The organism is Bacillus sp. OV166, assembly GCF_900177675.1.
Lineage (GTDB): Bacteria > Bacillota > Bacilli > Bacillales > Cytobacillaceae > Neobacillus.
The window spans coordinates 2,292,817-2,350,487 of the sequence record NZ_FXWM01000001.1 but is presented as its reverse complement, the minus strand read 5'-3'; the positions used below and the strand labels follow the sequence as shown (position 1 = coordinate 2,350,487).

At 37.3% G+C, this 57,671-nt stretch carries 53 protein-coding genes and 4 pseudogenes (1 of these 57 running past the window's edge); 10 read left to right on the top strand and 47 right to left on the bottom strand.

Annotated elements, in window-relative coordinates:
- From CCK98_RS11250 to CCK98_RS11225, 6 genes are all read right to left on the bottom strand, one after another.
- Nucleotides 1-170, bottom strand: the 5' end (the start) of a protein-coding gene (locus CCK98_RS11250; protein ID WP_088086661.1) for a sugar ABC transporter substrate-binding protein. Its footprint begins 1,174 nt before the window's first position; the window shows 170 of its 1,344 coding nt (coding positions 1-170); its start codon is at nt 168-170; its stop codon lies off the left edge, out of view.
- 66 nt (nt 171-236) lie between these two features.
- A complete protein-coding gene (locus CCK98_RS11245; protein ID WP_088086660.1) occupies nt 237-1,070 on the bottom strand; it encodes a carbohydrate ABC transporter permease in 834 nt (277 codons plus the stop codon).
- 1 nt (nt 1,071) lies between these two features.
- The gene (locus tag CCK98_RS11240; RefSeq protein ID WP_088086659.1) at nt 1,072-2,019 is read right to left on the bottom strand and encodes a carbohydrate ABC transporter permease; all 948 of its coding nucleotides are present in this window, start codon (nt 2,017-2,019) and stop codon (nt 1,072-1,074) included.
- 450 nt (nt 2,020-2,469) lie between these two features.
- Nucleotides 2,470-2,781, bottom strand: a complete 312-nt coding sequence (locus CCK98_RS11235) for a hypothetical protein (protein WP_088086658.1) — start codon at nt 2,779-2,781, stop codon at nt 2,470-2,472.
- 176 nt (nt 2,782-2,957) lie between these two features.
- Nucleotides 2,958-4,316: a glycoside hydrolase family 28 protein gene (locus tag CCK98_RS11230; RefSeq protein WP_088086657.1), complete on the bottom strand. Its 1,359-nt coding sequence runs from the start codon at nt 4,314-4,316 to the stop codon at nt 2,958-2,960.
- Nucleotides 4,317-4,709: 393 nt separating this feature from the next.
- Nucleotides 4,710-7,652 carry a fibronectin type III domain-containing protein gene (locus CCK98_RS11225; protein WP_088086656.1) on the bottom strand — a complete coding sequence of 981 codons (2,943 nt, stop codon included), beginning with the start codon at nt 7,650-7,652 and terminating at the stop codon, nt 4,710-4,712.
- Between the two features lie 491 nt (nt 7,653-8,143).
- Here CCK98_RS11225 and CCK98_RS11220 point away from each other — a divergent pair, with 491 nt between their 5' ends.
- Both CCK98_RS11220 and CCK98_RS11215 read left to right on the top strand, forming a co-directional pair.
- Nucleotides 8,144-9,064, top strand: a complete 921-nt coding sequence (locus tag CCK98_RS11220; RefSeq protein ID WP_088086655.1) for a hypothetical protein — start codon at nt 8,144-8,146, stop codon at nt 9,062-9,064.
- A 5-nt stretch (nt 9,065-9,069) separates the two neighbouring features.
- Nucleotides 9,070-9,798, top strand: a complete 729-nt coding sequence (locus CCK98_RS11215; protein ID WP_088086654.1) for an SH3 domain-containing protein — start codon at nt 9,070-9,072, stop codon at nt 9,796-9,798.
- 740 nt (nt 9,799-10,538) lie between these two features.
- Here CCK98_RS11215 and CCK98_RS11210 read toward each other — a convergent pair.
- From CCK98_RS11210 to CCK98_RS11200, 3 genes and pseudogenes are all read right to left on the bottom strand, one after another.
- Nucleotides 10,539-11,159, bottom strand: a complete 621-nt coding sequence (locus CCK98_RS11210; RefSeq protein ID WP_179195763.1) for an MmgE/PrpD family protein — start codon at nt 11,157-11,159, stop codon at nt 10,539-10,541.
- Nucleotides 11,159-11,416 (bottom strand): annotated as a pseudogene (locus CCK98_RS11205) (aconitase family protein); the annotation flags it as partial. The pseudogene CCK98_RS11205 and the gene CCK98_RS11210, both read right to left, overlap by 1 nt.
- Before the next feature lie 156 nt (nt 11,417-11,572).
- The gene (locus CCK98_RS11200; protein ID WP_088086651.1) at nt 11,573-12,460 is read right to left on the bottom strand and encodes a LysR family transcriptional regulator; all 888 of its coding nucleotides are present in this window, start codon (nt 12,458-12,460) and stop codon (nt 11,573-11,575) included.
- Nucleotides 12,461-12,554: 94 nt separating this feature from the next.
- On the opposite strand from CCK98_RS11200, the gene CCK98_RS11195 reads away from it, so the two are divergent.
- Together CCK98_RS11195 and CCK98_RS11190 are read left to right on the top strand one after the other, a co-directional pair.
- Nucleotides 12,555-13,619, top strand: coding sequence for a YeiH family protein (locus CCK98_RS11195; protein ID WP_088086650.1), 1,065 nt, complete (start codon nt 12,555-12,557; stop codon nt 13,617-13,619).
- Between the two features lie 596 nt (nt 13,620-14,215).
- Nucleotides 14,216-14,716 carry a hypothetical protein gene (locus CCK98_RS11190; protein WP_088086649.1) on the top strand — a complete coding sequence of 167 codons (501 nt, stop codon included), beginning with the start codon at nt 14,216-14,218 and terminating at the stop codon, nt 14,714-14,716.
- Between the two features lie 398 nt (nt 14,717-15,114).
- Here CCK98_RS11190 and CCK98_RS11185 read toward each other — a convergent pair whose 3' ends face one another.
- The gene (locus tag CCK98_RS11185) at nt 15,115-15,627 is read right to left on the bottom strand and encodes a hypothetical protein (protein WP_088086648.1); all 513 of its coding nucleotides are present in this window, start codon (nt 15,625-15,627) and stop codon (nt 15,115-15,117) included.
- A gap of 71 nt (nt 15,628-15,698) precedes the next feature.
- Between CCK98_RS11185 and CCK98_RS34820 the strand changes: the two are divergent.
- Nucleotides 15,699-15,959: pseudogene (locus CCK98_RS34820) on the top strand (class III poly(R)-hydroxyalkanoic acid synthase subunit PhaC); the annotation flags it as partial.
- A gap of 133 nt (nt 15,960-16,092) precedes the next feature.
- Here CCK98_RS34820 and CCK98_RS11180 read toward each other — a convergent pair.
- From CCK98_RS11180 to CCK98_RS11170, 3 genes are all read right to left on the bottom strand, one after another.
- Entirely contained in the window at nt 16,093-16,803 is a 711-nt protein-coding gene (locus CCK98_RS11180) for a hypothetical protein (RefSeq protein ID WP_088086647.1), read from the bottom strand.
- A 17-nt stretch (nt 16,804-16,820) separates the two neighbouring features.
- The gene (locus CCK98_RS11175; protein WP_088090368.1) at nt 16,821-17,975 is read right to left on the bottom strand and encodes a ParM/StbA family protein; all 1,155 of its coding nucleotides are present in this window, start codon (nt 17,973-17,975) and stop codon (nt 16,821-16,823) included.
- A gap of 363 nt (nt 17,976-18,338) precedes the next feature.
- Nucleotides 18,339-19,793: a DHA2 family efflux MFS transporter permease subunit gene (locus CCK98_RS11170; RefSeq protein ID WP_256942317.1), complete on the bottom strand. Its 1,455-nt coding sequence runs from the start codon at nt 19,791-19,793 to the stop codon at nt 18,339-18,341.
- Between the two features lie 277 nt (nt 19,794-20,070).
- On the opposite strand from CCK98_RS11170, the gene CCK98_RS11165 reads away from it, so the two are divergent.
- Nucleotides 20,071-20,670 (top strand): TetR/AcrR family transcriptional regulator, encoded by a 600-nt coding sequence (locus CCK98_RS11165; RefSeq protein WP_088086645.1) that lies wholly within the window; start codon nt 20,071-20,073, stop codon nt 20,668-20,670.
- Nucleotides 20,671-20,822: 152 nt separating this feature from the next.
- On the opposite strand, the gene CCK98_RS11160 is transcribed toward CCK98_RS11165, so the two are convergent.
- The 4 genes from CCK98_RS11160 to CCK98_RS11145 all read right to left on the bottom strand — a co-directional run bounded on the left by CCK98_RS11160 (nt 20,823) and on the right by CCK98_RS11145 (nt 28,288).
- On the bottom strand, nt 20,823-21,527 hold the full coding sequence (locus CCK98_RS11160) for a DUF421 domain-containing protein (protein ID WP_088086644.1): 705 nt from the start codon (nt 21,525-21,527) through the stop codon (nt 20,823-20,825).
- A gap of 418 nt (nt 21,528-21,945) precedes the next feature.
- A complete protein-coding gene (locus CCK98_RS11155) occupies nt 21,946-22,980 on the bottom strand; it encodes an electron transfer flavoprotein subunit alpha/FixB family protein (RefSeq protein ID WP_088086643.1) in 1,035 nt (344 codons plus the stop codon).
- A complete protein-coding gene (locus CCK98_RS11150; protein WP_088086642.1) occupies nt 22,981-23,808 on the bottom strand; it encodes an electron transfer flavoprotein subunit beta/FixA family protein in 828 nt (275 codons plus the stop codon). It lies immediately after the preceding gene.
- A gap of 334 nt (nt 23,809-24,142) precedes the next feature.
- Nucleotides 24,143-28,288: a S8 family serine peptidase gene (locus tag CCK98_RS11145; protein WP_088086641.1), complete on the bottom strand. Its 4,146-nt coding sequence runs from the start codon at nt 28,286-28,288 to the stop codon at nt 24,143-24,145.
- Between the two features lie 444 nt (nt 28,289-28,732).
- Here CCK98_RS11145 and CCK98_RS11140 point away from each other — a divergent pair, with 444 nt between their 5' ends.
- Complete coding sequence (locus CCK98_RS11140) at nt 28,733-29,950, top strand: helix-turn-helix transcriptional regulator (RefSeq protein ID WP_088086640.1); 1,218 nt, start codon at nt 28,733-28,735, stop codon at nt 29,948-29,950.
- A 133-nt stretch (nt 29,951-30,083) separates the two neighbouring features.
- Here CCK98_RS11140 and CCK98_RS11135 read toward each other — a convergent pair whose 3' ends face one another.
- The 9 genes from CCK98_RS11135 to CCK98_RS11095 all read right to left on the bottom strand — a co-directional run bounded on the left by CCK98_RS11135 (nt 30,084) and on the right by CCK98_RS11095 (nt 40,731).
- Nucleotides 30,084-31,157, bottom strand: coding sequence for an alpha/beta fold hydrolase (locus CCK98_RS11135; protein ID WP_256942316.1), 1,074 nt, complete (start codon nt 31,155-31,157; stop codon nt 30,084-30,086).
- Nucleotides 31,158-31,180: 23 nt separating this feature from the next.
- A complete protein-coding gene (locus CCK98_RS11130; RefSeq protein WP_088086639.1) occupies nt 31,181-31,735 on the bottom strand; it encodes a polyhydroxyalkanoate biosynthesis repressor PhaR in 555 nt (184 codons plus the stop codon).
- A gap of 18 nt (nt 31,736-31,753) precedes the next feature.
- Complete coding sequence (locus tag CCK98_RS11125) at nt 31,754-32,395, bottom strand: hypothetical protein (protein WP_088086638.1); 642 nt, start codon at nt 32,393-32,395, stop codon at nt 31,754-31,756.
- A gap of 100 nt (nt 32,396-32,495) precedes the next feature.
- Nucleotides 32,496-32,720 (bottom strand): hypothetical protein, encoded by a 225-nt coding sequence (locus CCK98_RS11120; RefSeq protein ID WP_142292148.1) that lies wholly within the window; start codon nt 32,718-32,720, stop codon nt 32,496-32,498.
- Nucleotides 32,721-32,797: 77 nt separating this feature from the next.
- Entirely contained in the window at nt 32,798-33,766 is a 969-nt protein-coding gene (locus CCK98_RS11115) for an MFS transporter (RefSeq protein ID WP_088086636.1), read from the bottom strand.
- Nucleotides 33,767-33,928: 162 nt separating this feature from the next.
- Nucleotides 33,929-35,833, bottom strand: a complete 1,905-nt coding sequence (locus tag CCK98_RS11110) for an alkyl/aryl-sulfatase (RefSeq protein ID WP_088086635.1) — start codon at nt 35,831-35,833, stop codon at nt 33,929-33,931.
- 176 nt (nt 35,834-36,009) lie between these two features.
- Nucleotides 36,010-37,218, bottom strand: a complete 1,209-nt coding sequence (locus CCK98_RS11105) for an iron-containing alcohol dehydrogenase (protein WP_088090366.1) — start codon at nt 37,216-37,218, stop codon at nt 36,010-36,012.
- A gap of 254 nt (nt 37,219-37,472) precedes the next feature.
- Nucleotides 37,473-38,993, bottom strand: coding sequence for an aldehyde dehydrogenase (locus CCK98_RS11100; protein ID WP_088086634.1), 1,521 nt, complete (start codon nt 38,991-38,993; stop codon nt 37,473-37,475).
- Nucleotides 38,994-39,213: 220 nt separating this feature from the next.
- On the bottom strand, nt 39,214-40,731 hold the full coding sequence (locus CCK98_RS11095; protein WP_088086633.1) for a long-chain-fatty-acid--CoA ligase: 1,518 nt from the start codon (nt 40,729-40,731) through the stop codon (nt 39,214-39,216).
- 134 nt (nt 40,732-40,865) lie between these two features.
- On the opposite strand from CCK98_RS11095, the gene CCK98_RS11090 reads away from it, so the two are divergent.
- Nucleotides 40,866-41,783 (top strand): LysR family transcriptional regulator, encoded by a 918-nt coding sequence (locus CCK98_RS11090; protein WP_088086632.1) that lies wholly within the window; start codon nt 40,866-40,868, stop codon nt 41,781-41,783.
- A gap of 136 nt (nt 41,784-41,919) precedes the next feature.
- Here CCK98_RS11090 and CCK98_RS11085 read toward each other — a convergent pair whose 3' ends face one another.
- The 18 genes and pseudogenes from CCK98_RS11085 to CCK98_RS11000 all read right to left on the bottom strand — a co-directional run bounded on the left by CCK98_RS11085 (nt 41,920) and on the right by CCK98_RS11000 (nt 52,684).
- Nucleotides 41,920-42,573 (bottom strand): carboxymuconolactone decarboxylase family protein, encoded by a 654-nt coding sequence (locus CCK98_RS11085; protein WP_088086631.1) that lies wholly within the window; start codon nt 42,571-42,573, stop codon nt 41,920-41,922.
- A gap of 89 nt (nt 42,574-42,662) precedes the next feature.
- Complete coding sequence (locus CCK98_RS11080; RefSeq protein ID WP_088086630.1) at nt 42,663-42,938, bottom strand: hypothetical protein; 276 nt, start codon at nt 42,936-42,938, stop codon at nt 42,663-42,665.
- Entirely contained in the window at nt 42,938-43,651 is a 714-nt protein-coding gene (locus CCK98_RS11075; protein WP_088086629.1) for a pirin family protein, read from the bottom strand. The genes CCK98_RS11080 and CCK98_RS11075 overlap by 1 nt, the downstream gene beginning before the upstream one ends.
- Nucleotides 43,652-43,784: 133 nt before the next feature.
- Entirely contained in the window at nt 43,785-44,339 is a 555-nt protein-coding gene (locus CCK98_RS11070) for an NADPH-dependent FMN reductase (protein ID WP_088086628.1), read from the bottom strand.
- Nucleotides 44,340-44,441: 102 nt separating this feature from the next.
- Nucleotides 44,442-45,143, bottom strand: a complete 702-nt coding sequence (locus CCK98_RS11065) for a sensor domain-containing diguanylate cyclase (protein ID WP_088086627.1) — start codon at nt 45,141-45,143, stop codon at nt 44,442-44,444.
- Entirely contained in the window at nt 45,136-45,387 is a 252-nt protein-coding gene (locus tag CCK98_RS11060; RefSeq protein WP_088086626.1) for a PAS domain-containing protein, read from the bottom strand. The genes CCK98_RS11065 and CCK98_RS11060 overlap by 8 nt, the downstream gene beginning before the upstream one ends.
- A 2-nt stretch (nt 45,388-45,389) precedes the next feature.
- Complete coding sequence (locus CCK98_RS37030; RefSeq protein WP_373408528.1) at nt 45,390-45,632, bottom strand: PAS domain S-box protein; 243 nt, start codon at nt 45,630-45,632, stop codon at nt 45,390-45,392.
- Between the two features lie 524 nt (nt 45,633-46,156).
- Entirely contained in the window at nt 46,157-46,606 is a 450-nt protein-coding gene (locus CCK98_RS11050) for a CBO0543 family protein (RefSeq protein WP_088086624.1), read from the bottom strand.
- A 215-nt stretch (nt 46,607-46,821) separates the two neighbouring features.
- Nucleotides 46,822-47,247 (bottom strand): DoxX family protein, encoded by a 426-nt coding sequence (locus CCK98_RS11045; protein WP_088086623.1) that lies wholly within the window; start codon nt 47,245-47,247, stop codon nt 46,822-46,824.
- A 22-nt stretch (nt 47,248-47,269) separates the two neighbouring features.
- Nucleotides 47,270-47,884 carry an alpha/beta hydrolase gene (locus tag CCK98_RS11040; RefSeq protein ID WP_306298986.1) on the bottom strand — a complete coding sequence of 205 codons (615 nt, stop codon included), beginning with the start codon at nt 47,882-47,884 and terminating at the stop codon, nt 47,270-47,272.
- Nucleotides 47,881-48,824 (bottom strand): annotated as a pseudogene (locus CCK98_RS11035) (ring-cleaving dioxygenase). Before CCK98_RS11035 ends, CCK98_RS11040 begins: the two are co-directional and overlap by 4 nt.
- A gap of 37 nt (nt 48,825-48,861) precedes the next feature.
- Complete coding sequence (locus CCK98_RS11030) at nt 48,862-49,470, bottom strand: flavin reductase family protein (protein ID WP_088086621.1); 609 nt, start codon at nt 49,468-49,470, stop codon at nt 48,862-48,864.
- 23 nt (nt 49,471-49,493) lie between these two features.
- Nucleotides 49,494-50,432, bottom strand: coding sequence for a ring-cleaving dioxygenase (locus CCK98_RS11025; RefSeq protein ID WP_088086620.1), 939 nt, complete (start codon nt 50,430-50,432; stop codon nt 49,494-49,496).
- A gap of 90 nt (nt 50,433-50,522) precedes the next feature.
- Nucleotides 50,523-50,921 carry a DoxX family protein gene (locus CCK98_RS11020; RefSeq protein WP_088086619.1) on the bottom strand — a complete coding sequence of 133 codons (399 nt, stop codon included), beginning with the start codon at nt 50,919-50,921 and terminating at the stop codon, nt 50,523-50,525.
- Between the two features lie 57 nt (nt 50,922-50,978).
- Nucleotides 50,979-51,404 carry a MarR family winged helix-turn-helix transcriptional regulator gene (locus CCK98_RS11015; RefSeq protein ID WP_088086618.1) on the bottom strand — a complete coding sequence of 142 codons (426 nt, stop codon included), beginning with the start codon at nt 51,402-51,404 and terminating at the stop codon, nt 50,979-50,981.
- A 79-nt stretch (nt 51,405-51,483) separates the two neighbouring features.
- Nucleotides 51,484-51,753: pseudogene (locus CCK98_RS11010) on the bottom strand (ArsC/Spx/MgsR family protein); the annotation flags it as partial.
- 80 nt (nt 51,754-51,833) lie between these two features.
- On the bottom strand, nt 51,834-52,508 hold the full coding sequence (gene rpiA, locus CCK98_RS11005) for a ribose-5-phosphate isomerase RpiA (RefSeq protein WP_179195761.1): 675 nt from the start codon (nt 52,506-52,508) through the stop codon (nt 51,834-51,836).
- 35 nt (nt 52,509-52,543) lie between these two features.
- On the bottom strand, nt 52,544-52,684 hold the full coding sequence (locus CCK98_RS11000) for a BA3454 family stress response protein (RefSeq protein ID WP_088086615.1): 141 nt from the start codon (nt 52,682-52,684) through the stop codon (nt 52,544-52,546).
- A gap of 547 nt (nt 52,685-53,231) precedes the next feature.
- Between CCK98_RS11000 and CCK98_RS10995 the strand changes: the two genes are divergently transcribed.
- A complete protein-coding gene (locus CCK98_RS10995) occupies nt 53,232-53,504 on the top strand; it encodes a YqhV family protein (RefSeq protein WP_088086614.1) in 273 nt (90 codons plus the stop codon).
- A gap of 221 nt (nt 53,505-53,725) precedes the next feature.
- On the opposite strand, the gene istB is transcribed toward CCK98_RS10995, so the two are convergent.
- The 3 genes from istB to CCK98_RS10980 form a co-directional block, all read right to left on the bottom strand.
- A complete protein-coding gene (gene istB / locus CCK98_RS10990) occupies nt 53,726-54,484 on the bottom strand; it encodes an IS21-like element helper ATPase IstB (RefSeq protein WP_088086613.1) in 759 nt (252 codons plus the stop codon).
- Nucleotides 54,481-56,001: an IS21 family transposase gene (istA, locus tag CCK98_RS10985; protein WP_256942314.1), complete on the bottom strand. Its 1,521-nt coding sequence runs from the start codon at nt 55,999-56,001 to the stop codon at nt 54,481-54,483. Before istA ends, istB begins: the two co-directional genes overlap by 4 nt.
- 381 nt (nt 56,002-56,382) lie before the next feature.
- Complete coding sequence (locus tag CCK98_RS10980) at nt 56,383-56,577, bottom strand: hypothetical protein (RefSeq protein ID WP_256942313.1); 195 nt, start codon at nt 56,575-56,577, stop codon at nt 56,383-56,385.
- A 482-nt stretch (nt 56,578-57,059) separates the two neighbouring features.
- Between CCK98_RS10980 and CCK98_RS10975 the strand changes: the two genes are divergently transcribed.
- Entirely contained in the window at nt 57,060-57,656 is a 597-nt protein-coding gene (locus CCK98_RS10975) for a hypothetical protein (RefSeq protein WP_088086610.1), read from the top strand.
- Nucleotides 57,657-57,671: the final 15 nt, after the last annotated feature.

The following is a 57,671-nucleotide window of genomic DNA, read 5'->3' as shown; positions in this document are numbered from 1 at the left end:
GGCCCGGCATTTTCATCCCAAAACGTTAACGTAATTTTTTCATTTGGATCTGTTTTCTTTTCCTTTGTGGTTGCTTCTTTACTGCTGCCGGAATCGGAACTGCAGCCTGCAAGTAGTAATGAAGCAGCCATTGAAGTAGCGGCAACTGTTTTCCAAAACTTTTTGTACACAAAAATCCCCCTCAATGATTTGTTATATATGTTTTGTTATAAAAACCAGCATTATTAAACCCTGCATTACCCTTTGACAGCTCCACCCATACCATTAACCAAATGCTTTTGCGCATAGGCAAACATAAGGACTGTTGGAATTAAAGCGATTACACTACCGGCCGCCAAAGCACCATAGTTGATATTAAATTCACCCATCATATAGCTGAGGCCAACTGGAAGTGTAAACTTGCCCTGCTGATTTGTCAGCATCAAGGCAATTAAGAATTCATTCCAAGTGTAAATGAAGGTGAATACACTCGTTGCTACGATTCCTGGAACCAGGAGCGGGAAGATAACATAGCGGATTGCCTGCAGCTTATTGCAGCCATCAACCATCGCTGCTTCTTCAAGTTCTCGAGGAACGTTTGAGATGAACCCATTCATTAGTATTGTCGTAAACGGGATCTCAACTGCCGCATAGGTTATGATTAAAGAAAGCGGATTGCTGATTAATCCTAGAAACTTAAAGATAATAAACAGCGGGATAATTAGCATGGACCTTGGAATAAACTGTGTGCATAAAAGCATAAGAAGGAATGGACGCTTCCCCTTAAACTTGTATCTGCTTAAGGCATAACCTGATAGTGTTGATAGTATTAATACTATAAATACCGTACATACACCAACTATTAAACTATTTTTAAAGTAGGTTGAAAATCCTACATTTGTCCATGCTGTAACGAAGTTATCGATTGTCGGCGATGCTGGTATGTATCCAAGTGGCCGCTTGACAATATCTCCTTCGTGCTTAAAAGCCGTATTAATGGTCCAGTATAACGGAAAGAGAGTAAAAGCGAGCATAACCAGGAGCGGCAGATTAAATGTCAGCAGCCGGTCAACTCTTTTTTGTTTATTCATGTTAATTCCCCTCCCTATCATATCTCGTAATGCGTAAATAGATGATGGCAAATAGTAGTAATATACCAAAGGCAACAACAGTTAGTGCTGACCCATATCCAAAATTGGAACCATGTACTGCCTGTTCAGCAATGTACATCGTCAAGGTTGTAGTACTGTGTGCCGGCCCTCCGCCGGTAAGGTTGAAAAGAAGATCGACGTTATTAAACTCCCAAATCACACGGAGTAAAGTTGTCAGGACAATTGTATTTTTCAATGACGGCAGTGTCACATATAAGAACGATTTCACTCTGCTTGCACCGTCCACCTTTGCCGCTTCATAGAGTTCTTCTGGAATACTTTGAAGTGAAGCGAGTAAGGTAATGGCAAAGAAAGGAATACCTCTCCATAACTCAGCAATTACGACCGATATAAAAGCAGTAGTGCTATCAGCCAGCCATGCCTTGCTTTCACTGATAATCCCTAACCTGATGAAAAGATCATTGATAACACCCATATGTTCATTAAACATTAGTGACCACATCACAGAGGCTAACACACCCGAGATCGCCCAAGGAATAAAGGCAGCCGCTCTTACCATCCCTCTAAACTTAAATTTTTGATTGAGAAGGAGTGCTGCAATTAAGCCAAAAATTAGCTGTAAGCCTACCTGAGAAACCACCCATTTAAAAGAGGTTAGCAAACTTGGAAGAAATAATTTATCCTCCGTAAAAATCTTCTTGAAATTGTCTATCCCGGCAAAACCGTTATAAAAGGGAGCGGATATATCATAATTTTGGAGACTGTAATAGAACACCGTCCCGATCGGATAGAACAAAAAGATTACAATCATTAGTGTTGATGGCAAAATAAACAAATAAGGTATCCATTTTTCTAGTTTATATTTTTTGATTGGTTTCTTTTTCTCAGTAGAAACTACTGATACTTCCAGCTCTTGTCTTAGATTCATTGAATGGATCCTCCTTTCTTGTTTTTTATTTTAACCGAAAACGCTTACACAAAGAATTCAATATCTTTAGCCGTTTGTTTGATTTTTTTAGATGTTCATAATTTTTTTAATATTGTTGAAATGCACACAACAAAAGAGGGTGTCCCAAAAGTAACTTTTAGGGGCACCCTCTTTTGCATCGTTCTTTTAAACTTGTCTGTTGATTTCCGCTCCAGGCGCTTCGCTTCAATCAACAGAGTGTAAAATTATTTATTGAACTTTGTACAAAAAAATAAGACAATCACTCCATTTGGTATAATGAAGTTACCACACTGACACAACACCAGAAAGGAATGATTTTCTTAAGTATATGAATTAAACCACGACAGGACAATTAGTTCTACCTATGGATACTTTTACACTATTACTTTATTTTATTTTAGCCCTGGGGGCATTTGTTTTACATGGATGTCATGTGTTGCCTCCAATCCATGGTAAAAACACATAGTTAAACCTTTTATTATTAAAAGCTGTGTTATTTTCAACAACCATTTTACCTGGATTAAAATTGTAAAACCGTCCATATTTAATGGTGCCTGGTTTTCCTGGTGCTGCATTGTTTGTACCAATTTTTTCTGGCAAAACATTCGCGGTAAAATTCAAATCTGTTGACTGGCCAAATGTAATACTTTGCCACACTAAATTCTCACTTTGGGCTGCTTCCTGATTACCGCCTGTTTCTTCTGCATATGCAGCTGGAATGCTGCTGCAAATTAAAAGCAAGGCAAGTAAAACACTTCGAATTTTTGTTAAGCCTTCAAATTTCTCACTCCCTATTCATTTTAATAACCCTTATTTTGATCATTCCTTCGGATCCATTTTTGATATTTTAATAGATTAACTTTTAAAAAATATTGCCTGCCTTATTGATATTAGGACAGACAATTGACAGAAATTTACTATTCAACATTACTCACATTATGAAATATAAAAAGAGGGTCAGTTGATCGAATACTTTTGGACTTACACCCTTCTATTTCAATTTCATTGCCGTTTTCCACATAGAAAGCCGGCCCTTCATGATTGCTGACTGATACCCGATGGAATCGAATATCCGTAACATGGCAGCAATAAAAACCTCTTTGCTTCATTGGTTCAAGTTCCGCCATCATCGCAGGCAGACCGGGTTTGGCATCTTCAGCCATTGACACAGAAACATTTTCAAATGTGATATCCTCCACGTACATTTCGGCAAGACCATATAAGAAACCGGCTGCGGCACTGACGTCACGGGCCGTTATATTGGCAAAATGGATTCTTCTAAACACAGGTGTTTCCTTGGTAATCGGGTAGGGATTTTTATCCCACACATATTTCTCCTCGCCCCGTGGACCCCAGTGGTAATATAAATTGGCAATAAAAGGACAAATTACACCCTTCATGATAATATTATTGATGCGCACATCTTCAATCACACCGCCACGGCCTCGTCGTGATTTCAGGCGGATGCCCCGGTCTGTTCCTTCAAAGATACAATTGCTTATGGTGACATTTCGGATATCTCCGCTCATCTCACTTCCAAACACAATGCCGCCATGACCATGAATCATCGTACAATTGGTAATGGTAATATTTTCACAAGGAATACGTTCCTTTGTTTCCTCTGTACCTGCCTTAATGGCAATACAATCATCACCGACGTCAATATGGCAATCAGAAATGCGAACGTTTCGGCAGGATTCCGGATTAATCCCATCCGTATTTGGAGAGTCACTCGGATTTTCAATCCGAATATTATGGATCGTGACGTCTTCACAGCAGAGTGGATGAACGGTCCAGCTTGGGGAGTTCATCAGTTTCACTCCTGAAATCAAGACATGTTTACAATGGTCGAAGCTAATCAGCTTCGGCCTTGGGTATTGATTTTCTTTCCTTCGAAAAAGGCTCCACCAATAATGCCCGCTGCCGTCCAACGTGCCATGACCGGTTACCGAAATATTTTCACCATTTTCGGCATAAATACAGGAGGAGTAGACTTCCCTTGTTACCCCCTCCCAGCGGGATTGGACTATTGGGTAATCTGTTTCATCAGGGCTGAATACTAAAATGGAGCCAGCCTCTAAGTATAAATTTACATTGCTTCTTAAAATGACAGCTCCTGTAAGGAAACGCCCGGCGGGAACATAAACGGTCCCACCGCCTGCTTCAGAACATGCTTCAATAGCGAGTGAAATAGCGTTTGTATTATTTGCTTCCCCATCGCTGATTGCTCCAAATTGCTTGATATCATAAATACTTGATGTCGTTGAACTAATCATTTTTTACCTTCCTTTTTATCAGCTGCAGTCACTTTGCTGAAAACTTTGTACGATTTTTATTTTAGGCTGTGTCAAACTAGCCTGTTGATTTCCGCTCCAGGCGTTTCGCTTTCCGCGAGCGGTACGGGGAGCTTCCTTTCATAAAGTCTAAGTGTAATTATGCAAGCGAGTTCTTTTTTTGAGAATATAAAATTTTTAGAAAACTGTTTTATATTTTTGGTTGTTCTTAAGATTAGTAAAATAGGCACAGGTTTAATACCTTACATTTGCCTTGCGTTTAGTCATAATTTCCCATTTAATTTTTCTAAGTGATTTAGTCACTAAAAACAGGGTGTGATTCTAAAATCGCACCCTGTTTCTTCTATGTTTCTTCTATTATATTATCAATCTAAATTACTCTGATTTAGCCTGTTCACTAATAGCCTTACCTGGTATTAAATGAACGGTTTCGCTTGGCCCAAAGCCACTCCAGCGATATCCTAAAACTTTTTCAAGACCGTTTGGAATAACATCGGATAGTCTTTCTCTTTTTGAATATTTGATTCCCTGCCCCACTGCTTCCACTTTAAATGTATACTGTTTACCTTGTTTAAGGCCGGTAACCGTATAATTGGTTTCAGCTGTTGTCATTTCGGCATTAATTGGTGTAAACTCAGCCCCCTCAGGCTTAATAGGTTTTCCGTTTACATAAACACGGTATCCAATGACATCTTGGTTAATGGCGGCTGCCTTGTTCCAAGAGAGGGACACACTTGTACCATCCATTCCAATCTGACCTTTTAGCCCGCCAGTAAAAGATGGAGCCCCAATCGCGTACGGTGCAGCTGTTTCGACTTCCATGGAGGAGCCGTATTTTGTTTTATTGCCTGCAAGATCGACAGCCTCCACTTCCACTACATATTTGGTACCTGGCTGAAGATTGGTTAACGTATAGTTGCTGGATTCAGCAAAGCCATGGAATTCCCCGTTTGCATACACATTATACCCGGCAACACCTGTATCATCACTTGCTAATTCCCAGTCCAGCGAGGCCCATGTGAATCCAGGGTAAACCACTTCTACTTCTTTGCCGCTGAAAGTTTCATTTGCAGGAATCGTCGTGGTTGGTTCTTTAATTTTAGTATCTCCTGGAAGCACTGGTGCTGTTACATCTGCTTCTCCCTTTGTTGTTACTTTCATTTCAGGACCATCAGAAGTGCGATTGCCAACTGCATCAGTCGCTTCCACTTTGAATGTGTATTCCTTGGCAGGCGTTAAACCGTTAACTGTAAAGCTTGTGTTATTGGTTGTCGTGTATCCTGTGCCAATTTTCTTTCCATCTTTATAAATCGTATAACCTGACACTCCGATATTATCGGAAGCTCCATTCCAAGATAAGGTAACGCTCTTTCCTTCCTCTGACGATACAGCTTGTACAGCTGCGGTTTCAGACCATTTAGGTTTTTGTGCCGCATCTCCAGGTGCTCCTGTTGTATTTTCAAAGACAAGTCCTGTTGTATTTGTAATTCTCCATGGGTTTCCACCATTATCCTTGACGTTAGTAAAGGAAACATTTTTAAATTTAAAGTCTTTCGCGTAATCCATATTAACGGAAAAAACATTGTCGAATTTAACATTTTCAAAGGTGATATTTTCGTGATAAACCTCCCCTACATCGTTATTTCCTTTTACAAGGATTGCTTGTTTCTTGCTGCCCCCTTGATTACGAACTGTGGTATTCTCTATCCTTATATCCTTAAATTGAGAGATTTGCTGTGCAGGCTCATAAAGAATTGCAGCATTAGCATCTTCATAAGAAGAGGTGAATACAAACGGTCCATCCCCATCAATGCCTTCTAAAGCATTGTCCCTGAAAAGGATATCTCTCGCTCCTCCGCCCATTGGTGTGTTCGTTTTGGCACGCAAGCCCACGTCTGTTTTATACATAATATTATCTTCCACTAAAAAGTTCTCGAACCAGCTGCCCGTATGGCTTCCGGTAACAACCCCGCCGTGGCCTTCGCGAATATAGTTATTGAAAATCCAAGCCTCTCCGGTAGGTTCCTCATCAGCTGCCGCCTGCCCCATGCCTGCAGCAAAGTTAATCGCGTCATCTCCGGTATCCACAAAGTTATTGAAAACCATGATGTTTTGCGAATCACCAAACTCAAACCCATCAGCATTGTTGGCATCATATGTTTTTGCTGTTATACCATTTACAACAATGTTTTTACTATGAAGGTTAACAATCCCGTGAAAGGAAGGATTCAGCTGCGTAATTCCTTCATAATACATTCCGTCCACGCCACGTACCGTAATTAGATTGGAGCGCGCAGAGTAGGCAGACTTTGGATTCATACCATCCACCTGAGCTGAATATGATTGAGCTGCTGCCAATATCCCATATGTAGAATCAGAAGCTGGATCTAATGGACTCATATGTCCATCTTGAACAGTAACATTGCCAGTCACTTTTGAGTTACTGCCTGCGATTAAGCGCGGAAGCTCATTTCCTGCTTCATTAATGGTGGGAGAATTGGGATCAGACTTCCATCCATTCCCATCGATTGTACCATTTCCTACGATGCGAATATTCTTTAGGCTGCCGTAATCATAGGTATGGGCATTGATGAGAGAATATGAACGTTCATCTGTTGAGTAGTCGTACACCCAGAAATTCCGGCTGTAATCTTCTGCATCTGGGGAACCAAGTAAATATCCATTGACCTGAAGCGTCATATCCGATTTAAGCCATATTTCTCCAGAAATAAATTTGCCTTCCGGAATTAACACTTTCGCTCCTGGTGTAGCCGCATCAATTGCTGCCTGAATGGCTTCTGTATCTTTTGTTTGATCATTTGGTGTGGCACCAAAATCAACAATATTGAAAACCTCTGGTTCAGCTGTTGTTTTTCCAACAATTTTATTAGAAGGAGCGGATTCAACACCCTCTGCATTTACGGACGTTACATAAAATTCATACGATTTGTTCGGCTTAAGGTTATCAACCATGAAATTATGAATAAGAATATCAACGTGGAAATGATCTTTTTCAATATTTTTATAGAAATTATCGATATAAGCTTTTGCAGGGCCGCTGTTATCTTTTAAAGCGCTGCCAATTTTCTTCCCATTCATATAGACATTAAAATCCACGATATCACTATAGTTCTCAGGCTTTTCCCACACAAGGGTTATGCTGTCTTCGTCATAAGCCAGCTTTGGAATCTGTAAGTTTACTGGCGATGCTGGTGCGTTTGGAGCCGATTGTTTATCAGCGAGAGCTGTTGCACCAAGTTGGCTGAATACTAGTAATGTAACCAAAATGATAGAAATACTTATTTTGAGTCTCTTCAACTATGTTTCCACCTTTCATACTGTTTTTTGAAATACGATTAACTCTCTCCCTCCTTGATAGTTCATTATAGATGAAAACGCTTTCTAAAATAATTCAATATTTTTAGATTTTTGAAAAAAATCTTTATGGATTTTTGTTATTTTTTAGTTTTAGTAAATCTAATTCTCTCAAAATATTGTTTCCAAATTCCTCACCTCCCCCTTTCATTTATGCTTAAATCATTTAATTTTATGGCCAGAAACCCCTTGTTCTTATTCTCGTATACCCGAAATCAGCGAATTTTTACTGCTATTGTTGTGAAAAGATGAAATCCTTATTAAACAAAGCCCCCGTTTTATATAAATACTCCTTTTAAATTATGTTACTTCAACTCCCTCAATCCCCAATTTCCGCATAGATTTGGGGGCTTTTCTTCCGCTTGTCTGCATAGAATGTAGACAAGCGGAAGTGATCTCTCAATGAAAATAGTTAACCTGGAGGGAATAACCTAATGCAATTTATTGAAGATGTTAAAGACGTGAAATTTAGCTTTTTGGAAAAACCGCCGGCGTCGTCTATGACTTATGCCTTTGTTTATGTTAATAATCACAACGAATACTATGCAGTTAAAAATGGAGAGCGTTTGTCACGTAGTGAATTGCGGATTGGCAAATATGAAAGGGTTTATACAGTCAATATGCAGCAGCAAACCATCACCTACAAGGAGGAAGTCCCTTCGGCAACAAGAGGTAGAAGGTTTTCTGTCAATTTATTTATCGATATTGCCGTTGAACACCCCGAACGGTTAGTTCAACAAAATGCAGGAGAAATTGGCAACATTTTTAACAATAATCTGCCCTTCTGGGTGGAGTCGGAAGCAAGATTTTTTCCTATTGAAGAGGATCTGAGTTTTGCCCGGCATATTGAAGATTTTTTTCAAACCTCGCGATTGGTCAAGGTGTTAAGAGATGCTGGTATTGTTGTTCGAAATGTTCGTGTTTTGATCCGGCAAGGTATTCGGGACCAGCGCCACGATGAGGCGATCGCCGATTTAGACCGAAACGCAGAACTATCCGCCTATCAAGAGGCTCTGGACTTGGAGGAAGCGCGCCGGATTTCGGCCTCGATTAAAGAAGCCCTTCAAGCAGGGGATTTTATCGCTGCAGGGAAGCTTGGAGAAAAGAATGAAATGGCAAAGCGGTTAGTGGAATCGGAGTTTAGCCAAAATCAAGCCTTCAAATATGAGGTAAACAAACAACTTTTAAACTTGATCAACGATCACTCTATTGACCAGTTTGAGGCAGAACAAAGATTGGCCAAGCTAAAAAAACTATTCCCGTATCTCCCGGTCCATCTGGAAAACATCAATAGAAAAAAACAGATTGCTGGTCCAAGGAGAGAACTTTCATCCTATTTATATAAAGGAGATTAGCGATTGTGGAATCCATTTTAAATCAGCTGTTTTGGATCTGGTCACTTATTTCTGTACTTCCGGAATGGTTGCGTATTTTTTTGGCTCTCTTTGTGCTCCTGCAGCTCGCAAGGCTGATTTTGTTGTACATTGTTCCTCCCAACTTAAACTTGTTGTGCCGTTTGTTGAAAAAAATGCTTTATCTCATTTCTTACCCAATCATGGCACTTCTTTGCACGATGCAAAGGAGACGGAGAGAAGCAGGAAAAACGGGCATATCTGTTTGGATTGATATCATTGAAGGAATGTTTGCCTTGTTCGAAAGTTTTTTCAACAAAATCATTCAGCATTTCATGAAACGGAAAAGGAATAAGACCAGGATTAAAAGATGGACCTTCTATTCTGCCACAGCTTTAGTGATTTTGCTTACTGCAGCAATCATGAACAATCCAAATGAGTGGTACACAGAAAAATGGGAGAAAGCTGAGGTATGGTTAAACCAAGAACATGTGCACATACAAGAGGCTTCCCCTGATCAAAAAAAATTAACTTTAAATAAGAAATATGAAGAAGGCGGAAATATTCGTGAAGCTCCCACACTAACCGCGCCCCGTCTATACACTATTACAAATGGAGAAATAATGCACTTTTTGAATGAAGAACAAGTAGATTCCAAAGGAATTAAGTGGCTAAAAGTTCAAACCGCAAACGGGATCGAAGGCTGGATTTCAGCCTTGATTGTCAGGGAAAAATAATAAATTAAGAGGGATATTTACCATCTTAGTGTCGCAATGAATTGGAAAATTCCCGTGATTTTATGATCCTTTTTCCAGTTCATAGAACAACCTAAATAAGGAGAGTAGACTTCAATGGGATATTCCCCTCTCCTTATTTAAAGCTCTCCCCAATTTTTTCAAACCGTGAACCACCAACTAAAACAAAAAGTTCTCGGCCAATTTTAGAAGAAAACTGAAGAGAATTAAATTTACCTACTTTTTCTCTACAATATTTCACCGACTAAGAATTATTGACTTACCTTTTTATTCAGGAGTAACTGTACCTCCAGAATAAATCCTTGTAGATAGGATTGTTAATTGCTATTACTTTTCTTTTTCTCTTTTTTCTACTTTCTTTACAAACTTGTTTATATTCTTCTTCGGTTAAGGTAGGTTTTTTATATGCTAAAAAACAGGGACAGTGTTCCTGTCCCTTTGTCCTACCGACTTTAATCTCTTAGTGTCATAGAAATAGACTCCTACTATCCAATTTGGACATCCTTTTATTATAAACTAGTTGAGTTATGGTTGGTAAATGAAATTTTCTTGATATAATGTTGTCTGCATAGAGATTTGGAGTCAATCAACGACAACAAAAAGGATCAGTCCCCCAAAGGAGTAATACTTTACTCGATTGGGGACCTGACCCTTAAGAACTAATGAATAATCATTGGTAATCGATTCACTTCATCAAAATCAAGATAATGGCTTAACGTATCCTACAGCACTTCAGGATCGGCTACGTTTGCATACTGAAAACATTCGATAAATTTCTTCTTAACTTCATCAAAAGATGTTTCAGGGTGAATTCGTTCTATATGTCTTTTTGTACCTTTAGCGGTTACTATCTTAATATCACCTAAAGGAATTCCAGGCGTATCAGCCTGTGTTTGCTCAATCTTTATACGATTAGATAAATCTAACACTTCGGTATCCATAAGTGCCCTCTCCGTCAAATTATTCAAGTGAACACTCCCATGAACAAAAGCAAATGCCACCATAAAAGGAATACTAAATTTAGCATCTTGTAATGTTTTAGGATGACAACGATCCTCAAGTGGTTGGCATAACATATTCGCCGTTTCATTTACCCCTATCACAATTTGGTCAATTTCATCATGCCTACAATGGGCCCGAAGTACAAGGGCAGAGTTAATAAATGGATGTGAGTAACGACAGCTAGGATAAAGTTTAATAGATGTATCGGAAAACGCCCATGTTTCAGAGTTCAATAATACGCTTCGTTGTTTTTCATTTAAATTCTTCCCAAAATAAATTAGAAAGAGACCCGTCTTCCCATCCAAACAGCTTGCAGGTGCGGTCACCCCTTCTCGAGCCAATAATGCTGCTTGAACACCTCCCACAATTCAGGACGGACAGCATTTGCCATCATTTGTTGAATTTCTTGAGAGGATGGCCAAGTATCCTTCAAAAAAACAGGCTGCGTATTTTGATCATGTCCAATTGGTTCTTTCGTTAAATCGATACCAACCGTACCAGCTAACGCATAAGCAATCACAAGTGGAGGAGATGCCAGATAATTCGCTTTGATTTGAGGATGTACACGACCTTCAAAGTTTCGGTTACCTGATAAAACAAAAGGAGAAGACAATGTTTCATGAATCTTATTTGCTGTTCGTTCTGTTTCCTCTTTAGTGGTGTTATTTAATAAGAAAATAAATTCATCTCCACCCTGACGGCAGATTAAATCATTTTTACTTAATGATTTATGATTTAATTAGGGCTATTGCTCTTATTGATTCTTTAGATAATCTTCAATTAACTCAATAAATAAGTTCATAGTTTTCGTATGTAAGTCGACAGTTTCTGTAATAACGGAAAAATTTCTTTTTATCGGTGTCCCTTTAACATTTAATACTTGAATGGTACCAAGCAGCCTTTCTTTTTTAACCGTAAGTTCAGATAAATAACTAATACCAAGCCCCGCTTCGACTGCTTCTTTAATTAGTTGTGTGCTGCCGAACTCCATTAACCTAGTAGGACGTATTTGCAAAGTTTCAAATAATTTCTCTGTTGCATCTCTTGTTCCAGAACCTTCTTCACGAACAATCCAATTCTCTTGTTCTACCTGTCTTCGTGTAACTTCCTTGTTGAAATAAATTGGATATTCCCCTCCTGCTACGATATACATTTGGTCCGTTGAAACTGTTTTAATATATATATTTCGATGAGATATCTCACCCTCTACAATTCCTACATCAATCTCATGACTTAAGATTGCTTTTGCTATATCTCTTGTGTTGCCAATCTGTACCGAAGGAATGATATTAGGAAATCGATTCTTCATTGTTGCAAGTATATGCGGTAAAACATATTCACCAAAAGTATAGCTGGCACCAATTTTTAATAGTCCTGTTGGCTCGTTATTTAATTCATTCACTAACATAGACATTCTTTTATATAAAGCTGTTATTTCTTTAGCATGTAAATAGACAATTTCACCTGATTTAGTGAGCTGTACATTTTTGTTTGTCCTTAATAGCAGCTTTGCACCTATATATTTTTCTAACTGTTGAATTTGCTGGCTAACGGCAGGCTGCGTCATATGAAGCTCTTCCGCTGCTCTAGAGAAGTTTCTTTTATCTGCTACAGATATAAATACTGATAATAGTTGATCCATGTGTCCACCTACTCTATATCGTTTTTACTTATTATAACTATAATAATCATTTATTTTCCTTATTGTAAAACATACGTTAGGATAAATTTAAATAATGCAAATGAGGGGATGGAAACCATTGGAACAAAAAGCATTAATATTCTCCAGTCCTAATGAGCAAAAAAAATCAGAAAAAAAGCTCAATGTTTCTTGGATATTTGGAATTGGTTTTACAATGATTATAGCCATGTGCGGGTTTCTTTTGGCGACATTGCCTGGTCTAAATCATATAGGAGCACTTGCATGTGCCATTTTACTTGCTTTGGTTTATAGACAAGTGTTTGGATACCCAGAGAGATTACGTACTGGTATTCAATTTTCATCCAAAAAACTGCTAAGATTTGCCATCATTCTTTATGGTTTAAAGCTTAACATGATCGGCATATTTCATCAGGGTTTTCCACTATTGCTAAGAGGAGCCGTAACAATCATTTTTTCAATCGTTGTTCTGATGATACTTGCAAAATGGCTCAAAGCAGATCTTAATCTTTCTTTATTATTAAGTGTTGGAACAGGCATATGTGGTGCCGCTGCAATCGCGGCCGTATCGCCAATTATAAAAGCAAAAGATGAAGATACAGCTATGGGGGTCGGCATCATCGCATTAGTAGGAACAGTTTTTTCAATTATCTATACTTTACTATTTCCTTTTTTACCTATTAGTCCTATAGACTACGGGAATTGGGTTGGAATTAGCCTTCATGAGATTGGCCACGTTGCTTTAGCAGCTGCGCCTGCTGGCCAGGATGCTCTACCGAACGCTTTACTCGCCAAACTTGCCCGCGTGTTTCTATTAATTCCACTTTGTTTTGTCCTAATGTTTTGGATGAAAAAGAAAGGAAAAATAGAGGGTGACGCAAAATTCGAGTTTCCATGGTTTTTAATTGGATTTATCGGTATGAGCTTTGTGGGGAGCTATATTATCGGTAATGAGTTTGTAGTATCAAAAAAACATATGTCAGATATTGCAGTTTTCACATCATTTTTATTAACGATGTCTATGACCGGCTTAGGATTAAATATAAGCTTAAAAGAATTACGTACCAAAGCAATACGTCCTCTTATTGCCATTATCATTACATCTATTCTTTTATCTCTTCTAACGTTTTTTAGTATTTAACTAAAAAATCATATTCATAAAATTAAAAATCATCGTCCCATAAGTGAAGTGACTATTCAAGCAGACGAACTTAATCATTTATTAATGGAGCATTTGTACGGTAATATTAGCACAGCTCATATAGCTAGCTCCCTCTTAATCCTTCATTCATTTCGGGTTAGTATTAAAGATTAGAAAACGATGCTTTATTTTAAAGCATCGCACTTGTTAGTTGAAATAAAATTATTGTGTATTATTTTGAATATTTCTACTCTCATAAATGTGTATTTACCTATATAATAGTTATTTCTTGGTAAGCTCCTAACAGATCTTATAAAATTATTAGCTCTTTCATGGTTTATCAACAATACACATTTTTTCACTTTTGAATCACCTAAAACTTACTATACAGAACATTTTCTTAACCTTTTGGTGTCATATAGGTATTGACCTGCATATGGTACACCAAGTAATTGTCAAATGTTTATTGGGGGGGTTATTTGTACAGGCAATTCCAGGAACAAACGTATGGTAACTATCCTTATGGAACAAAGTTAATTAGCCTCTACTAATGGTTTGCTTTACGCATTATCGTTTTAAAGTAATGGAGGTATCGTATGACAAATTTTTATTCTTTTCACGGGACTGTCACTATGATTAGTGATTTTTTTACAGGTCAAAATGGTGAAGGAGAAGGCTGTAATAAATTAATATCTGTAGAAAACGGATTGGGAGCATTAGTAAATTTCGTGGTGTCACCCACAACTTACTTTGTTGACCATGTAATGGTGGCAGTAGGAGATCGCGTGACTGGATATTATGACGGAAATGCACCTGCTCTTCTGATTTACCCTCCACAATATCAAGCACTTGTCATGGTAAAAGATAGCCCATATCAGAATGTAAAAGTAGATTATTTTAATAGTGAGTTGGAGAGTAGTGATGGACGATTACGATTAAATATTTCTCCATATACTCAAATAGTATTAACAAATGGGCAACTCTTTTCAAGAACCCCTGCGAACAGAGATCTAATTGTTATATACGGACCTGTCACAAAAAGTATCCCCGCCCAAACCACACCCTATAGAATTATAGTTTTGTGTTTACGGTTATAATAGAAAATTCCTGTTTAGAATATTAATTGGTATACAAAAACACAAAAGACTCGTCCATTTTGTTCTAAGACCAAAGCACCCGTTATCTATCCTTGCAGCCAAGTTGTCCACTACAGAGGATCGAATATAATGCGAAATTCTGGTTCAGCTAAACTGCTTGTTAACACAACAAGGAGCTGCCAAATGGCAACTCCTTTCTTTACAGCCGTTGATGAAGATTAAGGTATATTTTCTCCAATTTCTTTATCCTTGTGACTTAAACAAAAAGGAAATCTATGTTAGTCAATAGAACAAAAAGATTTCTATTTTTTAATAGAATTTAATAAAAAATAGCAGAACGGTATTAGGATATATATATTATATGTACATTGTAAAAAAAACAGCGAAAATTCGCTGTTCTACTTAAACAAATTAAATGCCATTTTTGTGTTGGATTCAAATAAATCCATAAATCCTTTTTGTGCAGTTTTAAATTGATTTACAGCCTCTTCACGAATCTTTCTTTGCTGTTCGATACTATTTTTAATCGATTGTTGAAACTGCTCTTGTGACTGATTTAATAAATTTAAACTTTCTTTGTATGGAGTGGAGGTTAACTGTTGAACACGGTTATTTATTTCATCTAGTTGAGCATACCACTTTTCGAAAGTTTGGCTTGCTTGTTCACCGTAAACTGTTTCAACATTTTGCATTACATAATCGCGAACATCTGCAATTAATTTTTTCTGTTGTTCTTGGATAAAGTCCATTCCTTCAGCAATTTTCTCCAATGATTCTTTTTGTGTTGTAAATGCTTGAAGCAAAAGATTTTCTATTTCTTTTTGAGAATCGGTCACCTCGTCCAAACTGTTTGTCCAAATGTTTAATAGAGAATCACCAAAATTAGTAACGAACTCATTGTTTAATTCCATTATAAAAAACCTCCTAATTAATAAATAACACTATATGTAATTTACACCTATATGAGAAGCTTGTCAAATATAAGCTGATTCAAGGGGAACTCGAAATTCGCGGACGAAAGGTCAACTTAAGCAACATCACCGTTAATGTACTCAACCTTTCTGCTGAAAGAGATCATATTGCCCAGCCGCACCAGGTGGAAGCGTTAATGAAAGTAATATCCAGCAAAGGTAAAACGTATATTTCTCTTCCAACCTTACACGTATCTGGAGCATTTGGCTCTAAAGCAACAAAAGTCACTTATCCAACAATAGGAGATTGGCTGGAACAACGGTCAGATTAACAAAGATTTTAGGATTTGCAAACTTTTTGTGGAGTACAGAAGTTGGTTCCTTCTTCTGTTTACGCCGAACGTCCAAGAGGAATCTCTTGGACGTTTTATTAAAGTAGCAGAACTTCACTCCACTACTTCATATTTAAAAATCCATATCTATGACTTCTTTAATAGTCCCTTTTACTTGATCACTTTCGACTAATTGTCCTTCTTTAATATCTTTCACTTCTTCCGCAGGTTCAATGGCAGGATTATACTTATTTGGATCGGTAACCGGACGGAAGGTAAGTTCCTTTTTTAGTAAGTTAATCTCGTCTAAAAACTCTCTGCGGAGGGAATTTAACAACGTTTGGAATTCTTCCTTGTCTAATTTTTGCTCACCCAGTTTCGTTACAAAATCCCGCAACTCGGTTTCTTGGCCGGACCCCATCTCATTAGGATCTTCAACAAGACGTGATGCGAATTTTTGTTTAAGTAAGTTGATCTCACCTAAAAACTCTTCACGAAGTGTATCAATGGTTATTGCCTCTTCTTCTTTTTCCAATTGAGCTAAATCATGCTCAACAAGATTTGTAATATATTCCTCAAGCTCATTTGCTTGTGCTTTTTGCTCAAGTATTGAATACACCTTTGGAGAGATTTTCAAAGTTTCTAAAGTAAGCAATACACGTTCGTATTTACTTCCTGATTCCTTATTCATTAATCTGACCTCATCCGTTTGGTGATTAACAGCAGTTAGAAAAAAGTTCGATAGTACGTAAAATGGTGAAACCATCTGTGCACCTAGATGTGAATACATATTGTTTAATCCGCCAATGAACTTTTCACCAAGAAGATGATCTTTGTTGTACATACATTCTCCCCCTCTTCTTAAGCGAAAACTAAGTTTGTTTCATGCCTGCTTATTATTTCTAGACCATATAAATTTAACTTTCTTGTATCTTGAAGGAATAGATGATTTTGCTCTCTAATTTCGTCTCCATACCTTATATTGATCGATTCTTGGATGAATCGTTTAAGGATGCTGGCTATTCCACCAATATAAACATATTTATAGACCTTATCTTTAGGTGATGGGAATGTGTTTTCAATTTTAGTTATTAAAATTTGCGTGTACTCCCTTAATGACTCATGGATTTGCTCTGTGAGATCAACCTTTTTACCGCTATTTCCATCCCTTTGCTCCATTTTTGTTTTCTCAATGTTATTGATAATGAATTCTTCTAGTGAACGCACATCAACAAAGTACTCGAGTAACTTTTCACTTCTTAGTTTCTCAATGTGTTTTAGATACGAAATGTCGGCGAAGCAATTCAATGATTCCCTGCTCTTAGGAGCTTGAAGTCCTGCTTGAAGCAAAGCAAGATCAACAGTCCCTCCCCCTAAATCCACAATTAGAGTTTCAAAGTTTAGAAATGAATTTGCTTCCTCACGATCTTGTAAATCAAAATCTTTTTTAATTGCCCAACGAGCAACTTCACTTTCAATCCGGCATTTGCTTGTTTTTACGTGAATGGATACAACTCTTTCAAATCCTGGTGTTAAAATCGTAACTTTGTGCTCCCCTTCAAATCGACTTGCCATTTTATTTTGCATATCACTGAACTTGTTCGTTTTCTTAAGCAACCAAATTGGAAGCATGGTTGAAAAATAATTAATGTTCACTCGTGTATCTTCAATGCCGTTCCCTTTTAACACATTGTAATAAGCTGCTGATGCTAGGAACATCACATAGGGAATCTCAGATTCCGTTTTATCATGAAGTTTGTTGATATGACTGTTTCCTAATACTTGTTTTTCCGCTGAATCACCCACCAGATAATATTTCTCTACACCGTCTATCGTAGTTGAAATGAGTAAACTTTGAAGAAGGGATTGGGGATCATGGAAAGTAGACGGAAAGTGGCCGTCTGCCTTTTCCCTCTTTATTTCTACTACATTTGTAGGAATCTCAAAATAATAACCGTCCACAAGGGTTTGAAAGACCGAATTACCAAAATCGACATTTTGACGTTTTATATCCATTATTTCTCCTCTTTTCATGTTTTTTCCTCATAATGATTATATATTTTTCTATTCTATATGTCTAAAGATGTTAAAAATTTAGATTATTATAAATTAATATTCGACATTATCCTTCTATAAATATGTTTACCTTTTACGGTTACAACCACCTTCTGACCCTCTGTTACACTAATTTTTATTATCACGACAGTGAATAACTAAAGAAACATGAACGGTGGATTACAAGAATGAAGCTGCCTGGAATGACCGGCAGCTTTTTGAAGTAGTTATACTAAATAATCAATCAGTTTTATAATTAGAAAAAGCTGTCACAATGACAGCTCTGGCCTAAACTCTAGAAGTTGTTTATGGATCATAAACCATTTAGTTTGTTCGTAGATTTTTTATTGTTACCTTTTCCAAGTTCGCTTTAGATTCTGATTCGGAAGCTTGTTTTACCTTCTTGATAAAGAAGGAAAGAAGTAATCCGATGATGCCGATCCCAATAATGACAAGATAGGCGTCATTAATACCCTGAATGGTGGCTTCCTTAATAAGCTGCCCTTGGGTAAAGCCTTTAGCAGCTGCATTAGGAGCCATATCCTGCAGATGTGATTTCGTTCGGTCTGACATAACGGTAACGAGAAGTGAAGTTCCGACAGCACCAGCCACTTGCCGAATTGTATTGCTTATGGCTGTTCCGTGAGCACTTAACTTTTGTGGCAATTGATTCAAACCAGCGGTCTGTAAAGGCATCATCATCAAGGCCATCCCAATGCGACGCCCTGTTGACATCAGAACCAAAAAGGTATAACTTGTCGAATCTGTCAAGTTGGTAAAGCCCATCGTTGTCAGAATGGTAATTATCATTCCTATAACAGTTAGCCATTTTGCGCCAAAGCGATCGAACAACTTCCCTGTAACTGGCATGAGGAAGCCCATTATTAGCGCACCTGGAAGAAGGAGAAGACCGGACTCAATTGCTGTGTAACCACGGATATTCTGAAGGTAAAGCGGAAGCAGCATCATGTCTGCATACATCACCATCGTAACCGCGATATTGATAATGGTTGTTAAGGAGAACATATTATACTTGAATGCACGCAAGTCAAGTAGCGGATTTTGCGATTTCATCTGCTTCCATGAAAAGAGTGCTAGGGCCAAGATGCCTACTGCGACCGTACTTAGTACCTCCATGTCCGACCATCCAAGGCTTCCAGCTCGGCTGAAACCATATAGTAAGGCACCAAAACCAATGGTAGAGAGGACAACACTTAGGATATCCAGTTTTGTCTTGATACGATCAGATACATTTCGGAGAAAAATGAATCCCAATACAATAACAATGACAGCAAATGGAATCATCCCGTAAAACATCGTTTCCCATTTGTAGTTTTCAATAATATAACCGGCTATTGTAGGCCCAATGGCTGGGGCGAAAATAATCGCAAGCCCGACCATCCCCATAGCAGCTCCTCGTTTGTTGGGAGGAAAGATGGTCAGAATGACATTCGTAAGCAGCGGCATGATGATTCCTGCACCAGCCGCCTGAATCATGCGTCCGGTCAATAATAAAGGAAAGCCCTTTGCTATAGCTGAAACGATGGTTCCGGCTAGAAAGATAAACATGGAAGCTTGAAAGAGCTGACGTGTGGTAAACCGCTGCATTAAATAGGCCGTAATGGGAATCAAGACACCGTTTACGAGCATGTAACCTGTCGTTAACCACTGTGCCGTTGCAGCTGAGATGTTAAATTCAACCATTAGTTCGGGAGTGGCGACGCTCATGAGTGTTTGATTTAAGGTTGCAATGAAAGCACCTAAAATCATAATGAACATAATAGGTCCTTTTTTTATCGAATTTGTGACAGTTTTAGGATTATTTTTCAATTCTCTCCTATCCTTTCTAACTTGAATATAGACTTTTTTTACAATGTGTTTAATAATTAACATTGTATAAATTACATTATAATAAGATCGTTGGTTCTGACAACAGACAATTTCTTAAGAAGTGTAAATTAGTTATCATTTATTTCAATTTTGTTGAGAAAGCCAAAAAAAATAGACAGAACTAAAATTATTGTAAATTACCAATTAATAGGAATGGTGATTAGAAATGAAAGACAATGAAAAGAAGCGAGTAGATCCTCGGGTACTTCGTACACGCCAATTAATAAAAGACGCTTTAATAGATTTACTGCAGGAGTTGGAATTAAATAAAATAACGGTTAACCGGATTGCGGAACGCGCAACCATCAACCGTGTTACGTTTTATCTACATTATCATGATATACAAGACATGCTGGAGAAAATGGCGCAGGAAATGGCCGAGGATATTGAGTGCATTATGATGCGTACGACAACAAACATGAATTCAACTGAAGAAATTGATTCGTTGAAGCTAATAAACCTGCTTGAACATATAGCCGAGAATGCCAAATTCTATAAAGTTGTTCTTGGTTCCACACGAACGCCAATCTTTACAGAGCGGTTATTAAATATCCTAACGAAATCAATAACAGAGAGAACAGAGATAGACTCCTTGCTCGCTACTACCGATATCCAAAGGGATATTGCTATTTGGCATGGTTCTTCAGCTCTTATCGGCACGATCGTAGCTTGGTTGCGTAAGGACATGCCTTATACACCGCAATTTCTTGCTAAGCAGCTGTATATGCTTTTTCATTTAAGTAAGGAAAATAGGAAATCAACATAAAGAAGCGATTATACCAGTTGGACCTTTTTGGTAGTTGTTAACTACTGTGCTTTTCCTTTGCAAACAAAAAATCCCCTTTTGACAAATTCCGGGGATTTTTTGTTCGTATAAACCGAATTGTTTCCTTCCTATTTTCAATTAGCCTTTCCAAATTATTCAACATCTGTAGGTGAAGTTAATTTATCTTCATATTTGTCTACAAAAAGGTAACCACCGCTATTGACTACAGCATAATAAATTTCTTCTATTCGTAAATTTCTTCTTTTGAATTCAGCTTCAATCCACTCACGGTTATAGATGCCGACAGCGTTCTTTTCGATGATTTTCCCGTCCATAATTAGTTCAACTGGCAGCGACTCTGATGAATTGGGCAAATTTAAATCTTTTTTTATTACATTTTGAAACGGTATCTTTTTAAGAATGGATAATTCCCCGTTCACCTCTAGTAATGCGTATTCCACTTCAAATATATTAAAGATATCCTTTTCCCTCAAAAGCTGATTAAGGTCGTCAATCGAGAACTTTACCTTTTTCATATTTTCGTCTAGTAATTTTCCTTTTTCTATTAGCAGGGTTGGTCTACCAGATAACCATTTTCTAAAACTTCGACTCCTAGAAGATAACACCATGAACAAATAAAACATTAAAACTAATACGAGAAATGAAATTAGCATTTCTTTGAACTTTAAATTCGTATCAAACCCCATGTTAGCTATAAAGGAACCAATCGTAATGGATAAGGCAAAGCTATAGTGGTTTTTATGAGAGTTAATATGCTTTCCAATAACCAGAGTAACAAGTATTAAAAGCATAAAGCTGACAGCTGTTCTCAGAATAGGTATAAGTGTATCTTCCATTTAAATCTCCTGTTTACTGATATTGTTTAACCATCTTGTATTTGAACTCAACTATAGTATAAAACAACAGCTAAAATGAAATGTAAACATCCAAATATCGTTAATTATTTTTTGTCAGCACTTAATTAGATATGAAAGAATGGAATTAAAGAAAAGATGGCAAAAGGCTGTTATTATCATAAAATATCCCCTTTTAATTAATTTATCTTTCCAATTAGCGATTGTATTTATCCATCTATTTCAGATTTCATTAAGCTTCAATTATAGGTATATATAGGAAAAAGCCTCATGGGTGAAAATTCACCATGAGGCTTTATTATAGAGTTATCGTGAGTAACAAATAATTCATTGTGGGAACTTTAGACTCCGACCATTTTGAGAATTTCTATTTTATGTTTCTCGTCCCGGTATTATTACATCAACCTTCGCTGGTATTGCCTACCTTTTCTCTGGATAAAGCCTTTTTAAACTGTTCGATTAGAATAGGAACGATTTCAAATGCATCGCCAACAATTCCATAATGACAGGTCTGAAAAATTGGCGCCTCTTTGTCCTTATTAATAGCAATAATTAAACCGGAATTTTTCATTCCCACAATATGTTGAATCGCACCGGAAATTCCAATTGCAAAATAAATTTTTGGTGTTACCGTCACACCGGTTTGTCCTACTTGATGAGCGTGATCGATCCAACCCGCTTCCACCACATCCCTGCTGGCACCAACCGCTCCTCCAAGAGTTTCCGCCAAGTGGTGTATTAATTGAAATCCCTCGAAGCTCCCTAAACCTTTTCCTCCTGCTACAATGATGTCCGCCTCGTCGATTCTTACTTTCTTTACCGTTTCCTTTACAATTTCCAAGACTTTTGTCCGAATATCTTCTTCCTTTAGGGATATTGTTTCTTCAATCATCTTGCCTGTTCTCCCGGACTCTGGGGTCAGCGCCTTCATGACTTTGGCGCGTACTGTCGCCATTTGGGGCCGATATTTTTTACATAAAATGGTCGCCATAATATTTCCGCCAAAAGCCGGCCTGCTCGCTAATAGTAGCCCGGTTTCCTCTTCAACATCCAACTCCGTCGTGTCCGCCGTTAAACCTGTCGGCATATCGGTGGCTACCGCACTTGCCAGGTCTTTTCCTGTTGAGGTGGCCCCGTAGAGGATAATTTCTGGTTTATATTTTTCAGTACATTCCAGCAGCGCCTTCATGAAGGACTCGGTCCTGTAATGCTTAAAGATGGGCTGATCATATACATACACTGTATCTGCTCCGTATTCAAAAACGGTCTTCGTTAAATGTTTAACATTTTCCCCAATTAGAATACCGGCCAATTCCACTCCCCGTTTGTCTGCCAACTTTCTGCCGGCCCCCAATAGTTCAAGGGATACGGAAGCAACAACTCCATCTTTTTGTTCAATGAACACCCAAACACCTTTATAATCTTGGAAATCCAATTACATTTCCTCCTTTGATTCAAACAATTCTTTCTTTTCAAGCATGACAGAGACCAACTGCTCTACTTGTGCCATTGGGTTGCCTTCAAGGAACGTTCCCCCTGCCGGCTTTTGTGGAGCCCAAACTTTGGAGACAATCGTTGGAGATCCCTTCAAACCAAGCTGCTTCACATCAACCTCTTCCAGGTCATCAACAGACCAGATATGAGGTTTATATCTGGCAGCTTTTATCATGTTTGGAAACGGAGAATACGGCACTTCATTGATTGTTTTTTCAACGGAAAACAAACACGGCAATGTGGATCGGACGACTTCATATCCATCCTCCAACTTGCGATGGACAATGGCATATCCATCTTCTTGATTAATTTCCACTACTTTGTTCACAGAAGTCAGCGGTGGAATATCGAGCCTTCGTGCAATTCCTGGTCCGACTTGCCCGGTATCACCATCAATGGACATTTTTCCGCAAATGATCAAATCTACGGGCTGTTGTTTTCCTATTTTTTCAATCGCCTTTGTCACGGCATAGCTCGTTGCCAATGTATCCGCACCCGCAAACCGGCGGTCCGTGATTAAATAGCCCTCATCGGCGCCTATTTCAATACACTTTTTAATTGCGGTAACCGCTGGAGGCGGCCCCATTGTAACAACAGATACGATTCCCCCATACCTATTCTTTAGACGAACCGCCTCTTCAACAGCATGGGCATCATACGGGTTCAATATCGCAGGCGCCGTCCTCCGGTCCATCGTGTTTGTCTTTGGATTCATCTTGATAATTTTGGTGTCAGGTACTTGCTTGATACAGGCTACAATATGCAGCATTTTACCCCTCCCTTTTATTTAAAAAGCACATATTTTTTTACTTTACGTAATATGAAACTTGCCGGTTGTTTTCCGGCTAAAAAGCCTTTTTTCGCCCGTTTACTTTTACTTTATTAAAAGAGATGTCCAGACATTCGAATTTTCTAATTAATATCTATGTAAATGTTGCCGAAGAAAAGCCAAACAACGAAAAAACCGCACGAGTGGATGAATCACCGTGCGGTTTTGGGATCAAAGTTGATAACTATCTACAATTCTTTTATTCTCTACTTCTTTTAATCGTTTAACCGTATCATTCTTCCAACCGAAGCATTGTTTTATGATTTCCTGCCTTTTAATTAAAACTTTTTTTCAATTCTTCTAATGTTAGATTCTTAGTTTTTTCAACTGGTTTATTGGATGTAGGGAAGTATGGATTGATGGACATGAAGTTCTTTTCGACATAATTAAAGTCAATAATGTCAACGACTCCATCTTTGTTAAGGTCTTCCTTCAATCTATCCCCGGAAATTCCAGCATTATTTGCAACAAGCTTTGCGTCATAAATGTCGATTACATGATCTCCGTTTACATCTCCAGCAGCAGCCGTATCCGTATAGACATTATAAAAAATACCTTGAACTATTCCATCGATTGTCCTGCTTAAAATTACTTTTTTGCTGTATTGGAAATGCCCAGGAATATCGACAATTAATGTATATTCATCCTTCGTGGCGGGAATATCCGTTATTGTCATATAACCATTTTCTGAAATATCAGCAGGGTACTTTTTACCTTTTTTATCAACTAGATAAGCTTTTGTTCCAATCTTTGAATAATCTAAATCATAATTATCTAAATTAACTGCTTCACCATGATAGTACCCTTCGAACCATGAGTGCTGTGAAATGAATTTAAACCTTTCAGCAAAAGTTGGTAATGAAGACTTACTACCAGAACTTGTTTGATAGGAAGATTCTTGATAATAAAATGCACCTTCTACCATGTAATTATGGTCATCGACTACTTTTAGTGTGATATCCAATAAATCAATATCATCATTAATTGAAACTGGTAATTTTGTCTTTTTATCTGAAATATCTACAGCAAATGCTGAAAGATTAGACCAAGTGTTTTCTGTAATTTGTGGCTTTGCGACATTAATTGTCCAATTATTTTTCTTTGCAAGCTCATCTAGCTGTTTTGATGGCTTAACGTCTACAACTTTATAGAAATTAGGGACATCGATTGTTACAGAAGCACTTGTTAAATCTTTCGCGTTTTGAACTGTAAATGTATTTACAAACTCAGATCCTAGACTTACACTTTTTGAATTTGGTTTTATTGTGGAATATTTATCCCCTTTATTAATAAAAGTAAAGTCTGGGAAAGTCGGATTTCCTGCAGTAGCGTAGTCATAAGTATAGATGGCTACATTTGTTGGATAGTTTGCGTATTCTTCTGGTAAGACACCAAATTTAAATTCACCATTTGCATTTGGGAAAAATTCAGCTGTTGGCCAATATGAATCTTGATAGGCGTACGCGGTATTTGCCTCTTGAGTGATGTCATGACCTCTACTTTTTAAATAGTCAATCGTATCATCATATAATTTTCCATGCACCCAATAGGCTGTATAATCTTGTCCATCATAATTTTCAGTTGTTAAATCTGAACTATTGAGCTCTTTGATTCCTGTTTTCTTATCAAATTCAAGTGTAGGAGCGGTATTATCGATCACCATGTCATTATCGATTTTATATGTTTTACCATCTACCCCTGTACCAATATAAGAAACAATGTATTTCCCTTCTTTAAGTGGTTCATATTCAAGTGATAAAGGTTTATTCGGATCACCTGTAAAATGTTTTACTTCACCTGAAAATCCGAAAAATATTAAGTAATCCGTATCAACTGACGCATTTTCTAAATTAAATGTGCCATAAAACCCAATTGGTTTTCCATCTAGATCGCTAACCACTACATCAATCGTTTTCATATGACTATTTAACTTGAAACTGACTGGTGTAAACGGCTCGATATACGGATGAAAGTTACTAAGGTCATTCGTTATCGCATGTTTAAAAAACTCTAATTTTTCGAATCCAGGTTTAGAATAACGAACATGGAAAGGAATTTGATATTCTGCAGTTTTCGACTCATTTTCGATATAAATGTATCCCTCATATATACCAAATTCTGTATCGGCTGGAATTGATATTTCTGCATTAATATTTTTACTCTCATTTCCATTCACTTCAATCGTAGATGGTAATTGAAGCGTTACACCATTCTTACCAGCTTCCTTAGAGACTCCATCGATGGTTAAGAATTCTACTCTTGTACGATATGTTTCTTGTTCACTACTTAAATTCTTAATAGAAATCGAGGTTGTTCTATTTTGAGTCTCATTTGATTGTGCAATACTACCAAAAGGTAGAGATCCTGAGATGTCCTCGATTTCTATTTTTAAACCTTCTTCATCTAAGGTAGTCGTCTTATTTTGTACTTCAAATAACGTTGTATTGTGAACTGCCTCATAAGCATCTACACGTCCTGCACCAACTTCATTCACATTGTAAGTACGACCTTTTAATGGATCAGCCGTATTCATAAGCGCAGCTTTTACATCGGCAACTGTATAATCTGGATGGGATTGTAGTAATAAGGCTGCAACTCCAGCTACATGTGGTGTTGCCATGGAAGTTCCGCTTAAACTAGCATAACCACTCGAATAATCGACACCATCTTCTGGACTATTAATATATTCTGGAACAGTTGAGAATGTCGAGACTCCAGGTGCTACTACATCTGGCTTAATATCAAAGTTATTATTTACTGGTCCACGTGAACTAAAATCTGCTAACACATCACCTGTAGACATATTTGACTGTAAGTCTGTTAATTTAAGTTTAGCTGTAGGATCTGCTTTTAATTTTTCTGAAAGTTTTACTCCGTCGGCCTGTAACATTTTATATGTTGGGACATAGCCATGATTTTCACCCAAGAAAAATGGAATTTCTCCATCCTCATTATTGTAAATCAATACAGCTACAGCACCTTTATCATGAGCTCGTCGGATTTTTTCATCAAATGAGATCGTGCCACGAGAAATTAATGCCACTTTTCCATTAATCTCCTTGTCAGTATAATCCTCTTCTGTACCAATTCCTACTTCAACAACATCATACTCTTTATCCATTAACGGTAGATAATCCATACCAAGGCCATGCCCCATTAAAGTATTTTGAATTGAAATATCTGCCAAACTTGTTTTAACGGTTGGAATATCAGTCGGCACATCACTAGCACCAACAGTGATTGCTAGTGGAGAAGCACCTGGTGAACCTAACGTACCAGAATTTGGCCCTGCATTTCCTCCGGCTATTACTGGTATGACCCCTTTTAATGCGGCATTGTTGATGGCTACAGATGTAGCGTCTAAGGAATGATTAATACCATTACCTAATGATAGATTAATAACATCCATTCCATCTTCTACAGCTCTTTCTATTCCTGCGATAACCGATGAATCATATCCTGATCCATATTCTCCTAATACTCGATAGGCATACAAGTCAACATTCGGAGCTACACCTGTCATTGCATATTCAACATCATTTTTAGGGTTAGATGCGATTGTTCCAGCAACATGAGTTCCGTGTTCTGTATAGTATGAACTACCATCTATCGTTTCAGGTTGACCAGATGCAAGCCATTTCGCTCTAGTTGTTTCCATTGGATCGGAGTCATTATCGACAAAATCATATCCGCCTTTATAAACATCTTTTAAATCAGGGTGATTATAGTCAATCCCTGTATCAAGTACCCCAACTTTTATTCCTTGTCCTTTTAAGCCCTCATTATGTAAACGATCAACTCCTATATGAGGCAGCGCTGGTGGAATTACTTTTCCAGGTGTTGGTTCTTTAGTAGTAGTCGATTCATTTATTGGTAACCTAACGACATTGTCTTTCCAAATCCTTTTTACTACACCAGTCTCAAGCAAGGTATTAATTTCATTTGTAGGAATCGTCATAGCCATTCCATTAAATACATTCTGGTAAGTTTGTTTAATTTGATATTTAATTGACTTTTCTTTTTTATTTTGGTTTAACTCCTCTTTCTTTTTAAAAATTTCAGTTAATCGTTGTTTAAAATGTTCTTGTTCCCCTTTTATCTTTTCTGCTTTATTTTTAGATGTACCTTTTGATTTTGACTGCTGGGCATTTTCGACCGGAGCTGTTTTGAACTCAACAATGACATTTGCGGTTTTATCTTTAAGTGACAATAAACTTGGATCAATGATGAATCCTTCTTGTGGGGTTATTCGTTTTATAGACTGTCGTTGTTCTTCAGTTAGTCCTTTTAATATCGATTCTGCAGAATTTGATATAGCATATGTTTTTTGCTGAGGCATTAAATAAGATGTAAGTAAACTGGATGCTATTACACCTGTTACCATAACATTTAGAAATTTTTGTTTCTTTCGAAGTTTCATTATTCAACGCTCCTTCTTTAAACTTGATATCAGCTGCAAATTTTAACACTTTTACTTTTTAAAAATAACAATCTAGCAGGCTCACTTAATAAAATGGTTACATATTCCTATGAGCATCGCTTTCCTCCCTAAAGAAAGATAGTGTAAAATAAGAGTATGAATAATTAGATAACTCTATTAATTCCTATTGTACTCGAGCATTTTTCAACGGTAAATTGGGGGAATTGTTCTACGAGTTGTCCTAATTCGACTATACGATTTGAAGAATACCTTGTAGAAAATTGTAAAACTTTGAAGAATTGACGATTATTTATCAAGATATATTACTAGAAAATGACATTTTTTATATTATATAGAGAAAATCATTTTTGTACTTGGGGGAATCTTGGTTTTCCTATACTCAAAACTATCAAAATATAATTTTTCTAAAAGGAGAATTTCAATATGTATGAGGGGAAAATCATAAAGTTTTATCGGGAAAAATACCAAATGACTCAAGAGCAATTAGGAAAAGGGATTTGTTCTGGAACACATATTAGTAAAATAGAACGATTACATACTGAATATGCACCTGAAATCGTCACTCTTTTATCCGAACGGCTAGGAATTACGATCGAAAATGAAATAATAAAACTTAAAAATATAAAAAAGCGATTAAATCATTGGCATGATGTTCTTGTCATGCAATTATTTGAAGAAATGGACCTTATTAATCATGAACTTGAGCAAGAAGATTTAATACAAATCTCTGATTATATTTATTTTTACAATTTACTTCGGGTTAGATATTTACTAATGCATAATTTGACCGAGGAAGCATCAGACATCATTGTGGAAATCCAAAAGAAAGAACATAAATTATCATCCTACGAAGCTAATTTGTTTAAACATATTTTAGGTGTTTATTATTTAGCTAAACATGAAAATCTGAAAGCAATTCAAGCATTAAAATCAATTAATGAGGCAGATTACAATAACAAGGAATATACCTATCATTTAGCAGTCGCGTATCATTCCATTGAATCACCCGTTATGGCTTATTTTTTCGCAGATAAATCGCGCCAATTTTTTAAAGAAATTAATAACTATCCTAGAGTGATCGATGCAGAAATGCTTATGGTGATTCAAGTAAAAGATGATGGAGATTTTAAGGAGACCATTCTGAGGTTTGAAAACTTAATCAAAAGCTGTGACCTTTGTCATTCACCAGCTCGAAAAGCAAGGGTATTACACAACTTAGCTTTTGAATACTATAGAAGAAAAAATTATGAACCAGCCAATAAATACTATAAAGAGTCAATGAGTCTAAAAGATAATGAATCATTCCCATACTTACTTTCTTTAGAAGGGTTTATAAACAGTGCATTTTATGGGGGTTTACTTCCAAAGGATGAATTATTACAACTGGCAAAAGAAGGACTAGAAACAGCTCTAAAGAAAAATGAACCATTATATATTAACTTATTTACCTTATTTAGTTTTTTAATTCAAGATAAAGAACAGGAATACCATCAATACTTGTCAGAGCATTCATTACCTTTGTTTGAAAAATTTGGTTTTGTTTATTTAATTAAACGTTCAAAAAAAGAATTGTTTAATTATTATCTTGAAAAGAAAAAAACTGGTAAAGCATTAAAAATGGCCAATTTATTGATAAATTGAAAACCTTTTTTATCAACAATGGGCCAATTTCTCCTGTCGTTACTTCTTGGCTTTTCAACTTTGCTGCCTATAAAAGATAAGCGGGAAGGATATATATCCTTTCCGCTTATCTTTTATGCTTGTAAATTAAAAATTATACAAGTACTTCTTGAATTTCCTGTGATCGAGCCGAAAGCCACTTATCCCAAACATCAGCGAATACCCCGGTCAAGACCAGTGAAACATGTCCACCTTCATAAACCTCATAAGTTTTATCCTTACTTGAAACAAGGTTCATCAACGGAAGACTTTGCTTATCTAATATAAGTGTGTCACGTGAGCAAGAGAAGACAAAAAGCGGGCAGTTTATCTTCTTTAAATCCACCTTCCTACCGCCAATCACCAATTCTCCCTTTAAGAGTTTGTTGTCTTTATAGAGATCGTTAAACATCTGTTTGAATGCAGCACCTGCAAACGAAGCAGAGTCCTTCGTCCACTTATCCATTCGGCGCCACTTTTCTACATATTTCTCATCATGTGCACGGGTGACCAGATTGATTTTAGAACTTGCAAAACCCGGTGATACCATCCTAAATAACAAATACATAATTTCTGATGGAATGGTCCCATGTGCATCGGCAAAACGATCAAGACTTAGCTGCCCTTTTTGTAGTGCTTCCAGCAATTTATCTGGAAAGTTGCCGATACTAAAATCGATTGGAACGGCTGCAAGGGATAAATTCTTAATTGGCAGTTCCGTTATGGAAGCCAAGATGGCTGCAATGGTTCCACCCAGGCAATAACCGGCAAGGGATATTTCCTTTGCACCTGAATGTCTTAAAGCTCGTTTAAGGGCGTTCTCCAAATAATCAATGATATAATTATCAAGGGTGATATCAGAATCTTCAAGCCCAGGGGACCCCCAATCCAATAGGTAGACATCATAGCCGCGCTCGGTAAGTCCGCCTACAACGCTGCTTCCTTCACCGATATCAAGAATGTACGCCTTATTTATCAAGGAGTAGACTAGAAATACTGGGATGGCATGTCTTTTTTCCTTTGCAGGATGATACCATAAGGTTGCTTTATTTTTCTTCCAAACAGTCTGTCTCGGTGTAGGTACAATCTCTGGCTTTGGCTCGGTCATAATTTTATAAAGCTGATTCCACCGTTTCGTTTCTTTTTCTAAGTTTAAGATTGGAAAAAGGTTTGTTCCTAATGCTTTCATTATTATCACTGCTCTCCTCGAAGTTATTTAATTTTATTAATACCGGTGAGCACTTGATCTTTATCCTGCTTTTTTCCCGGTTCTTTTTTCTGCTTTTCTCGCTCTATTTCAATGAGACCTCTCTCTATTTCTTTCCGCAATTCCTGAAGGTCATCATTCATTTTTTGCGTTTCCGCCACCTCTTGGGCCATCTTTTGGAATTCATTCTTCATTTGCATGACAATATTTAATATCTCTTCGAACATTCCTACATTTTCTTTAGAAATGGAGCTTACACTGTCTTGTAATTTCCAAATTTGTTCTTCTAAAATATCAATTTTTTCTTCTGTCTGAATAGAAAGCTTTGCGGCATTCGCGACATCTTTCTTTGTCGGGATATTCAATAGTGCCGCAATTTGCTCTTGGTTCTTTCTAAGTCGCTCTAGGTAAAATGAATAGGTGTTGAGGCCTGAACTTGCTGTGCGAACAAATTCTTTGTTGTCTGTAAGGTTATATAATAGGCCAGTTACTTGTTTGTCCCACATTTCACTCAATTGGTTGAATTTAAAAAATGGATCAAAGATTTTTTCGTTTGACATGTTGTTGTTCTCCTTAAATTAAGAATTTGTAGGTTCTTCCGTTTGTTCCATATATTTATTTAGCGGGAAGATAAGTTCTTTGAATTGTGTTGCAAACAGATTGACAAATCCTTTTTGATATTCATAGAGCGGATTTCCAGCTTGTTTAACAGTTTTGATATATTGCATTCTTCCTTTTTTCCTAAGATCAATATATTGACCAATCATTTCTAGGTATTTTTCAATCGCCTGGCAGTTTGCCATTGTTTGACACGGAGTACTTAAGAGAGACAATACCGTCTTTTGAATCTGATCAAAATGCGCATTCATTTCCTCATAAGACCAAATCGGAAAGAAATGCTGCAAGGTGGTGGTTGACATTAAAAATTCATCTCGTGCAATCTTTTCCCATTCTGTCAATTCCTTTGTAAATTGCTCTGCTATTGCTTTAATATTTCCCTGATTCCGTTGTACACTTTCAGAGAATCGTCTAACCTCTTTTAAGAAGACATCGTCGCGATGATCAGTACACTTTGCCCATTCATCTAATTCATGAAATGCATGTCTCCAGAGCAGGTCTAGGCTAGAAAGCGATGCTTCTTTTTCGCCATCGACAGTGATTACTTCGTCCTGTTTTTCCTCTTTCAATGATTCTTTTAAATTATCTTTTTTTGCAGCCATTTTACTCCCATCCTTTTAAAAATCTATTAAAGATTTTGGTTTAGTTTGAAGTCTAGGTTAGTAATTAGTCCAGTGAAATAATCACAAATCAAAGTTGGCATTAAAGGTTCACTGTTCTTTTATCAATCTTAGTTGAGACTCGTTGTTTTGGCTTTCCGAAAAGGAACATGAACACAGCTGTTACCACCAAAGCAACAGAGATTCCATAAATGGATGCGCTAAAACCCACTGCTGGATTTGCACCTGAAGCTTGAATGAGCTTTCCAAAAATAATGGGAGCAAAAATACCTGAGGATGTCATTATTCCATAATAAGTACCTGTCATAACACCTCTCCGCTCTGGAAGTAAACTAATGATTACTGTAGGATTAAGGTTTGCAGCTGTAACTGCTAACGTATACACTATAGAAAGGACGATGATGATCGAACCCTTCCAGAAACAAGGGGATATATCGCGTAAAAAATGCCTGCTAGAATCAGACTACTGGCAGAAAAAAGAATTCGCGACTTCCATAAATTTAGAGTTTTTTTGTATATTCGATCTGAAATGATTGCCAGTACTAATGAAAATATAGCGCATATTAATCCGGAAATAGCAATAATTTTTCCAGCTTGTTGTTCGGTGAACCCCTTAACTTTCATTAAATAGGCGGGATTAAAGGTAAGTCCAAAGACAATAAAAGAAAAGCCGATACATGCCGCTAAGGATGTAAAAATAAAAATAGGGGATCGTAACGCTTTCCAGATGTCTTTCCTATTTGTCTCTTGTTTGTTTTCCTGTTTACTTCCCTCCTCTTCAAACGGAACATCTGATTTCAGCCGTCCGAGCCAAAGCCAACCAATTAACCAGACAAAGCTAAGAATGCCAGAAATAAAAAACGTTTGTTTCCAACCATAATTTGACATTAGAAAAACCACTATCGGGGCTGTAACAGCTATGCCCACAACATTGCCAAAATTTAAGATTGATATGGCTAATCCACGTGATTCCGGTTTAAACCATTTACTAATATGACTGACAGCAGTTGCTTGAAAAGGACCTTCTCCTATACCTAGTAATACTCTAGTAAATAAAAGTAGTGGAAGGCCTGAAACAAACAGCACCATTGATTGCGAAATGGTCCAAATAATCGCCATAACAGCCAATATCTTTCCCGTTCCATAACGGTCTGATAAAGAAGCCCCTAATATTCCAGCTAATGAAAACAACCAAAAAAAACTGCTTCCAACAATTCCAAATTGAGAGAAAGTTAGATTCAAATCCTTCATAATATGAATTCCGGCTAAACCTGTAATGGATTTATCAGCAAAATTAACAATAGACATAATAAAAAGTGCAAGTAAAATAATCCATTTCGTCCAACTTTTCATTCAAACTCCTGCCTCTCACCAAATATATTCATTTTTTTCGATAAAAATTAGCAATCATACCTAAGGAGAAAAAACACCTGCATTGCCCGCCTTAATAGCGCGCAAGATTGAGCAGGTGCTTATAGTGAAAAAATTGAATCATAAATGATTTTTCTCAGTTAGTTAAGGAGTTACGATATTTGGTAACCGGTCGAACTCATCTAAAAGTGATAAAAATTCATTCAGTTTCGTTTGGTCGCCAGAAATGATTAATTTACCTGCTGCTACTGCTTGTTCTGGTGAAAGGAGGCCAAGTCCAATTCCATAGAATGTGAATTGATCAAGAGCTAAGGAAACATCTGGATCAGCATCTAACTTACCAGCTTTATAAATTAAAACAGAATTTTCTAAATAAATTGCATATTGTTGGTTGGAATTTGATAACGTTACATTCAACATTATTTTTTTACCATCTGCTTTTGGACCGTTTAGTTTAACAGCGATCAGCTTTAAGAATTCATCTACTGGCATATTTTTAATGATTCCAGAAACATCTAATGGGGAATTATCTTTATTAATTCCATCCCTTAGTTCGGATGCACCAACAAGATAAATATTACGCCAATTGGCTGATTCGGCTTGGTATCCTAATTGTTCGAATGCATCTGCTAATAAATTTTTTGCTTCCGAATTTTCTGGGTCTGCCATTACGACATTTTTTAATACTTGAGCTACCCAGCGATACTCACCATTTTCAAAGTCCACTTTTGCTTTTTGCAAAATAGCAGCCGCCCCACCCATGTATTCTACATATTTAAGCCCCGTTTCCACTTGTGGTAAGGGATCTAAATCTGAAGGATGAGCACTATAATAACCTAAGTAAAAATTGTAAATTCCCTTTGAATTATGCTTTAACGTACCATAATACCCACGATTCCCCCAATAAGTATCCAATGCTTTTGGAAGTTTGATTGTTTCAGCTATTTCATCCATCGTATATCCTTGATTGGCTAAACGAACTGTCTGATCGTGCATATATTTATATAAATCACGTTGCAATTTCAAATGGTTTAATGCCTGACTCTTACCCCAAATTGGCCATGCATGAATCATGAGCAATGCATCAATCTCTTCATTTTCAAATAAATCGATGGTTTTATCGAGTGAATTAGCCCAATGAAGGGCATCCCGGGTTTTTGCCCCTCTTACCGTATAAATTTGATGCATCAATTTATTGGCGTTCTCTGAGACAAATAATGCTTTGTAATCTTGGATATAAAAATGCATTTCAGCCGGTGCTTCTGTGTTTGGAGTTAATAAAAATTGAAAGGTTACCCCATCGATTTCCATCGTTTGGATTTCATTTACTATTTCAACAGTAGGTTTCTCAAAACTCATCGTCCCTGAACTCATCGTATTACCTATACCTATAGATACGGAGCCCTTCGTGCCGTCTGGTAAATTTTTACCAAACTGATACTCTGCTCGACGCGCCATGATTGTCCCTAAAAGCACATTTTCACTTAACGCTTCTTCTGTAAAATATTGGGGAGCTATAATTGGAATATTTGGATTCTCTGCATATTCTAGAACGGCTTGAATACCGCCAAAATGGTCCGCATGACTTTGACTTATAATGATGGCTGAAACTGGCTTTCTTGGTCGATGATTAAAATATAATTCCATTGCGGCTTTAGCAGATGCATTACTTCCTAATGCATCACAGACAATGACTCCTTGTTTACCTTCAAAAAAGAAAGTGGTGGCGATTGATTGTCCACGTATTTGATAAACCCCTTCTACTACTTCAAACAGACCCGAGATAGCCTGTAATTGTGCATTTCTCCATAAACTTGGGTTCACTGTGTCAGGAGCCGTGTCGTTTAGAAATTCTAACTTATCGATGTCCCAGATGATTTCCCCAGATTCATCCTTAATCATGGTGGATTCTAAAGGTGCAATAAAGCCTCGGTTTGCATCTACGAAATCCTGTAAATCATCAAAATTTAGAGATTCGTACACTGCTAAATTTGCCTTTTTTGTAAAAGAAGATGCGGACATAGGTTGAGTTGAAACTTTACTTTTCATACAAACCTCCAAGTATTATTATTTTAAGATTTAAAAAAAGGAAAACACTTTTGACTACCTGGCTATAATGTCAGGTCACCAACCAAACATTAAGAGGAGTTTTCAAGTGTTTTCCATATAACTAGATTGCCAGATTATGAAATGTAAAATTAGCGCTTTACATCTTGTAAACGAGATTAAGCCTTTATCGCAGGTACCTCGAAAACTTCATTTATTACTTTGGTGATAATCGTGGCTGGTATCTTATAGAAAACTCCGGATGGGTCATTATGAACAGCTGGTACCAAATGTTGAAGTGTCTCTTCGTTACATTCAAATTCACCAAAAGTGTCTGGCAAATTCACTGCTTTGCGGAGATCCCTTAAATATTGGACAACTTCCTCTAAACATTTCTCTGGTTGTTCTGATGGATTTGCGATACCCAACGCTTGGGCAAACCCTGTAATTCTTGGCAAATAGTACATTGGTAAGGACTCCATTACATTCGGCAACAATACAGCGTTAGCTAGCCCGTGCGGGATATGGAATTTTGCCCCTAACGCATGTGCCATGTTATGAACTGGAACCGCATTCATCGCAAGGCAAAAAGCAGAAATAGCCATCGAACTTGCCATTAGCATATTCGCTCTTGCTGAAAGATCGTCCCCTTTTCGAACAGCAGTTTCTAAATTGTCTACAATCATTCGAATCGATTGAATTGCATAGGCATCTGTCATCGGATTGGCCTTTTGTGAAAAATAAGCCTCCACTGCATGAGTTAATGCATCAAATCCTGTAAAGGCAGTGATTTTAGAAGGAAGCCCTACCGTTAAATCCGGATCCAGAATAGCCATATCTGCATTGATAAATGGATGAAGAAGATTTGTTTTTATTCCAAGCTTTTCATTAAGGATTACGGCTACCGGTGATACTTCAGCACCTGTTCCCGCCGTTGTCGCAATAGCTACATGCGGAATAAAAATATATTGGGCTTCTGGCCACCACCCCATCACATTTCCGGTAAGAAGTGAATCACGTATATCATCCAAACCTTTATGGAGCATCCACTTGATCCCTTTTACCGTATCCAAAACGCTGCCGCCGCCAAGAGCAATTAAGGAATCACCGTTGCACTCTTTAAAGAAACGAGCGCCGCGATTAATAATTTCGCCTTTTGCATCCTGTTCGATATCTTCAAACACTCCAACCAGCTCAGGCTTACCCGGCATGATTTCAAATAATTCTTTAATTTGAGCTGTAATTCCGGCCTGGGTTAAACCCTTATCCGTGAAAAGTACTGCACGTTTACCCCCAAGCCCTTTTATCATCTCAGGAAGCAAAGTTCTTGATCCCGCCCCGCTATTTACAACCGTTCGAACAGAGAATTGAAAAAATGATGTCGACATAGAATCACCCTTTATTATTTTTGTATAGTCTAGGCTAAACTTGCCTGTTGACTTCCATTTCAGGCGCGTGCGGTTCGCGGGCGGTCCCGGGAGCCTCCCGCAGGACATTGAATTTGCTTCCTTGAATTTACCCACGCACGAAGGAAATGCGATAGCATTTTCGAGGAGTCTTCGCGCCTTTCGTTCCAGTCAACAGGGTGCCCAAAATCAACATTAAACTTTAACATAGCCTTGTATTAATAAATGAATCTGTTTTATCCCAATAATATTTGGTACCAAGGTCTTTGGCTTACTTCTGGTACGAGTGAACAGTGAACATGCTTTAGCTGCGAATATTCGTCCAGTGAATGGCGGCCTAATTCTCTTCCGAAACCGCTTTGCTTGTATCCCCCAAATGGTGCATCACTTCGGAGCATATGCCAATCATTGATCCAGATCGTTCCAGCCTTTAATTCACGGGCTATTTTCATTCCTTTATTTACATCCTTTGTCCAAACTCCACCTGCTAATCCATAAATCGTGTCATTCGCAATTTCAATTGCCTCCTCAACTGTGGAGTAACGGATGACTGAAAGAACAGGACCGAAGATTTCTTCTCTAGCAATCTTCATATCATTTTGAACATCGGCAAAAATGGTAGGCTCAATATAATAGCCATTTTCAAAGCCTTCTACAATTCTACGCTTTCCTCCACAGACCAATCGCGCCCCTTCTTGAATACCGGATTCAATATAAGAAAGTACAGTTTCCAATTGTTGCTGTGATACCATCGGTCCCATTCCCGTTGCGATATCTAATGGGTTTCCAATTGTAATCGTGCTTGCAAGCTCAGCTAGTTGTTCAATGACTTGGTCAAACATGGAATCATGTACTAATACACGCGTACCGGATTCACAAACTTGCCCAGAGTGGCTCAAGAATCCGAATAAAATACCCGGAATGGTAATGCTCATGTCAGCATCCGGCAATACGATTGCAGGTGATTTCCCGCCTAACTCAAGCGTGACGCGTTTCACCGTTTTAGATGCCTGCTGCATAATGCGGCTGCCTACTTCTGTAGAACCGGTAAAAGCCACTTTGTCCACACTTGAATGCGTGACAAGAGCTTCTCCAATGCTGGCACCAGGGCCAGATACAACATTGAATACACCTGCTGGTATTCCTGCTTCAACAGCCAATTCCGCTAATTTCAAGGTAGATAACGGCGTATTGGATGCTGGTTTGACTACGATCGAGTTCCCCATAGCAAGCGCAGGAGCAATTTTCCACATAGCTAAAATCATTGGAAAGTTCCAAGCAGTCACAGCTGCTACAACCCCAAGCGGCTCTCGCCAGACTTGGTTATTGCTTGGTCCAGGAAATGGTACAGTAGGAAGAGACTCAACATACGGATACTCTACAGTAAATTTTGCTGTTTGTTGTAAGAGATCTACAATGGATAGGATGTCTAGGTTTGAAATTCGTCGAACTGTCGCCCCCGAACTAATCGACTCTAAGTAACCCAATTCTTCGGCGTGTTCAATAATCTTGTTTCCAAATTGGACAAGTACGTGAGCACGTTCTTGTGGAGTTTTTTCCGACCATACTCCCGAATCAAAAGCCTGTCGTGCAGAGGAAACGGCCTCCTCCACATCTTCGATCCCGGCTTTCGCTACCTTTGCCGCGACTTCACCAGTTGCAGGGTTTACTACCTCAAACGTTTCTCCGCTTAATGCAGGCTTCCATTCCCCGTTTATATAGAGTGGAAATTCCAAAACTTGTAACGCTGCTTTCATCGAAATTCCTCCTTATTATTTGCTCGTTTGCCGTGTTAAAGTTGCCAGTTGATTTCCGCTCCAGGCACTTCGCTTTCCGCGGGCTGTTCGGGGAGCCTCCTAGGCGAGTTGCGCGCCTCTGGTGTCTCCCCTGTCCCGTACTCCCGCAGGAGTCTCGCGCCTTCCGCTCCAATCAACTTGGTTCAAAAATCAACATTTTCAAGAAAAGTTCTATATCAAACTACTTAACTTCCACTTGTTCAATCCGCAAAGCTCTTCTCAATATTTTACCTGTACTGTTCTTAGGTAATTCCTTCATAAATTCCACTTGTTTTGGAAGCTTGTACTTTGCAAGCTTGTCTTGGCAGAAATGTAAGATGTCATCGATCGTTATACTTTCATCGTTAGATACAACGAAAGCCTTTACAGTCTCTCCATATTCATTATCCGTAATCCCTATTACAGCTGCTTCCACAATGGCCGGGTGTTGATATAATACTTCTTCCACTTCTCTTGGATAAACGTTGTACCCGCCAACGAGAATCATATCTTTTTTACGGTCTACGATATATATGTACCCTTCTTCATCCATTCGGGCCAAATCACCTGTATAAAACCATCCATCTTTCAAGGCTGAAAATGTAGCTTCCGGCATTCCTAAATACCCCATCATCACATTCGGACCTTTTACTATCAATTCTCCAATTTCTCCTCTTGGAACTTCCATTCCATCCGGATCTACCACTTTATTCTTTACCCCAGGTATATCTATGCCAACAGAACCAGGTTTGCGTGTCCCCCGTAATGGGTTGAAGGCTGTCGTGGGGGCAGTTTCAGAAAGGCCATAGCCTTCTAAAATGGGTACATTATACTTCTCTTCAAATCTATGGAGCAGTTCAACCGGAAGCGCGGAACCACCTGAAAAACAAGCGCGAATTGAAGTTAAATCTTCTGCTGTTGTCTCCGGCAACTGATGCATGAAGCTAAACATGGTTGGAACCCCAGCAAACAATGTCGCTTGCTCTCTTCTAATCGTGTTTATCACTTCAGAAGGACTAAATTTCGGAACAATGACAATTGTCCCCCCGCAGGCAATAGGCATGTTGATACAAGTCGCAATACAAAACACATGGAACACGGGAAGAACCGCAATGATACGATCTTCTTCAGTGAACTCAGCAAGCTGGGACATCGAAGCAACATTGGATGCCATATTTCGATGGGATAGCATTGCGCCCTTCGGCTTTCCCGTTGTTCCGGAAGTATAGAGAATGACTGCCAGATCATCCTCATCGATGGAAGGGCTTACAAAATTATCATTTTCTTCTTGTAAGAGACTCTCCCATGTCCATTCAGACTTGATCGAATCTGTATAGATGACCATCGTCAAGTGCTCTAATTGTTCCCTCAATGGAGATATTGTTGAATCTAAAGAAGAATGAGTAATCACAGCTTTCGCATGGCTATTTGATAAAATATAAGAAATTTCTCCTGAAGTGTAGGTTGGATTAATTGGAACAATTACACCACCAGCCCGAAGAATCCCATAGTAAGCAATTACAAATTCAGGACAATTTCCAAGCATTAAAGCGACTCTATCCCCTTTTCTGATGCCTGCGGCAGATAATCCGGATGCAGTACAATCTACTAATTTATCAAGTTCCGCATACGTTGCACTTTGATTCAGAAATGTGTAAGCGGTATGATCAGGAAATCTTGCTGCACTGTTCTTTAAATTCTCATTCAAATTTGTTTCAATTCCCCCTCTTTTTAAAGTATTTTAAGAAAATTATTAATTGCTTGAATTTATTATATATATAATTTACACTTAAATAAATCAACCATTAATGAAGTATATAGAAGCAATACTTCTATATTTATAGGGAGAAAACTATGCATATCGAACAATTGGAATACATTGTAAAGGTTGCGGAAACAGGATCTATTTCTATAGCAGCAGAAAAGCTACATGTTTCTCAATCGGGAATCAGTCAATCGATTACTAGATTAGAAGATGAGTTGGGCGTTAAACTATTTAAACGCCACCGACGACTTGGCGCCGTACCAACGAATGAAGGCAAAACCTTAATTAAAAAGGCATACGAGGTATTAGTCAGACTTCAAGAATTTAAAGAGGAGGCCCAATCTTTCAACACAGTGACTTCGGGAAATTTAAAGCTTTCATCGATCCCTGGCTTTATGTTGTTCCTGTTAGAACCTTTAGCTTCTTTTAAGAACGCTTATCCAAATGTAAATATAGAAGTTTCAGAAAAAGGAACTCAGCATATTATTGAGCATGTTGAAAATAACCAGATTGACATTGGCTTAATCACGATCTACGAAGATTTAATAAATAAAAGAGAAGATTTAATATTTGAAGTAATACTTGAAGGAAAGATGAAAGTGTACGTCAGCAAATCCTCTCCTTTAGCGTCACAAAAATTTATAACTTCTGAACAATTGGTGACTCAAAACGTTATTTTATATAATGGGGATTTTGTGAAACGATTTGCAAATGATTTAATTAGTAAATTTGGGCCAATGAATATTTTATTTACCTCTGATAATACAGAAGTAATTAGAAAAGCGATTTTAGAGGGATTAGGAATTAGTTTCGGGCCAGACTTTTCTAACAAAAATGATCCTTATGTATTAAGCGGCGAAATCGTTCCTATCGAAATCATAAATTACGAACAGGAAAAGATAGGTGTAGGCTGGGTACGCTCGGAGAATAATCATTTTTCTATTAACACAAAAAAATTTTTAGAGCACTTTAATTTTCATTCCCGAATGCTGACCTATTCATCTTAATGAATATTGTTCAAGAAAACCCCCATCCAAAATGGAGGCCACAGAAAAAGGACCTCAATAGGAAAAAGGAAAAAAAGCCGACTCCACCTTCCATTAATCAGGAATGAGAGTCCGCTTTTTTTATCATACCTTTTTGTTAATCACCATAGCTTTGTATCAAATTAGCGATATGTGCATAAGCTCCTCCTGCAAGTAATGCTGAAGTAACCATTACTGCTTCTGCAAGCTCTTCATTTGTGCATCCAAGCTTCATGGCATTTTTCGTATGGACATCTATACAATATGGGCATTGCGTAGCATGAGCAACTGCCACAGCAATAATCTCTTTAAACTTTCCACTCAATTTGCCATTCTTCATTGCTGTTCTACTAAACGTAGAATAACCTTTAAAGCCTTCAGGAGCAAATTTATTTAATTGACCAAGGTTTTTTAGATTTGAACGTCTATAAAGTGAATCCTCTGCTTCTGCATCCATCGCATTATGTATATGAGTACTATGGGTTACTACCCCACCTGCTTCTACTCCTGCTACAACAAAGACCGCTTCTACTAATTCTTCAAGTAATGCTCCTTCAGCTTTTGCACGTCGTGTATGTGAATCAATACAATAAGGGCATTCCGTTACATGTGCAATTGCAACCGCTATGATTTCTTTTTCCTTTTTACTCAGTGCACCATTTGTCATGACCGCTGTATTAAAATCCGTAAAAGCTTCAAGCTGTTCTGGTGCTAATTCTATAAGTTTACTAAGATTTTTTAAATTTCCTTTTTCATATAAATTGTTTGTCATTGTAGACATCCTTTCTTTCTAATAAAAATTGAGGATCTTGTAATAATTCCCATCAGACTTTTTATATTTACTCAACTTAATAAAGTTAATCATTGAGTCGGATAGACTTTTTTATGATCAGCAAGGATCACCAATTGTTTTTCATTAGGTTGAAAATTAATTTGTGAATCAGATGAGTAATACCAAGTCTTTTCGTTTTCCTTTGCTTCAAATATATTTAACTCATCCTTAAAATCTAAAACTGTCGAAGCAGTTTCTTCATCAACAAATAAGGAGATCAGCCAACGATCGTCTTGCTTTTCAATACGGTAATTAGTAGTTTGACACAGCAATCGGCTGCCTATAGAGTGACGAATCATTAACATTAAAATTCACCCCCAGGTAAATCAATTAATAAAAAGAAACAATCTTGATTTGCCTGAATCGTAATTTCATGGATGTCTGTGATCCGTTCCGCATCCTGGGATTGTAAAATGGAATCCTTATTAATTGAAATTTCTCCTTCTATAGTAAAGATGTAAATCTTCCTGCCTTCTTCCTGTTGAAAGTTCAATGTCCTATTTCCATCCAACTTTGATAAATAAAGGGTTAAATCTTGATGGATTCCTGCCACCCGCTCGGAGACAGTATGGGATATTACAGGTAATAAGTTATTTTGTAATTGTTCAACATCATATGAGATATCTTCATAGGATGGAGTTAACTTTTTTTCATTTGGTGAAAACCATAGCTGTAAAAATCGGACTTCTTCATCATTGGAAGCATTGAATTCAGAATGGAGCACTCCCGTTCCAGCACTTATTCGCTGTATATTTCCATAGCTGATAATTCCAGAGTTCCCCAAGTTGTCTTCATGTTTTAGCTGCCCCTTTAATACGATAGAAACAATTTCCGCTTCCCGATGAGGATGAATTCCAAAGCCGCAACCACCTTGGACGGTGTCGTCGTTAAAGACACGCAGTGGACCAAATCGGATATTGGAAGTGTCATAATACTCACCAAAAGAAAAACTTAAATTACTCTCCAGCCATTCATTTTTTACTGTGTATCGTGTACCTGCAGGATAAACTTGAATCAATTCTGTCACTCCTTATCTGAATTTCTTAGTCATGAATATCGAGCTTTATTTCTTTCATTCAAAACAAAAAGTTGGAATATATAACAGGAGTTCTTCTGCTATATGCTCCAACTCTTTCTTTCCTAGAATTTCCTTATGCTTGATATTTTTTAATCAAATCAACAAACACACTGACGAATGATTGGAAAAATTGGACCGTTCCTTCATCTTTAATTTTGCCGTTTTCATCAAATAAAGCTGAAACATTGCCAATATAAGCTTCCGGCTGTTGAACTATTGGCATATTTAAGAAAACAAGAGATTGTCGTAAATGGTGGTTTGCACCAAATCCACTCAAGTTACCAGGAGATTGGCTGATAATGGCTGCCGGTTTGCCGTTCCATACGCTTGCTCCATATGGACGGGATCCTACATCTAGTGAATTCTTTATTACAGCTGGTACAGAACGGTTATATTCAGGAGTTACAAATAAAATAGCGTCCATCTCTTGAATTGTATTACGGAAAGTAGTATACGCTTCCGGTACATTGTTTTCATCATCATAGTCCTGATTATATAAAGGCAGATTTCCAATTTCGATAATTTCTGCTTTATAACCCTCAGGAAATAAAGTTGCAACATTAGCGGCAATTTTTTTAGAAAAAGAATCTTTCCGTAGAGATCCAAGTAAAATACCAATTTTGGTCATTTTATATCATCCTTAACCATTAATTATTATTTTTAATTCGAGATAATTGTATTCGAAATAAATTTAATTGTCAAAAAAAGCTTCTCCGAACTGATAAATTCATTAAATTTGAAAATGCTGACTTTTTTTATTCAAACTAAAAAATTTAAGTTGGTTTCTCGTTTCTTTAGCTGAATATAAAGCTTGGTCTGCAAATTTTATTAATGTTTCGCCTCTCGTTCCATCCTTAGGGTAAATGGAGATTCCAATACTCGCTGTTGTTTTAATATAATGCCCCTTAATTTGATAAGGCTGTTGAAGTGCTTTATACAGCCTCCGTGCAATTTTTGCAACGTTTTGAGAATGCTTAATGTCTTTTAACAGGATTAAAAATTCATCACCGCCAATACGGCCTATGACACTATTTCCCCTTACATTATTTATTAATCTATTAGAGAACTGTTTCAGATCATCACCAATTTCATGCCCTAATGTATCATTTACTTCTTTGAACTTGTCCAAATCCATATACAATAAGGCAAACTGTTCTACCTTTTTATTTGCAGTCTCAATCGATAATTCCAGCAAATCGTGAAAGCTTCGTCTATTTCTAAGCCCTGTAAGAGAATCGTAGATGGCCAAATTTTCCAACTCTGACTCAATCATTTTTCTATCCGTTATATCCTTAATTAGAATTTGCATGACCGGTTCTCCGTTAAAAACCATGGGAATAGCCGTAATATCCGCATAAAACTCCTTATTGTCCCATCGAATCAATCTTTCTTCAATCGGCTCCGGTTTAGCTTCATTATTTTTTTCAATCATTTCTAAAAATTTGTCCTCGATACTTTATTTTCCGAATCAATAAGCTCCCATATGATCTGCCAATCATGTCCTTAGAACATTCTTGACCTAGAATCTTTACACCTGCAGGATTTACAAGGACAATATGATGTTTATTTTGAACAATAACAGCGTCAGGTAAGAATTCAACAAGTTTCCGATAACAAACTTCACTTTCTTCAAGTTTCCTCTGTATTTCCATTTGTTCTGTAAAGTCTTTATACATACCTACAGCAAGAATCTCACCCTTGTTAATGGCGCGGTAGGTTGCTCGGATATCCAGGATTTCCCCATCTTTGCATCTTCTTTTGTAAGACTATAATTAACATTTTCTCCGTCTCTTAATTTATTTAAAAATGCATCATGTTGTTCTTTCGTCATATTATGCAAAGATGGCGGCAGGGTCAGTCCTTTCAGTTCCTCGATTGACCAGCCTAGTAAATCTGTAAAAGTTGGATTTGCCTGTAGAATAGCTCCATCCTGTCCAATTAAAAAATTGCATCATTGGTATTCTCCCAGATTAGTTCAAATGCTTCTTCCCCAATTTTCGGATTATCTAAAATTAGACTAGTCATTTCATTCTCCCACATTTCTTCTATTCACCTTTGGATTAGCTTTCTATAAACTTATCATGCTGCGCGTAATACCCCTGACTTCAGGCATGGGGATATAAGCCTATCACTTGACCTTTCAATCAATTTGAAATATAATAGTCATTAACACGAACACCTGTTCTTTGATAACTGAACATAGAAGGTTGTGGCATATATAAGAGCTCTGCCGCGTAAAATGTTCAAGCCAATTAAGAGCTATGACACGTTTTCTAACGTGAATCAAATAGGCTTTGATTAAAGCAAAGCTGAAGGTCTTCTCTAAAGACCTGATGTATTAGTGGGTTTTGTGGTCACCCACATAAAGACAATGCCACTTAAACGGTATTCTTTATGAAACCCCTCGCTTTAGCGATGGGGAGATTCATGCACTCTTTACCTTATCTAATTTTTTAAAAACCCAACTAAACCTCTTATAATAAATAAAGTAAAATTTACACTTGCAAAAGTATGAAAGGCGGTCCATTTTTTCCATTTAAATAATTGGGAATTCTTTTCAAAGTACCATTGACCGATACTCATGGGAACACTAAAAAGTAAACTTTTCAAAAGTATTTTGCCTAAATGATCGTTATTAGTCAGTTTCACCCATAAAACACTTAAAAGCGGGAAAAACAATAGGTCATAAATGATGTTTGTCTTAAAAATTTTTGGAAAAGGACGAACTGGATATTCTAGTCTTTTGGTACCAACCACAAAAGCATCAATTAGAGTTGCAATAACTCCTTTTGAGAAAAAAATAACAAGATTTTCTCGCATTTTAGATCCTTTAAATAAAAATGGGAAGGAAACCACACACAAAACAGTAAGTAAATTCAACAGTTTCTTTTCCATAAAAACATCCTCCGATATGAATCAAAATTTGATATGCTCCCGCCTTACAATGTTCTGTAAAACCCCATCAAATAAAGCAGAGTAAAAATAATTTCCTACCTATTATTTCTTTATGTAGTATTTACTATTCCTTCGAGTATAAAAGTATTTTCTATGTAATTAAAAAACTAATCGAAAGGTTCCGATTAGCTTTCTTTTAAAATTATCATTCAATATTAAGCAGCTTTTTTTAACTCAATTGAATCCTTTTGAAAAATCAAGTCACTAACTGATAATAGCTTGCTTCCATTGATTGCAAGATAAACTGCCATTGCTAAAAATGCTAAATCCAACTCATATCCCGCCATTTGTCCATTTCCTAATAAACCAACAGAAAGTTTTACTTTTAGTATTGCCCCAATCATTAATAGTCCTAACAAAGTGGATACAAGTCTAGTTGCTAGTCCAATGATTAATGCGATACCTCCAATGATTTCAAACAAAGCAACTCCATATGCCATAAATCCTGGTAATCCAATACTTTCAAACCATCCTACAATATTCTCAATTCCACCTTGAAACTTTACTATTCCATGAATTAAGAATAATGCCCCTAATGTTACCCGTAAAATAAGTGCTCCTATTTCGTTTTTTGCCAACATTCTTTTCTCCTCCGTAAAATAATTATTTGTTTATAACTTTTCGATACCATTGCGCTGCGGCTTCAACTTCTTGAGAGGTTAATTGATGACCTCTATTCTCCCATTGAATTTCTACATTCGCATTTGCCTTTTCTAATAAAGATTGTAATTCAGCAGATTCTAATGGCGAGCAGATTGGATCATTGGTACCAGCTGCAATAAATACTGATTTCCCTGTTAAATCAGGTAGTTCGATTCCTTTTCGCGGCACCATGGGATGATGAAGAATCGCACCCTTTAAAGCATTTTGATGGTGAAATAATAAACTCGCAGCAATATTAGCTCCATTTGAGTAACCTATCGCAAGAATATTATCTCGATCAAAATCATACTTTTCGGAGGCCTCATCTAGAAACTCGTTTAACTCTTTTGTTCGAAAAATAAGATCTTCCTCATCAAATACCCCTTCTGCTAATCTGCGAAAAAATCGAGGCATTCCATTTTCTATTACATTCCCACGAACGCTTAGTACATTTGCCTCATCATCAATCATTCCTGCAAGTGGCAGCAGGTCTAATTCATTGCCTCCTGTACCATGAAGCAATAACAACGTGAGTTTTGTTTGATTTTGCCCCTTATTGAATATATGTTTCATTATTTATCTCCCTCCAGAACTCGAACCTCTACAGGCGGTAAGGTTTCTTCTAATTCTTCTCTTTTTGACTCTAGCCAAGATGGCAACATAAGTTTTTCCCCTAGGTCAGCGACTGGTTCATCCACTGAAAAGCCTGGTGGGTCGGTAGCTATTTCGAAGAGGATACCCCCTTCTTCATGAAAATACACTGCTTTGAAATAGTTTCGATCTCGAATTTCTGTTGGATAGTATCCTTTGTCTTGAAGAAGAGATCTCCATCTGAGTAAATCCTCTTCATCCTTTGCTCTCCATGCTATATGATGAACTGTTCCTGCTCCCATCAGTCCCCTGACTGATGGGTTTAACTGAATATCAATCGTATTTCCAAAATGTCCTTCAGATTTAAATCTTAGGAATTCATTTTCCTGCCCAATACATTCCATTCCTAAAGTATTTTCCAGCACTTCCGTCGTTTTATGTGGCTGTGCAGAAAACAGAACAGCGCCGCCAAACCCTCTTATCGCATTCTCAGCTTGAATTCCCCCAAAGTTCCTAGTATTTATTGGACCTTCATCTCTTTCTATCAGTTCAAGCAAGAGTCCGTCTGGATCGTTAAATTTCAAATATTTCTCACCAAAGCGATTGGCTGAAGTAAATACAATTCCGAATTGTTTGAAACGCTTCTCCCAGAATTTTATTGTACCTGTTGGAATAATGTAGCTAGTGACTCCAACCTGACCTTACCAATTCGACCTTTTAGCTGTTTTGCCCATGGGAAAAACGTAATTACTGTGCCTGGTTCTCCTGTTTCATTCCCAAAATAAAGATGATACACTTCTGGACGATCAAAATTGATTGTTTTTTTAACAAGCCTTAACCCAAGTACACCTGCATAAAAGTCAATATTCCTTTGTGCATCGTTTACCATCGCTGATATATGATGAATGCCTGCTGTTTTCTGCATTTTTTACTCTCCACTTCATAAATGGGATTTTAAGAAGTTATTTAGGCCTTTCTATTTCAAAAATCTCACCGATTTTGGCGTAATTATTCCCTGCTAATCGACTTACCGCAGCTAAACCTCTAGCATCAATTCTTCCATTTTCATAAATTTCATCTTCAATATGAAATTGAACCACTCTTCCTATAATAAAATCACATCCAGGACGATCAGAACTTCCCAATTCTAAGGAATGCTCTAATGAACATTCCATTCGAATTTTTGCTTCCTTCACACCTGGTACCGAAATTTTTACACTATCCACTGAAGTCAAGTTTGCTAACTTAACTTCACTTTGATCAGAAGGAAGACTTGCAGCCGTCTTATTTATTTTTTCAACATTATGTTCGTCAACAATATGGACCACAAATTGCTTGGAGTTGATGATGTTTCTCGCTGTATCCTTTTGACTCCCCGCTGAACGTTGAATAGATAATGAAATCATCGGCGGATTGGATGAGACGATATTAAAATAACTAAATGGCGCACCATTTAAAACGCCATCTTTTGAAATGGTTGTCACGAAAGCAATCGGTCTAGGTATGATGCTTCCTATTAGAAACTTATAATTTTCTCTTTCAGACATTAAGGCTGGATCAATTGAAATCAAAGAAATCATTCCTTTTCGTATAATCAGTCTAGTTCTCTTACTTCAAATGGAAGTAATCTGCGTTCAATTTGTTCTCTTTTGGGTTCATACTGTGCAGGCAACATCAATTTTTCTCCCATGGTTTCTTGTGACTCATCATGAGAGAAGCCTGGAGGATCTGTTGCAATTTCAAATAAGATTTCTCCGTGTTCTCTGAAATAAATGGCATTAAAATAGTTTCGATCTTGTACTGGAGTTACGCCATATCCATTTCCTGCAACATACTTTTGCCATTCCAATTGATCCTGGTCATCACTAGCCCGCCAAGCGATGTGATGTACGGTCCCCACACCCATTCTTCCGCGTCCAATCGGAGTTAATTTCAGGTCAATGACATTTCCGATATCAGCTGAAGAACGATAACGGGCGAAATCTCCTTCTTTACCTACGAATTCAAGTCCCATAACATTTTCTAACAAATCTGCCGTTTTATTGGGCTGTGCTGATAATAGAGTAGCTCCGCCAAACCCTTTGATGGCAACCTCTGGAGTTACCCCGCTAAAGTTCCAATTATTAACTTCTCCTTCTTCTCTTTCAACAATTTCAAGGTGAAGGCCATGTGGATCATCAAATTCCAAATATTCCTCACCGAATCTTTCCATTTTAGTAAAAGAGACTTTGAACTTTTCTAATCTGTTTTCCCAAAAGTTCAATGCACCTTTAGGAACAACATATGAAGTAACTCCTACTTGACCATCACCAATGGTTCCTTGATGAGCCCCTGCCCAAGGGAAAAATGTGATGATTGTTCCTGGTTTTCCTCCTTCATCACCGAAATAAAGGTGATACGTGCCAGGATCATCAAAGTTTACCGTTTGTTTCACTAGGCGTAATCCTAAAACACCTGCATAAAAATCAACATTCTCCTGTGGATGTCCTACAATTGCAGTGATATGATGAATACCCATTGTTTTCTTACTCATTTTGAAACACTCCTTTTAAAATTATGATGTCTATTCAATAATTAAATTATTGATACTATTAAAAATCGGGATTCTCTAATTCGAGATATTTTAGAATAAAAAAGCATCCAATGCATATTTTCCAGGTCCAATTAATGCTAAACCAATTACAACCGCTATCAACGTCAAATTATATTCGTATCCATTTTGTGTTGCCCAATAACCATTAGAAGCATGAACCTTTACAATTGCCATTACCATTGTAGCTGCAATCATGATTCCTGCAAGGGGAGTAAGAAGTCCTAATGTAAACAATAATCCCCCAATTAATTCTGCTAATCCTGCCATGAGGGCCATCATTACACCTGGTTTCATACCTAGCGACTCCATCCAGCCTCCTGTTCCCTTTAAGCCGTAACCGCCAAACCAGCCAAATAATTTCTGTGCACCGTGAGCCATGAATGACACACCCACGACTACCCTTATAATTAATAATCCAATACTCATCATTTTATTACCTCCTATTTTCACTTATCTCGACTTCGAGATATTAATTTAAAAAATATATTATTCCACTCTGTTTCTAACTTTCTTTAAACAATGGACCATCAACTCGGACTCATCTTCTGTTAAATCTTCAAAAATAGAATTAACCATGTCTTGATACTTCGGCATGATGTTTTCCATTATTTCCATTCCTTCAGCTGTCAAGGTTACATGAATAACCCGCCGATCTTCTTTACAGTTATTCCTTTTTATGATTCCTTTTTGTTCTAGTTTATCAATAACATACGTCATCGAACCGCTAGAGATCAAGATTCTATTTCCAATCTGCTGAATGGTTTGTTTCCCTTTGTAGAAAAGTACCTCTAAAACAGAAAACTCGGTAATACTAAGATTATTTTTGGACATTTCGTCTCTTATTCGTTCCTGAATGCCCTTTGAGGTTTGCATTAGTAGCAAAAATGGATGGTTAGTACATTTCCTTTCCATATTCACACCTCCTAGTTAAATATCTTTAATTAATATATCTTGAATTCGAGATATTGTCAATACATGTTTATAATTTAATCTATAACTGTTTTTCTACAATAACCCCAGCCGAATCACGGACTTTATAGAGCTGCTTCAATAAGCTATGGACTTCATCAAGTTGGAATACACGCATTTTACGTGGCAAGAAACACCGTAACTCTTCTTCATTAAACCCTACTTGTAATCTTTTTTCATCAAGGATTAATGGTTTTCTTAATAGCCCAGGATTCTCTTCAATAATCGTATACAATTCTCGGAGTGAAAGAGAGTCGATATTAATATTTAGCTTCTGGAAAGCTTTTGACTTTGCTAAATCCCCTGTTGCTCCAAATAAGACAAAGGTCATTGATTCCATCATGATTCCCCCATGTTTGTATCTATTTTCCCTTATATCGATCTTCGGACTTTCGTTACAAGTTTGTTATCAATAATGGTAATAACAGCATCAGCAAGCCCAACAAATAATCCATTATCAACCACACCAGGTATAAGGTTCAGATTTTCCTCTAATTCTTTTGGATGATTAATTTCTTGAAAACTGCTGTCTATAATAAAGTTACCGTTATCGGTAAGAAAAGGATTCCCATCCTTTTCCCGCAGCTTTGGATTGCCTCCAAGCTCTCGAATGTACTTCATGGTCATCTCATATCCAAATGGGACCACTTCTATCGGCAGTGGAAAAGTTCCTAATGTTTCTACATTTTTATGGGAGTCTGAAACGACAATAAAAGTTTTAGCTGCTTTCGCGATTATTTTCTCTCTTAAAAGGGCTCCGCCTCCTCCTTTAATAAGGTCTAAATCTCGATTCACTTCATCCGCACCATCTATGGCTAGATCAATATGATCAATTTCATTTAATGAAACAATTGGGATTCCTACATCTATAGCTAATTTTTCCGTTTGTTTAGACGTAGGTATTCCTTTAATAGAAAATCCTTGTTGAACTAATTTCCCAAGCTTAGAAATGGTATAAAATACAGTGGAGCCAGTTCCAAGTCCAACTACCATTCCTTCTTTCACATAATCTACAGCTTTTTCTCCGACTTCTTTTTTTTCATTCAAGGCCATTTGCCCCTTTCACTTAAAGATCTGGAGATTCATTTTTTATTTAACCATTGTTTCTTAATTTGCACTTGTGCGAAATTCAAAATTTGTTCTTCAGGTGTGTCCTTTTTAACAATTACATTCGTTAAATAATATTTTCCTTTATAATTTAATTTCACAGTCACTTCTATCATTTGTTTCACCCCTATCCATTTTTCAATTAAACATTTTAATAAAACATTTATATACCAAGCAACTATAAATAAATTTAGTTACTTTATGTAACCTATAATATCTTCTGAATAAATTATCATCAAGTAAAATATCTCGAATTAAAGATATTTATTTTTTTTACAGTATGGTTATGAGATTTATTATAGCTTTCTCCAGTTACAAGATTTTAATGGTAAGAGATTGCCCACAAACTCTTAAGGGAAAAATTTATAATACCTCAGTTCATGTATGGCGTATTGGTTGCCGTTATTCGTTTTTTGGCATGAGTCTAAATATTCCTCATAAAATGTACAAGAGTCTAATCGCTATCTCTATTGTTTCCGCAGTTTCATTAATCGTGTTTGGTATATATTTGGGATACCAAGGGATTTATGCACTCTAGGGTTACGCTTCATCTTGTCTTTTTTGACGTTCCCATGGATATGCATTTCGTTAAGTCCTTGTCCCTCCATTCATATAGTAAACATATACGGATGAGTGATGAACAGTATTACATAGGAGGAGAATATGTTTATTTTTATTGAAATAGCCGTTTTGGGAATGGCATTAATAAGAGTACTTTCAGGAAGTATTGAAATACTTGCAGCTATACTCATGATTAAGTTTAATTCAGTTGAAAAGGCACTTTTAGTTAATAGTTCTTTAGCACTCGTTGGCCCTATTATTCTCATCTTAACGACTACAATTGGTGTTCTGGGATTGACTGGGAATATTTCATTTACCAAAATAGTCTGGATTTTCATCGGAGTTGGCTGTATTTTTATCGGTGTAAAATCATAATCTTCCGTTTAAGTTTCTTTATAGGTAGAAAATAAAGGAATGACAGGAAAAAACATTGATCAAAAAGAAGGTTGTATTTGTCAATATTAATTTGAGCCAGTGTGATCACTTCAAAAGTGAGCCACTTCATTCTGAGTTATTTCCATATTTGGGGGAGGACTTGGAGTTTAGGGTATCTTGCCTCGAGGGGCAAGATACCCTAAACTCCTCGCGCGCCCGGCCTATTGGTCGCTCTCATCCCTTTGATTCATACTTTGTCTAAATCGATACGATTCTCCATTAAGAAGGAGGATATGAGCTTTATGGGTTAGTCGGTCTAGTAGAGCTGCGGTCATTTTTTCATCTCCAAAAATGGAGGTCCATTCCGTAAATTCCAGATTCGTAGTAATCATCACGCTAGCTCGTTCGTAGCGACCGGCAAAGAATTGGAACAAGAGCTCTGACCCAATTTTCGTGAACGGCACGTAGCCCAGCTCATCAATAATGATCAAATCAAATTTGAGCCATCTCTTTTCCAATGCACCTAGCTTGTGTTCTTCATTAGCCAAAAGGAGTTCTTCTACTAGTTCTGCAGCCGAGATAAACTTAACCTTATATGCATTTTTAATCATTTCAATTCCGATCCCCGTAGCCAAATGCGACTTTCCAGTCCCGCTGTTTCCTAAGAATATTATGTTTTCCTTCTTCTCCACAAAATCTCCCTTTGATAGAGTCAGAAAACGATTTCGGTTCAGACTTGGCATTAAACTAAAATCATAGCTATCTAGTGTTTTTTTGACAGGAAAAGCAGCTTGTTTAAGCCTTCTTTGTCTTTGATTTTCTTCTCTAGACTCTGATTCTGCTTCTAATAAGGCCAAAAGAAATTCCTCATAACTCAAGTTACGATTCTCAGCCTCTCTTGCGAGAGAACGGTATTGTGCGGAAATAGTCGGAATTCGTAGTTGTTTAGTAAGGTGATCTAAAAGTAGTTCAGTTGTCATTTCCTAGTGCCTCCTGTTAATTGACCGTACTGTTCAATACTGGATTTATTCACTTTGTAATCTAAAAGATTGACTGGTGTTTTATCAGTTGGAAGAGTACTGATTGGTATGTTTTGGTTTGTAAGCCTTTGTATAATTTCATGGACTTTCTCATATCGGAAATCTTGCGTTTTCTCTGCTTCCAATAAGGCTTTTGTTAAATTTTCCATACCAATGTCACGATGGAGGAGGAGAAGTCGAATGAACTTCCTATCACCTTCAGATCCTTCCTGCTCACGCATTTTCAAATGGAATCGCTTAAATACATCAGGGATTTCAGTGGTTTGGAATGCGTGAGCGTCCCGGATTGCCCGGGGTTTTTTAAGCAAGACTTCCAGATAATGATCAAGAACCGTAATCACCTGATTGCGTTCATAGGAACGAGGGTGTTCTGCGATCACACGGTTTTGAGCCACTACGATTACTCGATCGACAAAAATTTTTGCCCATACAGCTTGACCAGCATAGCTACAGGGTACAGAATAACGATTAGTTTCCACTGTAATAAGGGAAGTTTTATTTACTTTGCACGATAGAAGTTTACAAGCTTCAAAACGATTAGTAGGAAGAGGATGGAGACTCTCTTTTTCTTTCTCCCACATTTCTAGGACAGTCTCTGATTTATTAGGGACGTGAGTCCTTCCAGCTTCCTTTAAACACCAATCTTGGAGATACTCGTTCAGTTCATTAATAGATTGAACCTCAGGTAGAGGCACCAAAGCATTCCTTCTTACATATCCAACAGTGCCTTCGATACGACCTTTTTCGTTTCCACTTGCAGGATTACAGAATTCAGCTTTAAATACATAATGAGCCTGGAGACCAATAAAAGCCTCTTGTTCTAGCCGATCTCTGCCTTGAAGGATTTTTATTACAGCTGTTTTTAGATTATCAAGTAGACCTTCTGTCGGAACTCCTCCTAAGAACTCAAACGCATGAACGAAGCCATCCAGGAATGCTTCCTGTTTTGCATGAAGATATGCTCTCACAAACCGCATACGACTTGCGGAAAGTTGGACGCAGAAGAGATAAACCCGTTGTGTTCGACCCTGTAGAATAATATCCGCCTCTCCCCAGTCGAATTGGAATTGGTGGCCGAGTTGAAAATCAAGCGGTATAAATACTTCCTGAATTTGTTGCCTGCGTTTGGCTACGATTTTGCGAATGTTTGAGGCAGAGCCTTTAAAATCATATTCATCTTGTAATCTCTTGAAAATTTTGATAGCGGTATGCTTTTGCTTTTTCCAGCTCTTTAGGTCATCTTCTAACCATTGATCAATGATTGGAATTACCCGTTTTGTTTCTGGAGAATATTCCTTTGTTCCATACACGTATTTTCGTAAAACTATTGTTGGTGCTGTATTATTTTTTAGGTATTTACTCACGGTGTTACGGGAAATTCCAAGCTTTGTCGCAATTTGCCTTTGCGATAATCCTTCAACCTCTTTTAAGAATTTGATATTATGAAATTGAGCCATTTCGATCATCCTTTTCTTCCTCTCTCAATGAAGTAAGTTTGGTCACTTCCTATCATAAGAGGGGTTAATAGAATTGGGAATCATGTGGCTCATTTTTTATGTGATCAAAACGTTTAAAAGTGGCTCAAATCTAGATTATCAAAAACAAAGGTCTTAAAATTAAGTATTTTAATTTCTTCAATTCTTGAGGAAATTATTTTCATGCGAGTTGTACATGAAGTCTAATGTCATTTACTGCATTTGTTATTAGCATTTATTGTCTGTTCATTATAGAGGATTGCCATCCCGGTCCGTTCAGCATACTGGGTTCAGCAACAAAAAAATAATCCCCCATCATTCCTTGATTCTGAACAAACGGGGGATGATCACCTAGTATTCTTTTTAGACATAAAATACCTCTCTTTCTTCTTCGTTTAAACTCTCTCTAATTGCCTCTTCCCACCATCGAAAGTCATCCAGAATAAGATCTTTCATGAGTTTTAACCGTTCATTCGCAAGCTTTTCCTTTCTTAATGTTTCTTCCTCTTCCATTCCACAACAGATTTGATAAATATCATCAAAGTGAGCGAGTGACATTTCCATCACCTTCTTTCATAGTTCTGATGAATTATTTGAATCTTTGCCCTCCCTTCTTTACGTTCATTATATGATGATTAATACGACAAAATCGTTCTTAATTTTGTCAATATTTTGAATTATCAAGGCGGTATCTCTCATAGTAACCGTACCTTAAATGTAGGCGTGGTGATGTTTACAAACAACTATAAAAATAATTTAACATTTATAAGTTCCTCCATCTTATTTACCCCAACTTCATGTATCATTGAATTCCCTTCATTAGCAAAGTAAAAAAAACAAACTCCCTTCTTAATTGTCAAAAAATTCATCTGTAAAACGGAGTTTTTCGAACACCTCATTATAGGAATAATTTATTATTTTAAATACCTTTAGGTAAATTTTTTTAATAAAAACAAAAGGGATGGGGGATATCTTTATTTGATTAATCCACGAATTATAGTGTGGTAAAATAGGAAAATAACTTGTTAACGGAGGGTTCTATGATTTGGTTTTTGCTGCTTGTCGTTCTGTTTGCTTTTTTGATGGGATTTTTCCAGGTTCCCATCTGGATCATGTATGGCGTATTGGTTGCCGTGCTTGTTTTTATCATGTTTCGAAACCCGCTTTTATTTGGTAAGGATGCCGAAAAGATGATGGCGTACTTAAAAAAATCAAAATCACCTTATTTGCAATTCCTTTACCATTTTCTTCACGGGAACCTCTCGGAAGCGGAACAAGCGATGGGGAAAATCCGTTCCAAAAAATCAAAACGAAACTCCGAATTGATGCTCTTGATGGAGCGGAAGCAATACGGAAAGGCAAAAGAACTTCTTACACAAATGGGTGGACATAAGACAAAGTGGTACGTTTTGTCGGATATCGCCATTAATGAAGGCGACATAGAAGCATTCAAACAAAATAAAGAGAAGATAACAGACACCTTTTTTTTAAACATGTTAGACATCGATCAAGCTGTTTATGATGGGAAAAAGGAAGAGGCGGTTGCGCTGCTCGATAACATGATTCCAAAGCTTAGAGGTTATAAATTACTGACAGCCGTCCAGTATCGAAAGCAAATACTTGAAGGAAGAGTCTGACCCAAATTACCGATG

Excerpts from the sequence above, each read along its gene's own strand:
- CCK98_RS11015 (WP_088086618.1), bottom strand. The coding sequence starts at position 51,404 with ATGGAAAGGAAATGTACTAACCATCCATTTTTGCTACTAATGCAAACC.
- CCK98_RS11130 (WP_088086639.1), bottom strand. The coding sequence starts at position 31,735 with ATGTCAAACGAAAAAATCTTTGATCCATTTTTTAAATTCAACCAATTG.
- CCK98_RS11195 (WP_088086650.1), top strand. The coding sequence starts at position 12,555 with ATGCAAATGAGGGGATGGAAACCATTGGAACAAAAAGCATTAATATTC.
- CCK98_RS11230 (WP_088086657.1), bottom strand. The coding sequence starts at position 4,316 with ATGATTAGTTCAACGACATCAAGTATTTATGATATCAAGCAATTTGGA.
- CCK98_RS11160 (WP_088086644.1), bottom strand. The coding sequence starts at position 21,527 with ATGGAAGATACACTTATACCTATTCTGAGAACAGCTGTCAGCTTTATG.
- CCK98_RS10980 (WP_256942313.1), bottom strand. The coding sequence starts at position 56,577 with ATGTCACTCGCTCACTTTGATGATATTTATCAAATCTGTTGTGGAATG.
- CCK98_RS11060 (WP_088086626.1), bottom strand. The coding sequence starts at position 45,387 with ATGTATAAAGACTTTACAGAACAAATGGAAATACAGAGGAAACTTGAA.
- CCK98_RS11070 (WP_088086628.1), bottom strand. The coding sequence starts at position 44,339 with ATGACCAAAATTGGTATTTTACTTGGATCTCTACGGAAAGATTCTTTT.
- CCK98_RS11180 (WP_088086647.1), bottom strand. The coding sequence starts at position 16,803 with ATGTACAACAAAGATCATCTTCTTGGTGAAAAGTTCATTGGCGGATTA.
- CCK98_RS11105 (WP_088090366.1), bottom strand. The coding sequence starts at position 37,218 with ATGTCGACATCATTTTTTCAATTCTCTGTTCGAACGGTTGTAAATAGC.
- CCK98_RS11150 (WP_088086642.1), bottom strand. The coding sequence starts at position 23,808 with ATGCTGCATATTGTAGCCTGTATCAAGCAAGTACCTGACACCAAAATT.
- CCK98_RS11125 (WP_088086638.1), bottom strand. The coding sequence starts at position 32,395 with ATGGCTGCAAAAAAAGATAATTTAAAAGAATCATTGAAAGAGGAAAAA.
- CCK98_RS11185 (WP_088086648.1), bottom strand. The coding sequence starts at position 15,627 with ATGGAATTAAACAATGAGTTCGTTACTAATTTTGGTGATTCTCTATTA.
- CCK98_RS11135 (WP_256942316.1), bottom strand. The coding sequence starts at position 31,157 with ATGAAAGCATTAGGAACAAACCTTTTTCCAATCTTAAACTTAGAAAAA.
- CCK98_RS11045 (WP_088086623.1), bottom strand. The coding sequence starts at position 47,247 with ATGTTGGCAAAAAACGAAATAGGAGCACTTATTTTACGGGTAACATTA.
- istB (WP_088086613.1), bottom strand. The coding sequence starts at position 54,484 with ATGACAACTGAACTACTTTTAGATCACCTTACTAAACAACTACGAATT.
- CCK98_RS11025 (WP_088086620.1), bottom strand. The coding sequence starts at position 50,432 with ATGAGTAAGAAAACAATGGGTATTCATCATATCACTGCAATTGTAGGA.
- CCK98_RS11020 (WP_088086619.1), bottom strand. The coding sequence starts at position 50,921 with ATGATGAGTATTGGATTATTAATTATAAGGGTAGTCGTGGGTGTGTCA.
- CCK98_RS11050 (WP_088086624.1), bottom strand. The coding sequence starts at position 46,606 with ATGGAAAAGAAACTGTTGAATTTACTTACTGTTTTGTGTGTGGTTTCC.
- CCK98_RS11000 (WP_088086615.1), bottom strand. The coding sequence starts at position 52,684 with ATGATAGAAGTGACTGTGAAATTAAATTATAAAGGAAAATATTATTTA.
- CCK98_RS10995 (WP_088086614.1), top strand. The coding sequence starts at position 53,232 with ATGTTTATTTTTATTGAAATAGCCGTTTTGGGAATGGCATTAATAAGA.
- CCK98_RS11200 (WP_088086651.1), bottom strand. The coding sequence starts at position 12,460 with ATGGATCAACTATTATCAGTATTTATATCTGTAGCAGATAAAAGAAAC.
- CCK98_RS11140 (WP_088086640.1), top strand. The coding sequence starts at position 28,733 with ATGTATGAGGGGAAAATCATAAAGTTTTATCGGGAAAAATACCAAATG.
- CCK98_RS11145 (WP_088086641.1), bottom strand. The coding sequence starts at position 28,288 with ATGAAACTTCGAAAGAAACAAAAATTTCTAAATGTTATGGTAACAGGT.
- CCK98_RS11175 (WP_088090368.1), bottom strand. The coding sequence starts at position 17,975 with ATGGATATAAAACGTCAAAATGTCGATTTTGGTAATTCGGTCTTTCAA.
- CCK98_RS11085 (WP_088086631.1), bottom strand. The coding sequence starts at position 42,573 with ATGACAAACAATTTATATGAAAAAGGAAATTTAAAAAATCTTAGTAAA.
- CCK98_RS11090 (WP_088086632.1), top strand. The coding sequence starts at position 40,866 with ATGCATATCGAACAATTGGAATACATTGTAAAGGTTGCGGAAACAGGA.
- CCK98_RS11110 (WP_088086635.1), bottom strand. The coding sequence starts at position 35,833 with ATGAAAAGTAAAGTTTCAACTCAACCTATGTCCGCATCTTCTTTTACA.
- CCK98_RS11120 (WP_142292148.1), bottom strand. The coding sequence starts at position 32,720 with ATGACAGGTACTTATTATGGAATAATGACATCCTCAGGTATTTTTGCT.
- CCK98_RS11240 (WP_088086659.1), bottom strand. The coding sequence starts at position 2,019 with ATGAATCTAAGACAAGAGCTGGAAGTATCAGTAGTTTCTACTGAGAAA.
- CCK98_RS11080 (WP_088086630.1), bottom strand. The coding sequence starts at position 42,938 with ATGTTAATGATTCGTCACTCTATAGGCAGCCGATTGCTGTGTCAAACT.
- CCK98_RS11170 (WP_256942317.1), bottom strand. The coding sequence starts at position 19,793 with ATGTTCATTATGATTTTAGGTGCTTTCATTGCAACCTTAAATCAAACA.
- CCK98_RS11190 (WP_088086649.1), top strand. The coding sequence starts at position 14,216 with ATGACAAATTTTTATTCTTTTCACGGGACTGTCACTATGATTAGTGAT.
- CCK98_RS11065 (WP_088086627.1), bottom strand. The coding sequence starts at position 45,143 with ATGATTGAAAAAAATAATGAAGCTAAACCGGAGCCGATTGAAGAAAGA.
- CCK98_RS11115 (WP_088086636.1), bottom strand. The coding sequence starts at position 33,766 with ATGAAAAGTTGGACGAAATGGATTATTTTACTTGCACTTTTTATTATG.
- CCK98_RS11220 (WP_088086655.1), top strand. The coding sequence starts at position 8,144 with ATGCAATTTATTGAAGATGTTAAAGACGTGAAATTTAGCTTTTTGGAA.
- CCK98_RS10975 (WP_088086610.1), top strand. The coding sequence starts at position 57,060 with ATGATTTGGTTTTTGCTGCTTGTCGTTCTGTTTGCTTTTTTGATGGGA.
- istA (WP_256942314.1), bottom strand. The coding sequence starts at position 56,001 with ATGGCTCAATTTCATAATATCAAATTCTTAAAAGAGGTTGAAGGATTA.
- CCK98_RS11165 (WP_088086645.1), top strand. The coding sequence starts at position 20,071 with ATGAAAGACAATGAAAAGAAGCGAGTAGATCCTCGGGTACTTCGTACA.
- CCK98_RS11245 (WP_088086660.1), bottom strand. The coding sequence starts at position 1,070 with ATGAATAAACAAAAAAGAGTTGACCGGCTGCTGACATTTAATCTGCCG.
- CCK98_RS11100 (WP_088086634.1), bottom strand. The coding sequence starts at position 38,993 with ATGAAAGCAGCGTTACAAGTTTTGGAATTTCCACTCTATATAAACGGG.